The sequence below is a fragment of the Sphingobacterium bovistauri genome (genome assembly GCF_020295405.1).
Classification (GTDB): Bacteria; Bacteroidota; Bacteroidia; order Sphingobacteriales; family Sphingobacteriaceae; genus Sphingobacterium; species Sphingobacterium bovistauri.
This window is the reverse complement of record NZ_JADEYP010000030.1, coordinates 1-51,890: the sequence shown is the minus strand read 5'-3', so window position 1 is coordinate 51,890 and position 51,890 is coordinate 1. Positions and strand designations below refer to the sequence as shown.

The 51,890-nt window shown below is 32.3% G+C and carries 44 protein-coding genes; 37 read left to right on the top strand and 7 right to left on the bottom strand.

Going from position 1 to position 51,890, the window contains the following annotated elements; translation table 11 throughout:
• Positions 1 to 145: 145 nt before the first annotated feature.
• Positions 146 to 1,483: a sigma-54-dependent transcriptional regulator gene (locus IPZ78_RS14270; RefSeq protein ID WP_225554666.1), complete on the bottom strand. Its 1,338-nt coding sequence runs from the start codon at positions 1,481 to 1,483 to the stop codon at positions 146 to 148.
• Between the two features lie 359 nt (positions 1,484 to 1,842).
• Between IPZ78_RS14270 and IPZ78_RS14265 the strand changes: the two genes are divergently transcribed.
• The 5 genes from IPZ78_RS14265 (at position 1,843) to IPZ78_RS14245 (ending at position 8,952) form a co-directional block, all read left to right on the top strand.
• Complete coding sequence (locus tag IPZ78_RS14265) at positions 1,843 to 3,003, top strand: efflux RND transporter periplasmic adaptor subunit (protein ID WP_225554665.1); 1,161 nt, start codon at positions 1,843 to 1,845, stop codon at positions 3,001 to 3,003.
• A 75-nt stretch (positions 3,004 to 3,078) separates the two neighbouring features.
• A complete protein-coding gene (locus tag IPZ78_RS14260) occupies positions 3,079 to 6,231 on the top strand; it encodes an efflux RND transporter permease subunit (RefSeq protein WP_225554664.1) in 3,153 nt (1,050 codons plus the stop codon).
• A gap of 1 nt (position 6,232) precedes the next feature.
• Positions 6,233 to 7,690, top strand: coding sequence for a TolC family protein (locus IPZ78_RS14255; RefSeq protein ID WP_225554663.1), 1,458 nt, complete (start codon positions 6,233 to 6,235; stop codon positions 7,688 to 7,690).
• Positions 7,691 to 8,141: 451 nt separating this feature from the next.
• On the top strand, positions 8,142 to 8,336 hold the full coding sequence (locus IPZ78_RS14250) for a CsbD family protein (RefSeq protein WP_225554662.1): 195 nt from the start codon (positions 8,142 to 8,144) through the stop codon (positions 8,334 to 8,336).
• 70 nt (positions 8,337 to 8,406) lie between these two features.
• The gene (locus IPZ78_RS14245; protein WP_225554661.1) at positions 8,407 to 8,952 is read left to right on the top strand and encodes a lipocalin family protein; all 546 of its coding nucleotides are present in this window, start codon (positions 8,407 to 8,409) and stop codon (positions 8,950 to 8,952) included.
• A 355-nt stretch (positions 8,953 to 9,307) separates the two neighbouring features.
• Here IPZ78_RS14245 and IPZ78_RS14240 read toward each other — a convergent pair whose 3' ends face one another.
• Positions 9,308 to 9,760, bottom strand: a complete 453-nt coding sequence (locus tag IPZ78_RS14240) for a hypothetical protein (RefSeq protein ID WP_225554660.1) — start codon at positions 9,758 to 9,760, stop codon at positions 9,308 to 9,310.
• Positions 9,761 to 10,089: 329 nt separating this feature from the next.
• Complete coding sequence (locus IPZ78_RS14235) at positions 10,090 to 10,281, bottom strand: hypothetical protein (RefSeq protein ID WP_225554659.1); 192 nt, start codon at positions 10,279 to 10,281, stop codon at positions 10,090 to 10,092.
• A gap of 521 nt (positions 10,282 to 10,802) precedes the next feature.
• Between IPZ78_RS14235 and IPZ78_RS14230 the strand changes: the two genes are divergently transcribed.
• Positions 10,803 to 12,281 (top strand): glycoside hydrolase family 130 protein, encoded by a 1,479-nt coding sequence (locus tag IPZ78_RS14230; RefSeq protein ID WP_225554658.1) that lies wholly within the window; start codon positions 10,803 to 10,805, stop codon positions 12,279 to 12,281.
• Here IPZ78_RS14230 and IPZ78_RS14225 read toward each other — a convergent pair.
• Together IPZ78_RS14225 and IPZ78_RS14220 are read right to left on the bottom strand one after the other, a co-directional pair.
• Positions 12,260 to 13,312, bottom strand: coding sequence for a hypothetical protein (locus tag IPZ78_RS14225; RefSeq protein WP_225554657.1), 1,053 nt, complete (start codon positions 13,310 to 13,312; stop codon positions 12,260 to 12,262). The genes IPZ78_RS14230 and IPZ78_RS14225 overlap by 22 nt on opposite strands.
• Positions 13,302 to 14,432, bottom strand: a complete 1,131-nt coding sequence (locus IPZ78_RS14220) for a glycosyltransferase family 4 protein (RefSeq protein WP_225554656.1) — start codon at positions 14,430 to 14,432, stop codon at positions 13,302 to 13,304. The genes IPZ78_RS14225 and IPZ78_RS14220 overlap by 11 nt, the downstream gene beginning before the upstream one ends.
• A gap of 435 nt (positions 14,433 to 14,867) precedes the next feature.
• Between IPZ78_RS14220 and mgrA the strand changes: the two genes are divergently transcribed.
• Positions 14,868 to 15,863, top strand: a complete 996-nt coding sequence (mgrA, locus tag IPZ78_RS14215; RefSeq protein ID WP_225554655.1) for an L-glyceraldehyde 3-phosphate reductase — start codon at positions 14,868 to 14,870, stop codon at positions 15,861 to 15,863.
• A gap of 169 nt (positions 15,864 to 16,032) precedes the next feature.
• Here mgrA and IPZ78_RS14210 read toward each other — a convergent pair whose 3' ends face one another.
• On the bottom strand, positions 16,033 to 16,389 hold the full coding sequence (locus tag IPZ78_RS14210; protein WP_225554654.1) for a winged helix-turn-helix transcriptional regulator: 357 nt from the start codon (positions 16,387 to 16,389) through the stop codon (positions 16,033 to 16,035).
• Between the two features lie 107 nt (positions 16,390 to 16,496).
• On the opposite strand from IPZ78_RS14210, the gene IPZ78_RS14205 reads away from it, so the two are divergent.
• The 7 genes from IPZ78_RS14205 to IPZ78_RS14175 all read left to right on the top strand — a co-directional run bounded on the left by IPZ78_RS14205 (position 16,497) and on the right by IPZ78_RS14175 (position 21,193).
• Positions 16,497 to 17,144 carry an NAD(P)-dependent oxidoreductase gene (locus tag IPZ78_RS14205; RefSeq protein ID WP_225554653.1) on the top strand — a complete coding sequence of 216 codons (648 nt, stop codon included), beginning with the start codon at positions 16,497 to 16,499 and terminating at the stop codon, positions 17,142 to 17,144.
• A 263-nt stretch (positions 17,145 to 17,407) separates the two neighbouring features.
• Positions 17,408 to 18,244, top strand: a complete 837-nt coding sequence (locus tag IPZ78_RS14200; protein WP_225554652.1) for an AraC family transcriptional regulator — start codon at positions 17,408 to 17,410, stop codon at positions 18,242 to 18,244.
• Positions 18,245 to 18,538: 294 nt separating this feature from the next.
• Positions 18,539 to 19,147 carry a hypothetical protein gene (locus IPZ78_RS14195; RefSeq protein WP_225554651.1) on the top strand — a complete coding sequence of 203 codons (609 nt, stop codon included), beginning with the start codon at positions 18,539 to 18,541 and terminating at the stop codon, positions 19,145 to 19,147.
• A 117-nt stretch (positions 19,148 to 19,264) separates the two neighbouring features.
• Positions 19,265 to 19,630 (top strand): VOC family protein, encoded by a 366-nt coding sequence (locus tag IPZ78_RS14190; protein WP_225554650.1) that lies wholly within the window; start codon positions 19,265 to 19,267, stop codon positions 19,628 to 19,630.
• Between the two features lie 182 nt (positions 19,631 to 19,812).
• Positions 19,813 to 20,250: a carboxymuconolactone decarboxylase family protein gene (locus tag IPZ78_RS14185; RefSeq protein ID WP_225554649.1), complete on the top strand. Its 438-nt coding sequence runs from the start codon at positions 19,813 to 19,815 to the stop codon at positions 20,248 to 20,250.
• An 88-nt stretch (positions 20,251 to 20,338) separates the two neighbouring features.
• Entirely contained in the window at positions 20,339 to 20,704 is a 366-nt protein-coding gene (locus IPZ78_RS14180; RefSeq protein ID WP_225554648.1) for a nuclear transport factor 2 family protein, read from the top strand.
• 129 nt (positions 20,705 to 20,833) lie between these two features.
• Complete coding sequence (locus IPZ78_RS14175; RefSeq protein WP_225554647.1) at positions 20,834 to 21,193, top strand: hypothetical protein; 360 nt, start codon at positions 20,834 to 20,836, stop codon at positions 21,191 to 21,193.
• A 9-nt stretch (positions 21,194 to 21,202) separates the two neighbouring features.
• Here IPZ78_RS14175 and IPZ78_RS14170 read toward each other — a convergent pair whose 3' ends face one another.
• Positions 21,203 to 21,997 (bottom strand): DUF3050 domain-containing protein, encoded by a 795-nt coding sequence (locus IPZ78_RS14170; RefSeq protein WP_225554646.1) that lies wholly within the window; start codon positions 21,995 to 21,997, stop codon positions 21,203 to 21,205.
• A gap of 181 nt (positions 21,998 to 22,178) precedes the next feature.
• On the opposite strand from IPZ78_RS14170, the gene IPZ78_RS14165 reads away from it, so the two are divergent.
• The 23 genes from IPZ78_RS14165 to IPZ78_RS14055 form a co-directional block, all read left to right on the top strand.
• Positions 22,179 to 23,018 carry an SDR family NAD(P)-dependent oxidoreductase gene (locus IPZ78_RS14165; RefSeq protein WP_225554645.1) on the top strand — a complete coding sequence of 280 codons (840 nt, stop codon included), beginning with the start codon at positions 22,179 to 22,181 and terminating at the stop codon, positions 23,016 to 23,018.
• Positions 22,985 to 23,740: an Atu4866 domain-containing protein gene (locus tag IPZ78_RS14160; RefSeq protein ID WP_225554644.1), complete on the top strand. Its 756-nt coding sequence runs from the start codon at positions 22,985 to 22,987 to the stop codon at positions 23,738 to 23,740. Before IPZ78_RS14165 ends, IPZ78_RS14160 begins: the two co-directional genes overlap by 34 nt.
• A gap of 9 nt (positions 23,741 to 23,749) precedes the next feature.
• Positions 23,750 to 24,664: a helix-turn-helix domain-containing protein gene (locus IPZ78_RS14155; protein WP_225554643.1), complete on the top strand. Its 915-nt coding sequence runs from the start codon at positions 23,750 to 23,752 to the stop codon at positions 24,662 to 24,664.
• A gap of 290 nt (positions 24,665 to 24,954) precedes the next feature.
• Complete coding sequence (locus tag IPZ78_RS14150; protein ID WP_225554642.1) at positions 24,955 to 26,424, top strand: glyceraldehyde-3-phosphate dehydrogenase; 1,470 nt, start codon at positions 24,955 to 24,957, stop codon at positions 26,422 to 26,424.
• Between the two features lie 39 nt (positions 26,425 to 26,463).
• Positions 26,464 to 27,456, top strand: coding sequence for a class 1 fructose-bisphosphatase (locus IPZ78_RS14145; RefSeq protein ID WP_225554641.1), 993 nt, complete (start codon positions 26,464 to 26,466; stop codon positions 27,454 to 27,456).
• Between the two features lie 275 nt (positions 27,457 to 27,731).
• Positions 27,732 to 28,832 carry a hypothetical protein gene (locus tag IPZ78_RS14140; protein ID WP_225554640.1) on the top strand — a complete coding sequence of 367 codons (1,101 nt, stop codon included), beginning with the start codon at positions 27,732 to 27,734 and terminating at the stop codon, positions 28,830 to 28,832.
• 527 nt (positions 28,833 to 29,359) lie between these two features.
• Complete coding sequence (locus tag IPZ78_RS14135; RefSeq protein ID WP_225554639.1) at positions 29,360 to 30,388, top strand: LacI family DNA-binding transcriptional regulator; 1,029 nt, start codon at positions 29,360 to 29,362, stop codon at positions 30,386 to 30,388.
• Between the two features lie 199 nt (positions 30,389 to 30,587).
• On the top strand, positions 30,588 to 31,511 hold the full coding sequence (gene rbsK, locus IPZ78_RS14130; RefSeq protein ID WP_225554638.1) for a ribokinase: 924 nt from the start codon (positions 30,588 to 30,590) through the stop codon (positions 31,509 to 31,511).
• A 26-nt stretch (positions 31,512 to 31,537) separates the two neighbouring features.
• Complete coding sequence (locus IPZ78_RS14125; protein ID WP_225554637.1) at positions 31,538 to 32,542, top strand: GRP family sugar transporter; 1,005 nt, start codon at positions 31,538 to 31,540, stop codon at positions 32,540 to 32,542.
• Positions 32,543 to 32,633: 91 nt separating this feature from the next.
• Entirely contained in the window at positions 32,634 to 35,858 is a 3,225-nt protein-coding gene (locus IPZ78_RS14120; protein ID WP_225554636.1) for a SusC/RagA family TonB-linked outer membrane protein, read from the top strand.
• Between the two features lie 12 nt (positions 35,859 to 35,870).
• On the top strand, positions 35,871 to 37,847 hold the full coding sequence (locus IPZ78_RS14115; protein WP_225554635.1) for a RagB/SusD family nutrient uptake outer membrane protein: 1,977 nt from the start codon (positions 35,871 to 35,873) through the stop codon (positions 37,845 to 37,847).
• A 31-nt stretch (positions 37,848 to 37,878) separates the two neighbouring features.
• Complete coding sequence (locus IPZ78_RS14110; protein ID WP_225554634.1) at positions 37,879 to 39,081, top strand: BACON domain-containing protein; 1,203 nt, start codon at positions 37,879 to 37,881, stop codon at positions 39,079 to 39,081.
• 65 nt (positions 39,082 to 39,146) lie between these two features.
• The gene (locus tag IPZ78_RS14105) at positions 39,147 to 40,670 is read left to right on the top strand and encodes a DUF4978 domain-containing protein (protein ID WP_225554633.1); all 1,524 of its coding nucleotides are present in this window, start codon (positions 39,147 to 39,149) and stop codon (positions 40,668 to 40,670) included.
• Positions 40,670 to 41,698: a nucleoside hydrolase gene (locus IPZ78_RS14100; protein WP_225554632.1), complete on the top strand. Its 1,029-nt coding sequence runs from the start codon at positions 40,670 to 40,672 to the stop codon at positions 41,696 to 41,698. Before IPZ78_RS14105 ends, IPZ78_RS14100 begins: the two co-directional genes overlap by 1 nt.
• Before the next feature lie 22 nt (positions 41,699 to 41,720).
• Positions 41,721 to 43,334, top strand: coding sequence for a DUF4969 domain-containing protein (locus tag IPZ78_RS14095; protein ID WP_225554631.1), 1,614 nt, complete (start codon positions 41,721 to 41,723; stop codon positions 43,332 to 43,334).
• Between the two features lies 1 nt (position 43,335).
• A complete protein-coding gene (locus IPZ78_RS14090; protein WP_225554630.1) occupies positions 43,336 to 44,505 on the top strand; it encodes a hypothetical protein in 1,170 nt (389 codons plus the stop codon).
• Between the two features lie 175 nt (positions 44,506 to 44,680).
• On the top strand, positions 44,681 to 44,971 hold the full coding sequence (locus IPZ78_RS14085) for an FIG domain-containing protein (protein WP_262903881.1): 291 nt from the start codon (positions 44,681 to 44,683) through the stop codon (positions 44,969 to 44,971).
• A gap of 201 nt (positions 44,972 to 45,172) precedes the next feature.
• A complete protein-coding gene (locus tag IPZ78_RS17380; RefSeq protein ID WP_225554629.1) occupies positions 45,173 to 45,316 on the top strand; it encodes a hypothetical protein in 144 nt (47 codons plus the stop codon).
• A gap of 818 nt (positions 45,317 to 46,134) precedes the next feature.
• Positions 46,135 to 46,836 carry a DUF4198 domain-containing protein gene (locus tag IPZ78_RS14075; RefSeq protein ID WP_225554628.1) on the top strand — a complete coding sequence of 234 codons (702 nt, stop codon included), beginning with the start codon at positions 46,135 to 46,137 and terminating at the stop codon, positions 46,834 to 46,836.
• A gap of 35 nt (positions 46,837 to 46,871) precedes the next feature.
• Positions 46,872 to 49,268, top strand: a complete 2,397-nt coding sequence (locus tag IPZ78_RS14070; protein ID WP_225554627.1) for a TonB-dependent receptor — start codon at positions 46,872 to 46,874, stop codon at positions 49,266 to 49,268.
• 31 nt (positions 49,269 to 49,299) lie between these two features.
• Positions 49,300 to 50,523, top strand: a complete 1,224-nt coding sequence (locus IPZ78_RS14065; protein ID WP_225554626.1) for a DUF4374 domain-containing protein — start codon at positions 49,300 to 49,302, stop codon at positions 50,521 to 50,523.
• A 437-nt stretch (positions 50,524 to 50,960) separates the two neighbouring features.
• Entirely contained in the window at positions 50,961 to 51,236 is a 276-nt protein-coding gene (locus IPZ78_RS14060; protein WP_225554625.1) for a hypothetical protein, read from the top strand.
• 7 nt (positions 51,237 to 51,243) lie between these two features.
• The coding region (locus IPZ78_RS14055) for a PepSY-associated TM helix domain-containing protein (protein ID WP_225554624.1) at positions 51,244 to 51,890 on the top strand (647 nt) is incomplete at its 3' end.

Below are 51,890 nucleotides of genomic sequence, written 5' to 3'. Positions count from 1 at the left end.
ATTGTACTTTCATATCGTTTTTTGGGTGCACCTCAATTTACAAAAAATTGAGGACAAAAAACATAAGCCCCGCCATTATTTTTTAATGACGGGGCTCTTTAATTAACAGACCTTTTTAGACAGCCTCATTAATTTTTTGGATGGGTTATGATAATTTGTACTCTTCGATTTTTCTATATAATGTTGCTACACCTATCTCTAACAATCGGGCAGCTTCTGCTTTATTTCCAGCTGTATGATTTAGAATTTTTTGAATATGCAATTTCTCTACACTAGCCATCGAAAATGCAGACATTTCGGGTACTGTATTAGTCTTATATTGCATTTCTATGGGAAGGGTGTCTATATGTAACTCTTGGTCATCCGACAATATTACACTGCGCTCAATAACATTTTTTAATTCTCTTATATTTCCTTTCCATTCGTTAGCTTCAAGCGCTGAAAGATAGTCTTCAGTAAGGCTAAAGGGCTTTCGGTTTGATTTAACAGCAAAATAATTCACGTAATACTCTGCCAGTGTTTTAATATCACTTTTCCTTTCTTTTAGTGAGGGTAGAAGAATGGTGAATACTGATAGTCGATAAAATAGATCGCTTCTGAAATGCCCACTTTCAATTTCTTTTTCCAATTCTCTATTGGTTGCTGCAATAATACGAACATCAACTTTTATTGCTTTAGAATCTCCAACTCTTAAAAATTCTCCTGTTTCAAGTACACGCAATATTTTAGCTTGTAATTCTAAGGGCATTTCGCCAATTTCATCCAAGAAGATGGTTCCTTTATGTGCTTCCTCAAATAATCCTTTTTGATCTTTTGTAGCTCCCGTAAATGCACCTAACTTATGACCAAAGAGTTCATTTTCTAATAATTCCTTACTAAATGCAGAACAATTTATAGCTATAAAATTTTGTTTACACCTGTCACTAGCTTGATGAATTGCTTGCGCAAAAACTTCTTTTCCAGTTCCAGTTTCACCAGTTAATAAAACTGTTGTATTCCTCGGTGCAACTTTTTTTGCTAAATCTATAGCTTTCTGCAAAGGTTGAGAGTGTCCAATAATATTATCAAAGGAATGTTTTTCTCCCAGTTGTTTCTCTAGTTGTTGTAGCCTTTTATTTAAACTTACTTTTTCACTCGCCTTATATAGTAATGGTATAATTTTATTATTATCATCACCTTTAATAATATAATCAAATGCACCATTTTTAATTGCCTGAACAGCATCTGGTATATTTCCAAAAGCCGTCAACAATAGAACTTCAATATATGGATGATTTGATTTTATTTGTTTCGAGGCATCGACTCCGTTACCGTCGGGTAGTTTTACATCACATATCACAATATCTATATCCTCGAGTTCTAATCGTTTCAAACCAGATTTTATATTAGAAGCTTGAAGTACTTCAAACCCTTCTAAACTAATAATTTTAGAGAGCAAAGACCTTAGCTTTTCTTCGTCATCTATGAGGAGTATTTTAGTCAATTTTTTAGAGATTATTTGATGATAAATAACGTTTAAAATTATAAAAAATGTAAAGCAAAATGAATTTATATTAAACTATTTATAAAGGATTGCTAAAGTTTTATAATGTTACTTTAATGTTTGATTCTAAATGGAAATGTTATTTGATTATTTTGCTGTTTGTATATCGTTAATCCTAGTTGTTAATTTATTCAAATGCTACTATTGTAATTTGATATTGTACATTCTAAATTATTATTATCTATAATTTATTTTGTTAAAGTCTGTTAAAAAACAACAAAACTAGTTGTTTAAATAACAATTTTACATATAATTGTCACAAGTTAGTTACGTGTATAGGTATAGTTAAAACAAATTGTATGATTAGAAGAAACAGTAGAAAAATGTATTTAATAGCCCTCTCACTTGTATTATTTACCAATACCTTATTAGTTAGTTGTAATCATGGTAGAGCTAAAGAACACCAGCATAATGAAAAGCCATTAGCATTGCCTATTCATGTTGTAGAGTCTAGTAATGCAGAAACCATTAAAAATTATATTGGTACAATCGAAGGAAAAATCAATGTAGAAATTAGGCCTCAAATTGAAGGTTTGTTACAAGAAATATATGTAGACGAAGGAACTTTTGTGACCAAAGGACAAAAGCTTTTTAAAATAGACGCTTCTGCATATCAAGAAGCTCTGAATAATGCAATTGCTATACAAAATGTAGCTAAAGCTAAATTGGAGAATGCTAAGCTAGAAATTGAAAGACTTAAGCCTCTTGTCGATAATGAAGTAATTTCCAATGTCAAACTTAAATCAGCAAAATCTGATTACGATGTAGCTAAAGCATCTCTAGATCAGGCTACTGCGGCAGTAGGAAGTGCGAAAATTAATCAAGGTTTTTCCATTATTACGGCTACAGTAAGTGGCTATATTGGCCGTATACCTAAAAGAATTGGTAATTTAGTTTCTAAAAGTGATAAAGAACCATTAACTGTTCTGTCTGATGCTCAAGATGTATATGTATATTTTTCAATGAATGAATCTGATTTTCTTTATTTTTCCAAGTTGAAAATCAAAGAAGATAGTATAAATGGTATTGCTCGAAACAATAATTCACTCAGTTTTCCTGATGCCACTTTAATTTTAGCGGATGGAGAAGAATATTCAGCAAAAGGAGTTGTGGATGCAATTAACGGACAAGTCGATCGTACAACAGGAGCAATTTCATTACGTGCATCTTTTCCAAATAGTGATAATATATTACGAAACGGAAGTACTGGAACTCTTAAGATTTCTGAAATTAAAAAGAATGTTTTTCAAATTCCCCAAGTAGCCACAAGTGAATTACAAGACAAAACTTTTGTTTACATGTTGGATGATGAAAATCGTGTAATAAGAAAAGTTATCACTATTGCTGGAAAAAGTAAAAGCAACTACATTGTATCAAATGGTGTAGAATTAGGAGACCGTATAGTATTAACTGGTCTTGATAAAATCTCTGAAGGAACAAAAATTCTTCCGATACATTAAATATTATTCAATCATACGTATTTACTCTGCTTATAAGCAGAGTAGGTACAGCTATGTCTTAAACAATCCATTTTTATGCTAAAAACCTTTATAAATCGCCCTGTACTAGCGACAGTAATGTCTATGATCTTGGTAATCTTAGGATTGGTTGGGTTAAAAACATTGCCTATATCACGCTTCCCCGAAATAGCACCACCAAGCGTTGTGGTATCCCTAAGTTACCCTGGAGCTAACTCAGAAACTGTAGCAGAAAGTGTTTTGCTTCCCATTGAAGAAGCGATTAACGGTGTAGAGAATATGATGTATATACGATCCTCAGCAACAAATTCAGGGGCTGGTAGCGTACAAGTATTCTTTAAGACTGGTACAAATCCTGATATAGCTTCCGTGAATGTACAAACACGAATATCAAAAGCTATTAGTTCAATTCCTTCAGAAGTTAATGATAATGGTATCACTGTGCAACCTCGTCAAAGTGGAGCAATTATGACAATAAATATTTTTTCTGACAGAAGAGATACTGTATATGATGAAACATTTTTACAAGCATTTGCACAGATAAATTTAATTAGGCCATTATTACGTGTTGATGGCGTCGCTCAAGTATCACGTGTCGGTGCACGTGATTATTCAATGCGAGTATGGTTAAATCCTGAAAAAATGGCTGTCTATAATATTATCCCTCAAGATATTACAAAAGCATTAAATGATCAAAATTTTGAAATTGCTCCAGGAAAGTTCGGTGAAACTTCAGACGAGGTATTTGAAACAGTGATTAAGCATAAAGGGCGATTCAGTAAACCTGAGGAATTTGAAAATATGGTAATAAAAACCAATAAAGATGGTTCAGTATTATATTTAAGAGACATTGCACGTATAGAATTTGGTGCAACAAATTTAGGGAGTGACAATAAAGTTAATGGACACCCTGGGCTTACACTGAATATTACACAAACAAGTGGATCCAATGCACATGAGATTGATATTGCTGTAAGAGAAGTTTTAGAAGAGATTTCAAAATCGTTTCCTGAAGGAATAAAGTATGCAATATCATATAGTGTAAGAGATCAAATAGATCAATCTATTAATCAGGTGAAAAGCACCCTTTTTGAAGCATTTATATTAGTATTCCTAATTGTTTTTATTTTTTTGCAAGATATTCGATCGACTCTAATACCAGCTATTGCTATTCCTGTTTCATTGATTGGTACTTTCTTCTTTTTGAGCCTATTTGGTTTTTCTCTCAATGTGCTTACCATGTTTGCACTAGTTTTAGCCATTGGAATAGTAGTAGATGATGCTATTGTTGTAGTAGAAGCAATTCATCAGAAAATGCATGAAACAGGTATGCGTGCTAAAGAGGCAACGCTGGAGACGATGTCTGAAATTACAGGATCAATATTATCAATTACATTGGTAATGGCAGCAGTTTTCTTGCCCGTAGGTTTCATGGAAGGTCCAGCTGGAATATTTTTTAAGCAATTTGCATATACACTAGCTACTGCAATTTTGATTTCAGCATTTAATGCACTCACTTTATCACCTGCTTTGTGTGCATTGTTATTAAAGCCTATTCATCCAGAGGACATAGAAGAAGAGAAAAAACTAAATAAATTTCAGAAATGTAGAAACAGATTTTTTACTGCCTTTAATGCATCTTTTGATCGATTTACAGACAAGTATATTTTGGGAGTTAAGTATTTGTTAAAGAATAAGAGCTTAGCTTTTGGTGGGTTGTTAATTGTTACTATTTGTGGAATAGGTTTGCTGTATTTTACTCCTAAATCATTTATCCCAACTGAGGATGATAGTTTTGTGACGTATTCTTTAGCTATGCCTCCAGGTGCTTCTTTAGCACGTACTTCTGAAGTATTACGGCGTGCAGATAGTATTTTAAAAAAGCGTGAAGATATTGAAGGGATGACAACAGTATCAGGATTTAATGCTATTGATGGCGGAATTAGTGCTGCTTTTGCAGCAGGCTACATTAATGTTAAGCCACACAAAGAACGAACGTCTATCAAAAATATTAACGATTTTATGGATACTATTACTAAGGACCTATCTGTAATTAATGAGGCAACTTTTAAGGTGTTTCCAAGACCAACAATTCAAGGGTTTGGTGATTTTGCTGGTGTTCAGTTAGTGCTACAAGATCGTCTAGGGGGTGATATTCGAGATTTTGATGTGGTAGCAGATTCTTTTATCAATAAAATTAATGAATTGACAGAGGTAGATAATGCTTATACTTCTTTTAAATCTAATTTTCCGCAATACGAAGCCGAAATAGATGTCGTTAAAGCGAAAAGTATGGGGGTTGATATTAAAGAAATGATGAATACAATACGTATGTATTTTGCGCGTGTTAGTGCAGGTGATTTTAATCGATTTGGAAGAACATATAGGGTGTATATGCAATCAGATTTTGATCACAGAACTGATCCTGAATCACTAAATTCAATATTTGTACGAAATAAAGATGGTAAAATGGTACCTGTAGGAACTTTAATGAAATTAAATAAAGTCGTTGGTCCTGAATCCATTTCAAGATATAATTTATATAATGCAATCACAGTAAACGTGAATCAATCACCTGGACAAAGTACAGGTGATGTAATGAAAGCTATTGAAAAATTAGCAGCGAGTGAATTACCTGGTAATTATGGATTTGAATGGACAGGGATGTCTTATGAAGAAAGTAAATCAGGTTCGCAAACTTTATTAATTTTCGGTTTAAGTATATTGTTTATATACTTTTTACTTGCTGCACAATACGAAAGTTATATTTTACCATGGGCAGTTTTACTTTCGGTACCTGTGGGATTGATTGGTGTTTATTTGACAGTATTAGCTGTAGGTTTAGAGAACAATATCTATGTACAAGTCGGATTAATCATGTTAATTGGATTGTTAGCTAAAAATGCAATTCTTATTGTTGAATTTGCCATTCTCCAAAGAGAAAAAGGGAATTCAATTTATCATTCTGCAGTAGAGGGAGCTAGATTACGCTTGCGTCCGATTTTAATGACATCCTTAGCATTTATTGCAGGTTTACTACCGTTAATGTGGTCTGTTGGTCCCTCGGCTATAGGAAATCATTCAATTAGTTTTAGCGCGGCAGGAGGTATGTTAGTTGGGGTTGTATTAGGTATTTTTATTATTCCCGTTTTATTTGTTTTTTTCAAAACATTGGATGAACGTGTAAAAGTCAAAATAAATAAGTTATAAGATGAGGAAGTTTTTATACAAAAGTGTCTTTTATATTACAGGATGTTTATTGGCCTTCAGCTGTAAGGTCGGCGTAAAATATGAGCGTCCAAATGTAAATACACCTCACGAATTTAGAGGAGCGGTGAATTCTACTTTACAAGATGTTTCATTAGCTCAAATCAAATGGCGTCAGTTTTTTAATGACTCCAATTTGATTCAACTAATTGATTCGGCATTGAGCAATAATTTTGATATAAGAATCGCTCTTAAGAATATTGAAATAGCAAATAGAAGTTTACGAATTAATAAATTGAATTATTTACCAAGTATAGAGGCAAACATTGGTACAGTTAATAAACAGTATCGTTCTGATGATTTTTACGCTTCGCCATCCTCAAAATGGTACGAGAAGAGCGGAGAAAAAGCTCCTTCATCTCTGTTTACTTACCAATCTCAATTTACATCAGGCTTAGAATTTAGTTGGGAAATGGATATTTGGGGTAAAATTGCCAATGAAGGTGACTTACTTAAAGCCGATTGGCTGAATAATCATGAAACTCGAAATGCTGTGCAAACAAAGTTAATTTCAGATGTTGCTTCAGGGTATTTTAATTTATTAAAACTTGATTCACAAATTGAAGTTGCAAAAAGAAACTTACGATTGAATGATAGTACTTTGAGAATGATTAAGTTACAGTTTGAAGCTGGTGAAATTACAGCTTTAGCTTTGCAACAAACAGAATCCCAACGTTTGGTAGCAGCATCTATGGTGCCTGAATTAGAAAAAGAAATTATGATACAAGAAAATGCTTTACGCATCTTAGTAGGTGAAATGCCGAATTACATAGTACGTTCTGATTCTTTACATCATCGTTTGATCAATTTCCAAGAGTCAATTTCATTAGGAAGTCCTTTGGAAATTATTCGAAATCGTCCAGATATTAAATCTGCAGAATTAGTCTTGATCGCAGCCAATGCAAATATGAATATTCATCAAATAATGCGTTATCCGCAACTCAGTCTAAGTGGAGTTTTCGGGGTTAATTCTATGTTGCCTAAAAATTGGTTTAATATTCCTGGTGCGTTATTAGGAGGAATAGCTGGCGAAATTACAACGCCAATTTTTAAAAATAGAAAGCTGAAAAACAGATATGAAGTGGCTAAAATCGAACGTGATAAAGAAGAGCTTAATTTTCAACGTACAGTAATGGAAGCAGTATCCGAAGTTTCTAACTCAATAGTAACTGTTAAAAAACAAAAAGAGCAACTTTTGTTAGCAGAACAACGTGTGAATAATTCTGAATTAGCAGTAAAAAATGCCTCTTTGCTATTTAAAAGTGGATATGCTACTTATCTTGAAGTCATCACAGCACAGAGTAATGCCCTTAAAAGTGAATTGGACTTAGTAGAATTAAAACAGAAACAACTGAATAGTTATGTAGATCTATATCGTGCTATTGGTGGTGGATGGAATTAAATTTTATAATCTTTATTCTAAAGTTTATAACCATTTTTGATTCATTTTTAATCAGTGTGTTATATAGAATTTTTAATAATTTACAGTTTCACTAATACCAACTACTTTTCAAATAAAAAGTGATTCAACATTAATTAAAATATGCAAAACACGCATGGGATATTTAAAAGTGAGAGATGAAACTAAGAGGGCACTGAAAAAGTCCTCTTCAAAAATTTGAGTATCAAAAAAAGGGAAAAAGCACATATTTAACCCACTGAGAATTTCTTATTTGAAGAGTTATTGATAAATGCTTTCAAATAGACAAAGGATAAGGGCTTATGAGTATAAAAATTCATAAGCCCTTTTTTAGTGGATAGTTTTTCAGTGCCCTCGAAACTAACTTTATTCTTTTATTTTAAAACCTTAACTATTTATATCTGTTCTATTAATGAAACAAAACTTTAATACTATGGATTCGTTAGATTTAAAAGGTAGATGGAATGTCCTTAAGGGCAAGGTTAAACAGCAATATGCAGATTGGACAGATGACGATTTATTATATGTTGAAGGTAAAGAAGAAGAATTGTATGGTAGATTACAGCAAAAAACTGGAAAATCTCGTGAAGAAGTTCAGAGTTGGTTAAATGATCTTAATAAAGATTAATCTTAAGTTGATTAAATAAATAGAAAAGCCTTTCATTAATTTGTAAGGCTTTTCTTAGAATAATTATTATATGAAAAATTCAAAAATTTTAAAAATTGTATTAGGAACTTCAATCTTAGTTCTTCCATTTTTTATAAACTCATGTAAATCAGTAAAAGTACCGACAGGGCTGTCTGTAGTTGAAAATTTCGATGTTAAGTCTTATTCTGGCAAATGGTATGAAATAGCCAGATTCGATTTTAAGCATGAAAAAGATATGGATCAAGTAACTGCAGAATACTCTATTAATGATGATGGCAGTATAAAGGTGTTAAATAAGGGGTATAATACCAAGAAAAACGAATGGAAAGAATCAGAAGGTAAAGCTAAATTCGTTAGTTCACCAGATCAAGGTGCATTAAAAGTATCTTTTTTTGGACCTTTTTATTCAGGCTATAACATTGTTGCAATGGAACCTAATTATAAAAATGCATTAATATTTGGAGAAAATAAAGACTACATCTGGTTATTGTCAAGAGAAAAGAAAATGCCAGAATCAGTCAAAGAAAAATTTCTTAAAATTGCTCGTGATTATGGTTATGATCTAAACCGATTAGTTTGGACAAAACAAGAATAAAAAAATTAATGCCTAACTTAATAGTTAGGCATTTTTTGTTAATTTGTACTAAACCAAATATCAACTTATGAATGAAGAAAAAACAACCCATCAGCTTGGGTTGAATTGTCCTGAATGTAACAATAAGATTAAATTTAATATTCAAGATCTATTATTTAATTCATTGATTATATGTCCCTATTGTAATGCTAAATTAAAAATGAATATAGATGTAATTCAAAAATGATTAAATAGCTTCATGATTCTTTCAGCTAATCGATTAATGACCAAATTAAACCTAAATAAATAAACACTAAGAATGTTTAATTGTATCACTAATTAAACCTCTCGACTTTGGAACTTTATAAGCTATTGATCAGTTTTTTATAATCCATATCCAATCTTTATTATTAAAAGTATCACCCACATGACCGACAGGATTTACAAGATCCTCAAAATTTCTTTCAGTATCCCACTTTACATTTTCATTATCTACTTTAACCCCATAATAAATACCATCTTGTTCAGTAAAATGTAAATCACCTTTAAGAAGATTATATCCCTTATCAGCCATATACACTTGAACTTGGTCTTTATTCATTTTCACTATCTTTCCAACTTTGCGATCGAAATCCGCAAGTTCTAATCCCATTTCTATAGGATAATTTTCAGCTAGATAACTTACATACAAATCTCGATTACAAGTACGAAGTGCCTCATTTTTATAGAGCATTCTCTCAGGGGAAATATTAAAGTTAAATTCTTCTGGATTTTCTTTGAATCCAAAATGCTTATTGTATTCTTCTAATCTGCTTTCTAATGTTTTCATATAATATAAGACCTAATAAAAGAAGGATTACCATAGGGGAGTAGGGAGTATAATTGTAACATCAAAAATCTGACTACGATTCAAGAGAATTGTTTTATTTGAATGACATTGCAAACTCCAACCATCCTGTTAAACATAACAATGTTGTAGAGAGTATTGTTTTTATGGATTGAAGTTATTAATATTTGGGTAAAGAAGGTTGCAGAAATTAAAAAATACAATTATTACCAAGTACGATTCTATAGCACAGCTAGTGTAACTAGTAAAGTGCGCAAGAAGTGAGGATAAGTATCAAATAGAAATACATTATATGACTTCCTAAATGACTGTTATTTTGAAATTAATATATTAAGCTCTTCGTCAGTCATATTTAGCAATTCACTAAAAATATAAATACTACTTTTCTCATGTATATGAGTTTGTAAATATTCATTAATATTACCTACAACTTTTTTAGGTTCACCATTGTATAAAATATGGTAACCTTTTTTTACAGTTTCTACTATTAATTCTCTAATCATTAGGTTAATAACGTATATTATTTACATTTAGTTATTAATAGTTGTAACTAAATTTTACAGTGTAGTTTTTTAGCTTCAAAATAACCTGAATCTTTTTTACATTTTTTAAGGAGCTTAAATTGTAATAGTAGTTTCTCAGCCAAATGTGAACATGTCAATACTTTAGTTAAGAGTTTTTTTATAGAAAATTAATTACTGATGTAGTATGTGTAAGTCATTTTATCATAACATTTCACAAATTGTAACAACTTATAGTACGAAAAATAAATTGAGTGATTATGATTTGGGTTTATTGAAAATGATCGTATAGTGTTTTATATAATTTTGAACACAATTTTGATATTGTAAGTAAAATCTTTCCTTATTATCTAGCTATCATATTACAGGACTTTTCGCTCATAAAATCATATGCTTTAGTATGTCCTTGAAGAGCTATTCTTAAAATCTTAGATATAATGCAATAAAATTTAATGTAACAAATTGGATTTGTAGTTGTTGTCATATAAATAAAACATAATTATATGACATTGACTGTAAATCGTAAACAAATATATTTCATGCCAGATTCTACACGGGTATTGGCAAGGTATTTTAACCTTAGTGATGATCGTAAAGAGAAAATAATAAAACGAGTAATAGCTACAAGTAAAATTGAGAAAGAACAAAACTTGAATCAACTTTTAAGAAATTTTTCAAATAGGCATCGAAGTGTTGTAGAGATTTGGGAAAAAAATTTCAAGAGAAGTCTAGAGTCAGGAATTTCTGATGAATTAAAAGGTTATACTTATTCGTATAAAGAGAAGTTAATAATAGGTGCGTGTTTTACAATGGAATATTCTGTGGAAGCGGCTGCATTTTTTAACCCTTCTATTGTTTTATCTCCAGATCAGACGCAATTGGATGATGGTCAAAAGCGAGTTATATTAAGTTTTAGAGCTACTGGTGAAGGGCATGTATCATCAATTGTTTTTAGATCTGGTATAATAGATAATGATTTGGATATTAAGTTAGATGAGGTTGGGAAATTATTGGAGAAGCCTAAACATTTTAAAAATCATATTTATAATAAAAGTGAATTTTTTGAAAAGTTATCTAATATAGAGATTAACGATCCTATCTATTCGGACTTAGTAAAAAAGAAATTTCCGGAAACTTTTACTTATGAGGAGTTGCGTAGGTTTGTAAAAGAGTTAAGGGATGAGTATTCTTCTACTCATGAAATTGACCAATTATTGAATCAAGTTTTGTGGTTAGCTTCTTCACATTATTCTATTAGTTATTCATTGGATACATCTATTTCTGAGCGCGTTATTTTTCCAATATCGGAAACAGAGAAAAATGGAATTGAAGATGCAAGATTTTTAAAGTTTGAGTTAGAAAGTGGATCTTACATATATTATGCTACATATACTGCATATGATGGTATTAGTATAATGCCTAAGTTATTGTCAACAAAAGATTTTATATCATTCAAAGTACAACCAATTAACGGAAAAATAGCAAACAAAGGAGCTGCATTATTTCCCAAAAAGATAAATGGTAAATATGTTATGCTATGTCGTATTGATGGCGAAAATAATTATATTTCATTTTCTGATGATCTTATAAATTGGCATGATGATGTAATCTTACTCCGTGAACCTCATTACTCTTGGGAATATATTCAATTGGGAAATTGTGGAGCCCCTATAGAAACAGAGAAAGGTTGGTTGGTTTTGACACATGGTGTAGGTCCGATGCGGCAATATACGTTAAGTGCAAGCTTATTGGATTTGAATAATCCGAGTAAAATCATAGGTAGGCTAAATCACCCCCTTTTGTATCCAAATGAGGAGGAACGAGAAGGCTATGTTCCTAATGTTGTATATTCTTGTGGACAGCTTGTACATAATGGACATCTAATAATACCCTATGCGATGTCAGATTATGCCTCTACTTATGCTACCATAAATCTAAATCAATTGTTGAATGAATTGCTTCAAAATGCAGACTGCATGTAAATATATGATTGCCAAAAACTTATTGTGCTTTCTGCGCCTTGATTAAGATTAACAATGTCACCATCAAGACCGTCACAGCAACCTTTGGTGTCAACATCAAACAATACCGATTCTGCACTATTTAGCCCAAAAAACCAATCGTAACATTTATGAGCTGAACCTTTGTAAGTATTTTGTGGATAGCTGGCGTTAAGTTTTTTGTATAATAAAATCAATGCTGGAATTTCTATTGGCTGTTGACCTATGTTTCTTGATTTACAATTTGGAGTAAACCAACCATCATTACCAATTACCTGTAAATAGTTTTCTTTAAATAGTATACCATCTAAAAAGATTGTTGAGTCGATGATTATTTGTTTCCAATCATTATTTTCATTGATTTCATTTGCCAAAATAAGCGCATAAGGAATAATTGCATTATCATAGGTTATTATTTTCTCAAACCAATTCCAATTTTGATGTTTGTTGTTTTTGTATTCATTGGCTATAAAATCTGCTAATTTCTTAATGGTTTGTTTTAATGGTTTATCATAATTTTGTGATGTATAGCATGCGTATAAACCACATAATGCATAAGATACGGCTCGAATAGATGTTATGCTATCAATGATGTCATATGATTTATCCATTATTTCTTTGGCTATAGAAAATACATGCTTATTCGTTGTCGATTGCATTGTAATACCTAATGCATAAATGGTGCGACCAAAGGCATCGTGACAACTTCTCTCATCTAAATATGTATTTTGGAATGATAAGAAGTTTTTGAAAGATCCATCGTCATTTTGCATATAGTATATGTAAGAGATATAGGTGTCTATTAGTCGGTGATCTTCATTTTTCAATATATTTTTATTCGCTGCTAAAATTAAGAGTTGTAAGGCTCTTACATTATCGTCTAAACAATAACCATGGTGAAAGTTTGGTGAAGAAAACTTGGCATGTTGAAAAATACCAACACTATTCGTAAGCCTATGGATATGATCTGTTTGAAAAGTTTGAGGCGTAATATTGGGAATTTTAACTATCATTTTGTTTGTTTAATAAGTTAAGGATATTGAAATGTTGTTGAGCAACTATAGACCAGATCATTGTATTTCCTAGATTTTTAGCTTGATTGCGATAGTATTTTAATTTCTGTGGATTTTGTATCAGCTGATTAATATTATTTGCTAATGCATTTGAATCATTAAAATCAAATAGGATTCCAACATCGTTAGCCAATAAATCTTTAGCATATATGTATGGAGTTGAAATCACTGCTGCACCAGCTCCAACGGCAAAGGAAAGAGTTCCACTGCTGATTTGGTTCTCATTTGGATAAGGGGTAACGTACATATCAGTAGCTGAAAGGTATGTTTTAAGCTTTTCCTCTGATGCAAATTCGTCTATAAATATTATTTTATCTTGAATCCCGAGTTTAATGGACTTATTTATTAATAACTCTCTGTATGCTTCTCCTTCATGCTTTAGTACATTGGGATGTGTTGTACCTAATATAATGTATATGAAATTGTCATATTGAATCTTAGTAACTGCTTCTATGGCTGTTTCGAATCCCTTTCCTCTTCCTAGAAATCCAAAACTTAGAAGAATAAAAGTCGATTTTTTGAAATTCAGTATTAGTCTTGCGCTACGCTGAGAAATATCAAAAGAGGGTACACCATGAGGTATAAGGCGTATTTTTTTAGAATCAATTTGTATCATGTCCAATAATATGTTTACAGCCCTTTGGGTCATTAGCGTAACTATTGTACTCTTATTGGCTATTTCTTGGATAATTCTTTTCTGATTTGTAGAAGGAGGGTAGAGTAGTGTATGGAAATTAGTGATTATTGGAATTGAAATTTTATTGAATAAATTAAGAATAAATTCCCCATCAGTCCCTCCATATATACCGAACTCATGTTGAATGATTATTACATCGTAGATTACATTTATAAAATAGGCTGCCGTTTCATAATGCGTGATATTATTTTTGTCAATAATAAATTTAACTTCATCAGGGTATTCAAAAAGCTCTTGACTATCAATGGCGATAATATCTATATTGCTTATGTTAAACTCATTTAGTGATTTGAAGAGATCATTAGAATATGTAGCTATACCGCATTTGTTAGGTAAATATGTGCTTAAAATTGCGACTTTCATGAATTTTGTTCAATGCGAATCATGACTATTTATGAAACGCGAATAATACAACAACAACTCAAAGAGTTAATTGTTATAAATTAATTTTGCTTTAAGAAGTAATTCAAATTTATTTTGATCAATTTCACGCCAATTTTAAATCAATAATACTTTAATAGGTGCTCATCTATCATGCAATTGTAGAAATATCGATTATTGTTTGGCAATTTCAATGTATGTCTTAAAATTATTTTTAATAATTTTAAATTATATAAAATAGTGATAATTTATCTTTAAATATTGCAACTAACATATAAGGATGCTGTAGAATATTTACTAGCATTAGTTATGATCCTATTCTTTTATTTTGAGTATGTTGATCTGTCACTTCTAATAATGAATGAAGTATTTTTTTGCAATACAAAGACTTATATATAGCACACAACAAAATATACGATGAAGAACTATCAACCCTCTTTAGTGCGATATAAGCATATTCAATACCGTAAATGTGGTAATAGTGGACTTAAATTACCAGCCCTTTCCCTTGGATTATGGCATAATTTCGGTCATGTTAATAATTTTGAGAATAGTCGAAATTTAATACATACAGCTTTTGATCACGGGATCACACATTTCGACCTAGCTAATAATTATGGTCCGCCTCCAGGTTCTGCAGAAGAAAATTTTGGGAAAATATTGAATCAGGATTTTAAAAATCATAGAGATGAATTAATTATATCTTCCAAAGCAGGATACACCATGTGGGATGGCCCATATGGTGATTGGGGATCAAAAAAATATTTGATTTCCAGCCTTGATCAGAGTTTGAAAAGATTAGGTCTCGATTATGTAGATATTTTTTACCATCATCGTCCTGATCCAGATACACCTTTATTAGAAACTATGGCAGCTCTTGATTTAATTGTCAGACAAGGAAAAGCATTATACATTGGTATTTCTAATTATAATGCGCAACAGACACTAGAAGCTAGTAAGATACTTAAGTCCTTAGGAACGCCTTGCCTTATACATCAACCTAAATATTCCATGTTTGTTCGTGATCCAGAAAATGGATTGTTGGATGTATTAGAGAATGAAGGAATTGGTTGTATACCATTCTCACCATTAGCACAAGGCATTCTTACAGATAAATATTTAAATGGAATACCTGCAGATTCTAGAGTTGCTACTAGCGGTATATTTTTGAATGAAAATCACATCACTTCAGAAACGATTGAAAAAGTAAATAAGCTAAATGAATTGGCTAAAGAGCGTGGGCAAAAATTAGCACATATGGCTCTTGCGTGGTTGTACCGTGATAGCCGTGTTACCTCTGTATTAATAGGCTCAAGCAAACCTGAGCAAATAACAGATTCTTTGGAAGCATTAAAAAATATTACTTTCACTATTGAGGAATTAACACGTATCGATGCAATTTTAAAATTGTAAATAAGTGCTTATAATCTATAGTCATTATTTTCTTTTTAGAAAGTAATGGTGTAAATAATTGGGCTTATTAAAATCAATCATTATTTTATTTCCCTGTTAGCAATTCTATTTTATGTGTTATCAGGGAAGAAAAATTAAGCTCGTCGATTTTGGTTTGGGTAGGGTTAAGTTATTTTTTGGTAATAGTATTTCTATATGTAATACCCCATTTTCCCATTTCTAATATTATGTTGTGTAAGCTTTTTCCAAGATCTGTTAATTCATATTCTACAGTTATAGGTTTTGTATCACATATTTCTCGATTAACCAATTGATTAATTTCTAAGTCTTTCAACTCTTTCGAGAGAACTTTTGGTGAGATTTTGTCTATCTGTCGACATAGCTCCATGAATTTTAGTTTGCCTAAAAAAAACAAGTTAGAAATGATTAAATATTTCCATTTACCACCCATTATTTCTTGAACATCTGCAATTCCAGTCAATGAAGCTCTACATTCTTCTGGAATAGATAAACGCTGTTTTTTCATTTTTTACTAAGTTACTTACTTTTTGGTAACTAATTACCAATAGGTAATACATTACTTAAAGTAAGGGTATGTTAGATACATTTGTACATACTTAAAATAAATATTATATGAAAGTCGCAGTCATTGGGTCTACTGGATTTGTAGGATCTAAAATCGTTAATGAATTAGTTAATAGGAATTATGAAGTTTTCGGGATATCAAGAGACGAAAAAGTATCGGAATATGGGAACCTTACATATTTGAAACTTAATGTATTTGATACAAAAGAATTAGCCAAACAAATTGAGGGATATGATGTATTAGTAAGTGCTTATAGCTCAGGTTGGGATAACCCTAATATGCATGAAGATTTCATTAATGGTTCATTATCAATACAGCGAGCTGTAGTTGAATCAAATGTAAAACGTTATATTGTTATTGGCGGGGCTGGCAGTTTATATGTATCAGAAACTGTTCAAGCAGTCGATACGGATGAGTTTCCAGAAGCATTTAAACCAGTTGCTAGAGCCGCTAGAGAATATTTTAATACGTTAAAAACTGAAACTTCATTTGATTGGCTTTATTTATGCCCTTCATTGGAAATGCATCCTGGTATTACCACTGGTAGAACAGAGAAATATAGATATGGAACTATTCATCCAATCTTTGATGAGAATGGCAGAAGCGTAATATCAGTAGAGGATTTAGCCGTAGCAGTAGTCGATGAAATTGAAGATAAAAAATTTAATCAAACCATGTTTACTGTAGGTTATTAGTAGCCCTGAAATCAATATTAATTTTATTAATCCATAACGTTTTTAATGTTGAATTATGTTGTGGATTAATTCGTTAAATGCAATTTAAAGAGAATCTTATTAAAATAAATTTTTAAATATTATATTTAATCAGGCAATAGTGATTGACTCCAATAAATAATAAAATAGCTTATTAGAATTTTGTTTATATATGATCAAACTATAAGCAAGAAAAAAGACGAAAGTACTACCCCCGATAAGCCTATTGGATAGATCTATGAACCATGGGGATTAAATCTGAAAGATTATTTAAAATGGAGGATAAAAATATAGCTTTTTTTGAAAAGGAGCAATTTAATAAAGTACAAGAATATCGATTTATTCCAAGCCCAATACTTCAGGAATATGTTAAAGAATTTTTGATTGTAGATGTTTCAGATTTAGTGTGCTTAGAAACGCTGCCAAGTACATCGGTATCCTTAAACTATATTTTGAACGGTTCAATTGCAATGAAGAAAAAAAATGATGTTCCAATTTGTTTACCAAAGGCTTTTGCTTTTGGTATTGCTCGGACGTCACTTCGTTTTGAGTTTTCTAAAGGCACCACTTTATTTGTCATTATCTTTAATCCAGGTATGGCCTCCTCTATAATTAATACCCCTATAAATGACTTTTACGAAAAGTTTCTTTCATATGATAATTTTTTAAATCCAAACCAACTCTCATATATAGAACAAATATTCGCTAATCATAATGACTACAATGTATTGATTGAAAAAATAGAGAAATTCCTTCTTGTAGAAATTCTATGTATGCAGGAGGATGACATCATAAAAAAAGCATTATATGAAATTATTAACAAGCAAGGTTCTGTTTCAATTAAAAAAATAATAGATAAACTTCCGGTTAGCAGAGACTCTTTTGAGAAGAAATTCAGAAAACAAGTTGGTACTTCCCCAAAGAAATTTTCAAATATTGTTAGATTCAGAAACCTATTCGAAAATAAACTTGAAAAAGCAACGTTAACTGAAATAGGACTAAATGCTGGTTACTATGATCAATCTCACTTTATAAAAGATTTTAAAGTAATTACTGGCAAAAAACCATCTAACTTCTTATAGACATATTATCTACTAAACCTTATTAATATTAAACTGTCGACAAGTAAAATAATCCCCTTAAATCTTCAATTAAGACCTTAATACACACTTTATTTCAAAAATAGAGCTGTATTTATCATGTAATTAAATCTCTATTTATCTTTTTTTTCGAAAAATGATTTTTTACAATTTCACGGTTTTAAAATTTTCTTTCTTTGTTTTCCTTCTTTATGTAACGACATATTAGAAGAAATGCAATTATTCTTAATTGCATTGTGATACCTAAGAAATTAAATAACCAAAATAAAGTTTATCATGAAAAATACAACTCAGCTAATAATAGGATTTTACGCAGGAATAATAACAATTGCTTTTTTAATGCTTTTTTATTCGTTTAAGACCTTAGATAATAAATTTGATGAGATTACGGTGAAACGCATTAATATAGTCGATGATAAAGGGGTAAACAGAATGATAATTTCTAATCAAGAGCGCATGGAACCGCCCATATTATTTGGAAAAAAATACAAACGTGCACTTAATCCCGCTGGTATAATATTTTATAATGAAAAAGGAGACGAATGTGGAGGTATTGCAATCTCTAAAAATCCCGAGACCAACACCTATGCTTTAGCATTTGATTATGACAATGCGGATGCTATTGGTCTTTTAACACAGCAAAATAATAAAACTAATGCATATAAATCAGGCATTGTAATAAATGATAAAGATTTGTCAGGTAAAATTGGTGGTAATATAAATAGAATAAATTTGATGACTGAGAATGGTAATTCTAGCTTAGTTATTAACGGTCCAGATGAAAAACCAAGAATTATTCTATCTGTTGATAGTGTAGGAAATCCATTAATAAAAATGATTAATAATGATGGTAAATCAATTAAGGAGATCAGCTCTTTTAATTAATAATCTAACTGGTCCATTCGGGCAATGCCAACTTTAAAAGTAGAAAAGCTTAAATTTTAAAACAGATAGATATTATCGTTTTTGTAAAAATTTGAAGAATTTTAAACAACTCATATTATGAATCCAAATTTTGAAGCAGGAATTAACATTGCTATAAAAATACCTAAAAGTAAATATGAAAAAACCATTGTCTTTTACAGAGATATTCTGAAACTAGCAGTTGAAGAGAAGCCTATTAGCAATCTTACTATTTCCAGAACTCATCAAGTAAATTTTGGAAGTAATGTTATTTGGTTGGACTGTGTAGATAATTATACACATTCTGAAACTTGGTTACAGCTTATTGTTCCTAATATAGAGATTGCGACAAATTATTTAGAATCAAATGGTGTTAATACTTGTGACGAAATTGAAGAACTACCGAAAAATATGCATTGGATTCAGGATCCATCAGGAACAGTATTCAACTTGCAGGAAAGATAGTATAATATTTTTTTAGAATATGAATACGATTTAGGGATTATAAAATAGTTTTAGCAAAATCATTCAGTCGACTATGAGGCTTGATATTCAAGAAATAATGACTACCGATCATGAATCAAAAGTTTTTGTCGATAATGCTAACGATGCTAAAGTTCAATGGTAATAAATAAAAATCAATCCTAATGGGAAGTAGAATAGATATATCACAGCTTGAACCAGAGGCATTCGAAGCAATGCTTTGTTTAGAAAACTACTTAAAAAATTCGAAGCTTTCTAAATCACATTTCTATCTGATCAAAATTCGTGCTTCACAGATCAATGGTTGTGCCTTTTGTATCAACATGCATACAATGGAGGCATTAAAAATAGGTGAAACTGCACAGCGGATTTTCTTACTCAACGCCTGGAAAGAAACTGAACTATTTACTGAAGAAGAAAAGGTGATATTAGCCATAACGGAAGAGGTAACTTTAATATCTCAAAAAGGGTTAAGTGATGAAACGTACAAAAAAGCTGAAGTTTTTTTCGATGAAAACCAGATTGCACAAATCTTAATGGCTGTCGTAACTATTAACGCCTGGAATAGGATTGTAATAAGTACAAAAAAGGCAGTTACTTAATCAATGATATATTATTCTCTCATATGTGAGTTCGATTGATGGTAAATTTAATGATAAAGAGGTTTAGCAAAAAATATCTTAGTAAGAAATGATAACAAAGAAAGAAATTATTATCCTTGAGGATAAGCTTTACGAAGCTATGAAGAATAGAAATTTAGAAGATCTTGAAGACTTACTGCATCCTGATTTACTTTTTATAATACCAAGTGGCCAAACAATAACCAAGAAAATGGACTTGCAAACTTATCGCGATGGGAGTTTAAAAATAATTGAGCTTACACCTAAATTTGAAGAACTAAATATAATAGATGATCTGGCAGTTATTACATTACAGATGGATTTAAAAGGGAATTACAATAATGAGCCATTCGAAGCAAAATATAAATATATCCGTTTTTGGAAAAAGTTTTCTGACGGTATAAAAATAGTTGGTGGAAGTGGAGTAGTTATTTAATTAACAAATTGTAGAATGGTAATCATGGATATTTTTTATGTACGTAAGAAGGTTACTAAGCTATATACTATGCTTGAAAGCAATTATATAATTAAGTTCAATTAGTTAATATCATTTTAAATAAATATAATGGAAGAGGCAATGATAGCCATAGAGGAATTTGTGCGAGCCGGCGATAATCGTGATATAAGAGCATTGGGAAATATCTTACATGCCAATTTTCAAAATATCCAAGATGGATTTTTTGATAAGGATGGAGTTTTTGTATTTTCAAAAACAGACTATATAGAATTAATTCGCACGAAAAAATTTGGAGGAAGTCCAAGAATTATTGACTACCATTCTATAAAACAAACCGGTAATATCATTACCGTACAAGTAAAATTAGAAAGTCAATTCTTAATTTTTCATTCATTGATAGTCTGTGTGTATATAGATGGACAATGTCAAATAATAAATAACATACCTACAATTGAAGTAAAGCAATAGGTTTTGATTCTAAATTTTACAATTCCTATCACTTTCACTAGTTATACTATCATAGATTGCATCCCATAAGTCAATTCTTTTTTGAAGTGCTAGTTTAGAAACAGTTTGAATATCTAACCATTTTTGATTATCATCTTGGGCTAACTCTTCTATCATTTTGAAAGCTAATGGTCCATGCTCATCTCCGTCAAGTTCGATATGTCTTTGGAAATAGTAAATGAATTTATCTAAATCTGATTCAGGGAAGTTAATTTTTATTTCATTTAGTATTGAGGTAAACATATCTGGAATCAAATCTTCTCTACCAAATGTAAATGCTGCTGCAATTTTGTGCGGCTCTTTTGTTTCAATAATATTAAATGTGAATTTTAAAAATTCTTTTATTCTATTATCAGCTTTTAAATTTTCAATACTTTGAACTATATTTTTTGATGTTCTAATTTCAGTTAAAAAATCTATTATATATTTTGTATTTGAACCCATCGATTCCATTGCATCCAAGTACATTTCAAAATGGCTCAATCTTCTCCCATCAATATATAGATCTGATTCCTCAGCTAAAACAATTTCATTAATTAAATACCTTGTATTAGGAAATTCAGATGCAAACCAGGGAATGGAAACACACGTAAGTTCAATTTGTAATGCTTTCAATAAAGACATAAAATCCCAAACGGCATAGACATGTCCTTGTGTGAATAGTCTTAGATGATCTATATTGTTGATCTTACGATATAATGGATGATTATTTAAATAATCTTTTTCTTCTTTAATAAAAGCTTCTAAAATTTCAAATTGTTTCATTGTACAAAGTTAATTCTAGCTTATTAGTATTTTGTCTATAATCAGTAAAATTAAAATTTAATGATTATTGTATTACAATGTTATTCACGATTCGACTACATTCTCGGTGGATTGAACTAAATTATACCTTATGATTCAGACTACTTTTGTTTTATCATTTTATTTATAAAAACTCAGAAAAATGGAAACAAAAAAAGTATGGTTTGTTACAGGTGCTTCTAAAGGATTAGGGCTAACATTAATTAAGAAATTATTAAAAAATAACTTTAATGTAGTCGCTACTTCGCGGAATATTGATATTCTTATTAATGAAATAGGGGATGCTAATGAGCAATTTTTACCGCTAGCAGTTAATCTCGTTGATGATGATGACGTTAAAAAAGCTATGGAGAAAAGTATAGCATATTTTGGAAGAATTGATGTAGTTGTAAATAATGCCGGATACGGTCAAACAGGTACTCTAGAAGAACTGACAGATAAAGAATCACGAGCTAATTTTGATGTTAATGTTTTTGGAACTTTGAACGTTGTCAGAAATGTAATGCCCCACTTAAGATATCAAAATTCAGGACATATCTTTAATATTTCATCTGTTGGCGGGTTATTCGCTGGTTTCCCTGGATGGGGAATTTATTGTGCTACAAAATTTGCAGTAGCAGGTTTTACTGAAGCATTGGCCGAAGAAGTAAAAGATTTTAATATTAATGCAACAGTTGTCTATCCTGGATATTTCCGTACAGATTTTCTTAGTAAAGACTCCGTAATGACTCCTAAGTCACCTATTCAAATTTATGAAGCTGCTAGAGAATCTGAAAAAGCACATCTTGAAAATATAAGTGGGAATCAACCAAATGATCCTGATAAGGCAGCTGATGTATTGATTGCTATAAGTAAGTTTGAAAATCCTCCTGTACATTTATTGCTAGGTAGTGATGCATATGATATTTTGAATAATAAAATTGAAGCAATAACAAAAGACGCAGAAAAATGGAAAAGTTACACGCTTTCAACAGCCTATTAGTTTTTATTTACTTTAGTCTTTTTATGAGCTGTTCATCCAAGGCTCAACAACCGATTCTTCCTTCCACAAGTGAATCCTTAAGTTTAATTTCAGTTCAGTTTGATAAGTGGAAAAATAATGAGGCAAGTTTTTTTGACATATTAGCTGATGATGTGATTTGGACAGTAAGTGGAAATTCGCCAATGTCTGGCGTTTACAAAGGAAAGGCACAGTTTATAAAAAATGCTGCTGAACCTATTTTAAGTAAATTGAAAACTCCGCTAAGGCCAGAATTAATTAGCCTTACTGAAGATGAAAATTTTATTTGGCTACATTTTAAAGCGAGTGCTAAAAATATAAATGATGGAGTCTATGAAAATAGTTACATCTGGAAGATGCAATTAAAAGATAATAAAGTGATAAATTGTGTTGCGTTTTTAGACACTCATACTTTAAATGAATTAATGATTAGTAAAGAATTAAAAATGGAAAATACTATCGAAGAATCAAAAGAATATATCGGTATGTGGGTTACAGCTGACGGAAACATCAGACATGAATTGTTACCTAATAATAGATATGATGAAGCAAGGGGAAGTCGAAAAAATGCATATCAGGGCAGCTATAAAGTAACAGGAAATCATATTGATTACAAAGATGATACAGGTTTCACCGCTGATGGATATTTTAAAAATGGTATTTTATATCATGGAGGCATGATTTTATATAAACAAAAAAACTAACTTAATACAATGTTAAATACATTCCGCCTAGAATCAATAGCTCAATTTCATGCTTTTTGTAATCTTCCGCAACCTGAACACCCATTGATTAGTTTGATTGATTACAGTAAGGTATCATATCCATTTGAAGAATCAAAAATTAAATGGATTCAGAATTTCTATACTATTGGATTAAAGCGGAATGTAAATGCTAAATTTAATTATGGTCAACAACAATATGATTTTGATTCGGGTGTCTTATCGTTTATTGCACCATTGCAGTTTTTGAATTTAGAAATAAATCAAGATCTTGTTACTGAACCAACAGGTTGGTTATTACTCATTCATCCAGATTTTTTGTGGAATACGGCATTGTCTAAAAAGATAAAAACTTATGATTTTTTTCAATATGCTGTGAATGAAGCTTTATTTTTATCAGATAAGGAAGAGAAAACTATTGTTGATATACTCTTGAAATTACAAGAAGAATACCAATCAAATATTGATAAATATAGTCAAGAAATTATTATTTCTCAATTAGAAATGATACTAGTTTATGCTGGAAGGTTTTATGAACGTCAATTTATTACAAGAAAAAAATCAAATTTTGAATTGTTAACTCGTTTTGAAAATATTTTGAATGACTATTTTGATAAAGGTACGATAGTAGAAAAAGGTATACCATCTGTATCAACCATTGCAGATAAATTAAATATTTCTGCAAATTATCTAGGTACACTATTAAGAATGCATACTCAACTGACTACGCAACAACATATTCAGAATAAAATCATCGATTATGCAAAACAGCAATTGACGACAACCAATCTATCGGTTAGCGAAATAGCTTATGAGCTTGGTTTTGAGCATCCGCAATCTTTTAGTAAGCTGTTTAAACAGAAAACAAACCAAACTCCTTTAAAATTTAGGCAGTTATTTAATTGATTATTACTTGGAGCTTTTGAACTAAGTAACTTAAAAGAATCAGAAAGTTTTGCGCATCGTGATTATGTTTGATGATTTCTGTGATTTGAGAGTCTTATTTATTATGTAATTAATAGGAGTAAGTACTGAATATTGTTAAAAGCGCAATTATTGAGCGATTTTATTTGTGTTAATTGTAATTTGGATAATTTTAATAGTTAAAAATTATTAAATCTTAAATATGTAGTTTTCTGGTAGACATTAACATTCTACATTTGTGGTATAAAATTTACCAATTATAGATGAACAATATGTTGACAGATTGCTTGAATCAATTCGAAAAGCAACGCGAGGAATGCCTAACTATAACACTTTTAGCAAACAGCTTATGGAAAGATCGAAAGGTGCTTTGTTTGTATCATGGCTACAGCTTAGTAGATGAAAAAGTAGATCATCTCCTGAATTTTCACCGTCAATCAGTAGCAGAGCTAACCGCGTACAAGCTACATAGCATATTGGCGATACTTAAAGATTTAGTGTGTTTGCCTGAACTTCCTGCTGTGATTGATGTTGGACTATTGAAGGATAGTTTTGATGAAAGTCAGAGCATTAATAAGGAGTCATTGATCGCTAAATTATGGGCTATACATCTCCAGCATTCTTCTGTTGTAAAAGATGTTGTTCTATATGGTTTTGGACGTATCGGTAGGATTCTAGCGCGTGAGTTTTGTTCTGATCCTGCACTAAAAGTTCAACTTTCCTTGCGCGCTGTAGTAACGCGTGATCCTGTTAATTTAAGTACACTACAGAAGCGAGCATCTTTGTTAGCTAAAGATTCTATTCACGGTCCATTTAAAGGTAGAATTGATATTGATGAGCAATCCCATAGCTTAATAATTAATGGCATTCCAGTAAGATTTATATCCGCACAAGATCCTTCTGAAGTTAATTACCCTGATTATGGCATTGACAACGCTTTACTAATTGATAATACAGGGAAATATAGAGATAAGAAATCATTAACAAACCATCTACCTAGTGGGGGCATTGCAAAGGTAATTGTAACTGCTCCCGCAAAAGATATTCCCAATGTTGTCTTTGGTGTAAACCATACGGATGGTATTAAGCTTGATCAACAGCTGTTTTCAACAGCATCATGTACCACAAATGCAATAGCACCTGTATTGCAGGTTTTGGATAAACAATATGGTATAGCTAAAGCGCATATCGAAACGATTCATGCTTATACCAACGATCAAAATTTAGTAGATAATATGCACGCAAAGGCTAGAAGGGGACGTGCCGCAGCTTTAAATATGGTGATTACGGAAACAGGTGCTGGAGCAGCAGTCGCTAAGATAATCCCTAAGCTTAAAGATAAAATTACGGCTAACGCTATTCGTGTGCCTATAGCTAATGGCTCGCTAGCTATACTTGTAGTAGAACTTTATAAGAAAACTTCCATGACAGCTATTCATCAGTTGATTATGTCTTTTGCTTTAAAGCCAGCGAAGCATAAACAGATAGACTTAAGTTTTGATGAAGACTTAGTCTCTTCGGATGTTGTAGGCAATCCAGCAGCTGGAATTATTGATGCTACTGCAACATCTTTATCTGCAGACGGTCATACCTTAACACTCTATGTTTGGTACGATAACGAGTACGGCTATTCCATGCAAGTACTTGGGTTTGCAGGCTATTTAGCAAAGGATCATATGGAAGTTAATGCCGCTAATGAAGTTGGTTTTGAAGTGGTTGATTTACTGGAGGTCTATAATTAGTTATTTGTTAGCATGATATGTAATTCCTTTGTGCAGCACATGCATGATGAAGTGGAAGCTGGGGTTATAACAGTAGGTTTGTCAGCTGTATTAATGGATATTTCATTGGCAGCAGTAGCTGTTAGTAGAATAGTAAATAGAAATGTCTTTGATAGCCTAGTTATGGTACCAGAGACGGTAAATACACATGGGGAAAAGCAGCATAGGCTTGATATGAAAGCGCATGATATTTTTGTTTCTTTTCTAAAAAAGGGTAAACGCTGTAATTACTTGATATCTGAAGAATGTGAAGATACCATTGATCTGCACAATGATTTATACGATGATTCGGTGTACACCGTTTGCATGGATCCTTTGGATGGATCCTCGAATATCGATGTCAACGTGTCGGTAGGTTCTATATTCTCTATATACAGTCAAGAGTGGCAATCGAAAGCTGGTTTGACTCCAATAAAGTCTGGACAGGAGCAGCGTGTGGCTGGATACGTTATTTATGGTACATCAACCACGATGGTGATTACTTTTGGCACTGGAGTGTATGGCTTTACCTTAGACTACGTTACTGGAGAATTCTTGCTTACTCATCCAAATATTAGGCTTAGTAAGTCAGGTAGTTCCTATGCTATAAACGAAGGTAATTCGGAAGATTTTCCACATCAAATACGAGAGTTTTTAGCATTCTGTAAGCAGTCTGATTTTGAGAATAACTTGCCCTATAAATCTAGGTATGTAGGTTCTATGGTAGCGGATATACACCGTACCCTTTTGCAGGGAGGAATATTCTTATATCCTTCCACATCGACACACCCTAAGGGTAAACTAAGGCTATTGTATGAATGTAATCCAATGGCTTATATTATTGAGCAGGCAGGGGGATTAGCAATCGATGGGATGCGACCTATTCTTAGTATTCCTGTATTAAAAAATCATCAAAAGGTTCCTTTCATTGCAGGTAGTTATAATATGGTTAAGAAGGTGCTTAACCTGTATTCGAATGAAAGTATTAATAACCATGTTTACTATAGTTGTTAGATAGATTTCAAAATAATTGTACTGTGTAATTGTTTTGTTTAGTCGGGTCCAGCCTTGTGCTGGGCCTTTGTTTATACTGCTTTTAAAGAGTTAATGCGGTACACTAGCTATTAAGTGTGTGAAGTTTGCTGTGATTTTGATTAAATGCTATCTTTTTTTGCTTATAAATGTAGGTGTTTTGATCTTTCTCAATCATAGCAATAATTTTGATGCTATTGATTGTAATCTGTTATATTTATTCATATCGGATTATTCTAACTTTTATTCAATTCCTTATGCGTAAAATGAACCTTACTCGAGAACAGCTATATAATATGGTGTGGGAAAAGCCACTTAGTTTTATTATTGAATCTTATGGTGGAACATATCAAGAGGTACAGGATTTACTTAAAAAATATAATATTCCATCTCCTGAAAATGGATATTGGTCACGCATAAGAGCAGGGCATATTATTGCAAAAACTGATCTGCCTTATCATGCTGGCTCGAATTCTGAAATAGTTAGTTATGAGCCTAAGGAAAAAAAGAAAAGGATTAAGTCTAATGATATTGCTCGTGTAATACAAGTTATTAGAAAAGTTGGAAAGTTAGATGAATTGGTCATTGAAGCTAAGAAGGCTTTTCAAAATCAAAGCAAAGGGAAGGATGATAATAAGCTTATCAGTATTGCTTATGACACATTGGATATTAACGTTAGTCCGAAGTTGATTGATCGAGCTCTTGAGTTCTACAATTTGTTAATTATAGGAGTAAGGCGTATTGGGGGCACAATTTCAGTAAAGCAAAATCATTCAGCTATTATTTACAGTGGTGAAACATTGGAAATGTCATTGCGAGAAAAACAGAATCGTATCGAAAAAGAAAATCCAAAATATTCCTGGGAATCTTATGATTATGTTCCATCAGGTTTGCTTTATTTTAAATTGGGTGAGCATTCTTGGGATTCTAAAGAATGGAAGGATACATCTTATACAATACTAGAAGATAAAATTGAGGATATACTTCAGCATATACAAAAGGAAGTAATCAAGATTCAGGAACTTAGGTTAGAGAATCAGCAACGTCAATTGGAGCATGAAAAAGAACGGCAGCGAAAGCTCGAAATTGAACAGCGACAAACCTCTGAAATAAATAATTTTATAGCGATTAAAAACAATGCTGAATTATGGCAAAAAGCTAAAATTATGCGAGAATATCTATTGGCGATGGAGGAATCTGCTATTAAGAATGGTACATATGATGTGAAAATGCAAGAGTATGTAGAGTGGGCTAGAAAAAAAGTGGATTGGTATGATCCTCTTGTTGAGCTTGAGGATGAGCTGTTTGATAAATTAGATAAAATAACATTGGCAATGCCTAAAAAGTATGGTTGGTAATATTGTTTTTTAACATTGTTTTTTGTTACAGCGTGTCCCTTTCGGGGCGGGCTTTTTGTTGTAATCTCTTTTGAAAAGAGGATTTATACGACAATCCCTTACGGGTTTGATTTAAAATAGATTGAAAAATATTATAAGTTGATATTTGATGAAAATTAATTCTATATATTGAATTTTTGTAAAAACTTTGGGTATTTATGTGATTTTATAGGATACATAGCTTTATCATTTTCAATAATTAAATATACGAACATGTTTAAATTGGAGAAATTTAGTATTTGATGAAGCTTAAATATTAATGTTTTCCATCTCGTAATATATTACTGAAATCTTAAGTAATATATTACGAGATGGAAATTACTATCAATGTTGAAAGTAGCTCAAAAGCTTTTTATGATGTACTATTTTAATATATTTAACTTTTTAAAATATTGGTTTTTTTAATGATCAAATTTTGAATGTAAATAATTTTGATTTTTTAAAAATCTTTAATCTATTTTTAACTTATAAGTTCAAAAATCAATATAATGTCAAACCAAGTTACTATACGTACCATATCTGAGAAGACTAAGTTTTCATTAACTACTGTGTCTAGAGTTTTGAATGGAACTTCTGATAAATATCGGATTTCAAAAACCACTCAAGATTTAGTAATGGCTGAAGCATCACGATTGGGTTATATTCCTAATATGGCTGCCAAAACTCTTCGTTCGAACAAAAGTAATACTATCGGTTTGATTGTTCCTTCATTAAATAATCCGTTTTTCTCTACTTTAGCAAGTACTATGGCTAAGATATTATTTAGTCATAGTTATGTAGTAATGATGAGTGATTGTGATAATAACGAAAAGGAAGAAAAGAAAATAATCCAATCATTATTGTCTCAAAATCTATTAGGAATAATTGTAATTCCTACAAGTAGTAAACGTAATTATGATATACTAAATAGTGTTAATAAGCCTACAGTTTTTATAGATCGCTATTTTTCAGAAATGAACTTCTTTGCAGTTGCTTCCAATCATTACAAGTCTTCAATGAAATTAATGGATTATTTGGTTAGTATGGGACATAAAAAAATAGCTTGTATTCAAGGTGATGAGATGGTAATATCAAATCAATTGAGGACAGAAGCATACAATGATGCAATATCTAAATATAATTTTTCGTATCAATATCTTGGTGGAAATAGCTTTACTGCAGAGAAAGGTTATTTAGAAATGAAGTTATTACTAAATAAAAAGGAACGACCAACCGCCGTATTAGCCCTGAGTGATACTATATTAATTGGGGTGCTTAAAGCAGTTAAAGAGGCAGGATTAGTAGTGCCTAACGATTTGTCTATCGTGTCAATTGATAATTCAACTTACTTAGATTATTTAGAAACACCTATTACCTCTATCGACCAACCTGTGCTCCAAATAGCTGAACTTGCTATAGACCTATTAATTTCTCAAATTAAAAAATCAGCTAGATTATCTCATTTGGATGAAGATAAATTAATATTGTTAGATTCAAATTTAATAATTCGTTCTTCTGTTTTAGATTTGAATAATTAGCTTATATATTTAAAATTACATTCGTTGTCGCTTTTTGTGTAAAAATTTTTTATAATTAGTAAATGTATAAATTGTTGAAATACTATAGTTTATGTATTTATTTTTTTAATAAAATTTGTTTGGTAAATTATTTTGTTTTATAATTGCGATAACGTTGTCGCACAGCGTTCCAATTATAAACGAAAAACTTTAACCATTTATGTCTCATAATAAAAACATTGTCGTAATAGGTAGCATCAATACGGATATGGTCGTCATGACCAAATATTTTCCAGCACCAGGAGAAACTATATTGGCGGATAGCTTTTTTACTAATCTAGGAGGTAAGGGAGCTAATCAAGCAGTAGCTGCTGCTCGCTTAGGAGCTACTGTAACTTTAGTCAGTAACCTTGGGGATGATCTTTTTGGCAATCAAGCTATTAATCAACTGTCTAAAGAGAATATTGATGTCTCTTTAATCACAAAGGACGAATATGCTAATTCAGGCATAGCACTTATTACAGTAGATGAAAATGCTGAAAATACGATTGTTGTTGCATCTGGTGCTAATGCCCTTTTATCATTTAATAATATTAAAGAATTAGATGAAAAAATAAATAACAATTCAATAGTAGTAATGCAACTGGAAATACCTTTGGGAACGATAGAGCAAGTTGCTTTGTTTTCCAAAAGTAAACACGCAACTATTATTCTTAATCCTGCTCCAGCACAGCTGCTTGATGCAAAAATATTGAATAATATAGATATTCTTACACCTAATCAAGCTGAAGCTAAATTATTGTCAGGTGTTATAGTATCCGATGAGAAATCAGCTCATGAAGCAGCTCTTTGTATAAGTAAATTGGGTCCAAAAATTGTCATTATAACAATGGGGGCAAAGGGAGCATATGTTTATGATTCTAATACAGGATACTTAGTTCCAGGTTATAAAGTCAATGCTGTGGATACAACTGCAGCTGGTGATATATTCAATGGTTCATTGGCTGTAGCATTATCTCAATTTCAACCATTGAAAGAGGCAGTCATATTTGCTACAAAAGCGTCTGCATTGTCTGTTACGAAAGCTGGTGCGCAATCTTCAGCACCAATGATGGAAGATATCACTTTGTTTTTTGATAACTAATTAATTATATACTAAAATTCTAATTTATGTTTATTGTAAAAGATTATAGCTTAGCTGTACTGCTATGCTTTATTACAATGCTCTGCTGGGGGTCGTGGGGCAATACACAAAAAATGGCTTCCAAAAACTGGCGTTTCGAGTTATTTTATTGGGATTATGTAATTGGCATGGTATTGCTTTCTTTGATTTCAGCTCTAACATTGGGCAGTTTTGGAGATGGAGGAAGATCATTTTTAGCAGACATCCAACAAGCCGATAATTCTAATATGATTTCTGCTATTATTGGAGGTATTGTTTTCAATGCAGGTAATATTCTTCTTTCTGCGTCAATTTCCATAGCGGGGATGGCAGTTGCTTTTCCAGTTGGTGTGGGGATAGCCTTGGTTTTGGGGGTAATTATAAATTATTTGGCCTCTCAAAATGGTGATCCAATTTTTTTATTCGGAGGAGTATCTTTAGTGGTAATAGCTATCATCCTGAATGCTCTGGCCTACAAGACCAATAAAGCAGGAACTTCAAATAATAAATCTTCAAAAGGACTCTGGTTAGCAATAATTGCGGGAATATTAATGGCATTTTTTTATCGCTTTATAGCCGCATCTATGGATTTAGAAAATTTTAACAGTCCTGAATTAGGTAAAATGACACCTTACACTGCATTTTTTGTGTTTTCAATAGGTGTTCTACTTAGCAATCTTTTATTCAATACATTGCTAATCAAAAAGCCTTTTATAGGAGAACCTACAAATTATAAAGCCTATTTTTCTGGATCAATACGTAATCATATGACAGGGATTATGGGGGGAATAATCTGGGGGATAGGTAATGCGTTAAATCTAATGGCTGCAGGTAAAGCAGGAGCTGCAATATCTTATGGTTTAGGTCAAGGTGCAACTTTAGTGGCTGCACTTTGGGGAGTTTTTATTTGGAAAGAATTCAAATCTTCTCAACCAGCAGTCAATGGTAAATTAGCTTTGATGTTTCTATTCTTTGTTCTTGGAATAGGACTTATTATAATTGCTGGTTCTTAGAACCATTTTATAATAAAGCATTTACATACATCTATAATAACCAATAAATTATTGAAAAATAATTTAATCTATCACCATAAATCATTTTAAGATGATAAAATATTATAAAACTTTAGCATTTCTGTGTTTGGCAAATGTTAGTAGTTCTACTATGGCCAAATCGGTTTTGAATTATGAAAATATACTTTTAGAAGTCTTTCAAGAAAAAATTGTTACAGGTAAAGTCGTTGATATCAATAATCTTCCATTATCTAATGTAACAATAACTGAAATAGGAACTAATAATTCAACACTTACTGATAATAATGGCGAATTCAAATTAAAACTGCAATCGAATTCTTCTCGCATGATGGAAGTTAAATTCTTTAATTACGAGGTGAAAAATGTAATTATAGAAAAGTTTGATGGGAACATCATACAATTAGTAAATAGTGAAACACAACTAGATGAAGTGGTTGTAGTAGGATTCGGAACGCAGAAAAAAGTGAATTTGACAGGAGCAGTCAGTACAATAACAGCAAAGGAATTAGAGGCTAGACCCGTGACTAGTACCGTGCATGCATTGCAAGGTAAACTTCCAGGATTAACAATAACACAAAATAGTGGCCAATTGTATGGAAAAAATCCATATATGGAGGTTAGAGGCTTGTCTACAATTGGTCAGGGATCAAGTGGTGGAGTACTCGTCTTGATAGATGGGATGGAAGGAGATTTATATTCTATAAATCCTCAAGATATTGAAACTATATCTGTGTTAAAGGATGCTGCAGCATCATCAATATATGGATCTAGAGCGCCATTTGGCGTAATCTTAGTCACTACAAAAAGTGGAAAAAACAAAAAAGCAACATTAAATTATAATAACAACTTTCACTTCAATATGCCAATAAATCTTCCGCATATGGCAGATTCTTATTCATGGGCTTTATATTTCAATGAGGCATCGGCCAATGATGGAAAAGGTGCCGATATTGGTCCTGAAAGATTGAAACGAATAAAAGATTATATAGACGGAAAAATATTTTATAATACAGTTCCTGTGGGTAATCAGTGGGGGACTGCTTATACAGAAGGAAATGATAATATTAATTACTACGATGTATTTTATAAAAATGTAACTACGGCTCAAGAGCATAATCTTAGTCTAAATGGAGGAAATGAAACCACTAATTACTTTGTTTCTGGTAATTTTTTAAAACAAAATGGTACGTTGAATTGGGATTTGGATGGGAGGAAAAGATATAATGTCTTCGGAAAAATAGAAACTAAAGCTTTTAATTTTGTAGACCTGAAATATAATAGCCGTATTATCAGAGAAGATTATCATCAGCCACGTGTGATGCAAGATGATATATTTCAAAATTTTGGTCAGTACCTATGGCCAGTATCTCCACTTAATGATCCAAATGGTAATTTATTTAATGATATTACTTTGCGCTTCAGAGATGGAGGACAAACAACATTTAGTAATACAAGTAGTATACATCAAGTAAATGCGACTATACAGCCATTGAATGGGTGGCGCATTGTCGGTGATTTAAATTACAGATATAGATCCCATTTCATTCATAAAGAGGTTAAAAAGGTTCATCAAATTGGAATAGATGGTATTACTCCTGGTTCTTCTTGGGATGATCATTCTGCAGTTTCCGAATATGGAGAACGTAATGATTTTTTAAACACAAACTTGTATAGTGATTATGAAAGAAGGCTTTATGATAAGCATTATTTTAAAATAATGGGTGGTTTTCAAGCTGAACAATATCACGTACGAACGCTATATGCTGAAAAAGAAGGTTTGATTGTTCCTGACATTGCTACTATAAATACGACATCGGGATTGTTTAATGGAACACAAGTGCCTCCTTATGTGAGTGGCGATTTCAATCGCTGGCAAACAGTTGGTTTCTTTGGTCGTCTAAACTACAACTTTGATGAAAAATATTTGTTCGAGGCGAATCTACGATATGACGGATCATCACGATTTCAACAAGCACAACGTTGGGGATTATTCCCATCATTTTCGGCTGGATATAATTTAGCTAAAGAATCTTTTTTCGATGATGCACGTAAGTATGTCAATACTTTAAAGATAAGAGCTTCTTATGGTTCTTTAGGTAATCAAAATACACATTCATATTATCCAACTTATTCCGCAATGGGCTTTGCTAATTCTGCCGGAACATGGTTAGTAAATGGCCAAAAGCCTAATATTGCTTGGAGTCCAGCATTGATTAGTTCTTCGTTAACTTGGGAAGAAATCCAATCTTGGAATGCAGGTTTGGACTTTGGGTTGTTTAATGATCGCTTGACGGGAGATTTCAATTACTACATACGTAAAACACTGAATATGATAGGTCCTGCAGACGAGCTTCCAACTATATTGGGTACTAATGTCCCTAATACTAATAATACGGATCTAAAATCTCAAGGCTGGGAGTTACAAATTGGTTGGCAGGATCGAGCTATAAATAATGAATTTGAATATGGTGTTAAGCTTGTATTATCAGATCAGGTTTCTACAATTACTCGCTATTCAAATCCTTCACAAACTCTTTCACGTTATTATCCAGGTATGAAATGGGGAGAAATATGGGGATATGAGTCTATTGACATTGCTAGATCACAAGAAGAAATGGAAAACCATATCATATCGCTTACAAACGGTGGTCAAAATGCATTAGGGTCAAACTGGCAATCAGGTGATGTCATGTATAAGGATGTGAATGGGGATGGAAAAATTGATGCCGGGGCATACACCATTTCAGACCATGGAGATCTAAAAGTATTAGGCAATATGATGCCTCGTTATAGCTTTGGTTTGGATCTGAATGCAGCATATAAAGGTGTGGATGTAAGAGTGTTTTTGCAAGGTGTAGGTAAACGAGAGTATTTTCAAGGAAGTAAATATTTCTTTGGATCAAGAGGTTGGAGCAAATGGGGAACAATGGTTTTGACACAGCATTTAGACTATTTTAGAGATGAATATACAACTAATCCTATGGGATCTAATGTGGATGCATATTATCCAAGACCTTATTTGGATAACACAAAAAATTATCAAGCGCAAAGTCTTTTTCTCCAAAATGCGGCCTATATGCGTGTTAAAAATTTACAGGTAGGCTATTCATTACCATCAAATGTATTACAGACCATAGGTGCTAATCGCTTACGCATATTTTTTACCGGAGAAAACTTATTCACTTTTACTAAAATGACAGATTTGTTTGATCCAGAGACCATTAGTAGTAATGATCAAGGTAATGTATATCCATTGAGCAAGACATATGCTTTTGGTTTAAGTTTAACATTTTAATGTACAGCAGTCATGAAAAGAATATTTAAATATATAATGCTATGTAATCTAATACTTGCTACGATGGCAAGTTGTACAGATTATTTAGATCAACGTCCTCTATCACAATTATCGCCTGAACAGTATTTATCGACCGAAGATAATATCGGTGCATATGCGATAGATCTATACAATACCTTACCCGTACATGGTGCGGGGAGCTGGGGGATATGGTCTATGGATAATAACACCGATAATATGGTTTCACCCAATGCAAGTGATCTATTTGCTCCTGGATGGTGGAGAGTAGGACAAACTGGCGGATCATATGAATTTTCTGCTATTTACAGATGTAATTATTTCCTTGATTTTGTAATGCCATTGTATGAGAAATCAGCTATCACTGGTGTTCAGCGTAACATAAGTCATTATATTGGTGAAGTATACTTCTTCAGAGCTTTTCAATATTTTCAAAAACTGAAAACACTAGGTGATTTTCCAATAGTAGACAAAGTATTACCCGATAATTTGGAGGCTTTAACAGAAGCAAGTCAGCGTGCACCACGTAATGAGGTAGCTCGTTTCATACTCCGTGACTTGGATAAAGCTTTATCGATGATGCAAGATATACCTCCTGCAGGGGGAAAGAATAGGCTAAATAAAGATGCTGTTCGTTTATTCAAATCTAGAGTAGCTTTATATGAAGGGACATGGCTTAAATATTTCAAAGGAACAGCTTTTGTGCCAAATGGTCCTGGATGGCCTGGAAAGGATAAAGCTTATAACAGCAATTACGCATATCCTTCTGGCGATATAGACAAAGAAATCGAATATTTCCTTGAAATAGCAATGGCAGATAGTAAATATATTGCAGACAAATATGCATTGGTAAATAACACTGGTGTTTTCCAAGCGAGTGCTAATGATCCTGCAAATCCATATTTCAATATGTTTGGTGCTACTAATATGAATGAATACGATGAAGTATTATTATGGAAACAATATAGTCAATCGATGGGAGTTGTTAATTCTGTCGTGGAATTTGCGGCGGCTGCCAATCAAGGAATCGGTACAACCAAAAGCATGCTGGATGCATTCGTGATGAAAAACGGATTGCCAATATATGCAGTTGGTTCAGGATATATAGGTGATGTAGATTTGACTAAAATAACCCAGGATAGAGATCCTCGAGCAGAGATATTTTTTAAGAAAAAGGGTGATCGCAATTTACACTCATCGCCTGGACCAGAGTCGTATGAAATAGAGCCATATCCTAATATTATTAACTCTACGACATCTATGAAGTATACTACAGGACTTACTATACGTAAAGGATTAAATTTTAACGGCGCTTTTTCTTCTCGTGATCGAAGTGAAGTAGGCAGTATTGTTTTTCGTGCGGCAGAGGCCTATCTTAATTATATTGAAGCAAGTTATGAGAAGTTAGGGGATTTGAATGCTGATGCTACAAAATATTGGAATGCAATTCGTAATCGTTCGAAAGTAGGGGGTTTTCAACTAACTATTGCCAACACGAATATGTCTAAAGAGGGTGAAACCGATTGGGCCGCATACTCTGCAGGATCACTTGTAGACCCTACGCTATTCAATATTAGACGTGAACGTCGAGTAGAACTAATGGCTGAAGGATTCCGAGGTTCAGATCTTAGACGCTGGCGCTCAATGGATCAAATGATCAATACTCCATATCATGTATTAGGGATTAATCTCTGGGATCAAATGGCTAATAATAATGAGTTCAAAGCGCGCAATCCTGGTGGTTTAACTGAGAATGAAAATGTTTCACCAAGGACATTTAGTAAATATTTAGCACCATTTAGAATCATTAATAACAATCGGTTGTACAATGGATATAGATGGCATATGGCTCATTACTTGGATCCAATAGCGATTCAACATTTTCTAATTACTGGAGGAGGTGATATTAATATTTCTCCACTATATCAGAATCCTAGTTGGTCTCTAACTGCAGGTGAGGCAACTAAATAAATAGTTGATTACATTAATACTTTAAATAACTATGAAAAGGCAAATAAGTATATTAATAAGCACGATTCTATTGTTTATCGTGTCTACATCTTGCCAGAAAGATGGGGACCAATCGATATTATCGTTAGATGTAGAAACGCTCCAAATTCCAAATGAAGGAGGTGTGTTTGAGATAAAAGTCAACAGTAATCAGCCTTCTAAAGCTGTAATTACATATGATAATGAATTATACAAAAATTGGATTCTAATGTTACCATCAGTATTAAAAGCAGATGGAATTCTTGAGCTTAGAATAGATCCATACCATTTTATAGATGCGGATCGTAAAGCAACAGTGACAATTACTGCTGGAGATCAAACAAAAACAGTGAACATTTCTCAGGTCGCTCGAGATGGTCTAATCATTGATCAGAATATAATTACGACGACTGAGAGTTCGAAAACATTTATCGTAAATGTCCAAAGCCGAGAGCCTTGGACAGCGACAGTAGGTGCTGATGCTTCCAGTTGGTGCCAAATTGATGATGGAGCATCGAATGGAACGGCGGATTTTTCAATTAGACTGACAGCAATGAATACAGGTACTGTTCGAAAAGCCACAATAACAGTAAAAAGTAGTACAAAGACTGAAATTATCGAATTACAACAAGGGTACGGCGTGGAAATTGGCAATCTTGTATGGGCACACTATAATGTTGGAGATCCGAACACGTTTGCATCATCTATTGACAATAGAGGGTTATTATATCAGTTTGATTCAAAAATTGGTTATCCAAATAGTAGTCCTAATGAAGACCCTAAAACCCCGATAGGCTATGTGACTGGAGCTTTTGCTTCAGGTCCAGAATGGTACCCTAATAATGATCCTAGTCCCTTAGGGTGGCGTATCCCTTCAGAGGCTGAAATTTTGGCTTTGGTAAATAAAGGGTACACTTGGTTAACGCCTGAACAAAGTGGATTTTCTATCCCAGGTGTGATATTGGGTATCCCTAAGTCAGAAGCCTTAAAAGTAACTCCAACAAACACTCGGGGAGGAATTTTCCTTCCACAATCAGGCTATAGAGAACGTGATAATGGACATCAATATAATTGGTGGGATGCCACAATGACCAGTAGTTCTCGTCCAGGACACAATTGGGATAGACCCGTATTTTGGTTTAATTATGAAAGTTTAGGTGGATCGTATACAAATGGTAATGCTACAGCGTATCCAGTTAGATGTATAGCAAAATAAAACTAACTGATAGTGCCTAGAACCGTAATTTTTGTTTTAGGCACTACACACAAATAATAACTTCTATGATGAATAATGTTTGGGTATTGATTTGTTTATTACTTATTTCATGTAGTAAGAAAGATCAAAATAATGAAGAGGAGGAGCCTGTAGTTCAGCGCACTCCTATTGAAGTGTCTTCAATGAAAACAACAATTGGTGGACGTCGTTACCTTACGGTAGATAATAAGTTGTTTCTTATGCTCGGAGCACAATTGCGTACAGATTATTTTATCCAATTGGACAAACGGAAATTGGATCAGTTAGATGATTACTTTGCGTTAGCCAAGTCAATGAATATTACTGTTCTACAAGTTCCCATAGCTTGGAGGGATGTGGAGTATGAAAAGGATAAATACACACGTGACATGATAAATCATATCATTGGTTATTGTGAAAAATACGATCTTAAGCTTGAGATATTGTGGTATGGAAGTTATATGTGTGGCTATTCTGTTCGCGGGTATATTCCAAATTATGTAGTGGATGATGTTATTAATTATCCGCAGTTAAAACCTTCGGTAAGTTTTATCGGATGGCTTGGCAAACACTTTTATTTAAAACCTAATACGCCGTTATTGGTTGAGCGGGAAAGCAAAGCTCTTTCTTATATGATGGATGCCATATATGATTATAATCAGCTTAATGGGAATAAGCTTACAGTCGTAGGGATTCAGATACAAAATGAAGCGGATATGCTAGCTACCAGACATAATAATGAACATGGCTATACTCCTGAATCTATCTGGCCTGATTTGATTGATATGATGGCTACTTTGGGTCGTGTCGTTAAATCATCTGCATATAAGTGTTATACACGCACTAATCTTACCACTACATATGATGATTTTATTGAACGAAGCAAACAGATTGTACTGAAGGGAGGCGTTGATTTCGTTGGTTTGGACCCTTATACAGATCAAGTAAATGTGATCTCTAATATGCTTACTGACCTACATGCAATACCAAACAATTTTGCACATATAGGCGAAAATGGCGGTGAATATCCAAATAATGATATACTAACTCTTAAAGCTTTAATACAAGGTGCTGGCTATTCTATTTTTGAAGTAGTCACTACTCCTCATGAGTACCTTAAAGATTGGACATTAAGAGGAGTTTACAATCCTGATTTTTCAAAGAAATCACATACTAATCGAATAATGGACGCCTATAAAATATATAAAAATGCTTGGTGTGATTTTGCGATAGCTGAGACGAAGAACATGGTCGGATTTAATATTAAAAACAATGAATTGTCTTCCTCATTAATGGAATCTCATTCTACCGAAAGTGTACGTTTCAATTGGAACACCAATAATAGTGGTATTGGATATGCTTTAGAAAACAATGACTATGTTATTGTTTCATCTACTAAATCGGATGAGATAACTATGCAAAGCTTAGGTAATAAACAAATAGATAGCAAAGCTGAAGTTGGCTATTACGACATCGAAGGAAGTTGGATAAAGGAATCGGAAGTCAATATTCAAAATAATAAATTATCGCTTTTAGCAACTAAAACATATAGAATTAAACTCGTATTATAATGAAATACAATATATTATTAGGAATTACGCTGTTAATTTCAGCTTGTAATTCAAAAGAAGAGGTTTTACAAGAACACAAGAAACTTGTTATTTTTGAAACTGATATGGGGAATGATATTGATGATGCATTAGCATTGGATATGTTGTACAAATATCAGGATCAAGAACAAATTGAACTAATAGGTGTAGGTGTTAATAAGCAAAATGACTATTCGCCTAAATACATTGATATCTTAAATACTTGGTATGGTTATCCCTCTATTCCAATAGGCTTTGTTTCCAATGGTGTAGAAGATACCATTCCAGTGAATTTCGCGAAAGCTGTAGTAGATTATAGTAATAATGAAGGAAGAAAATTTGATCGCTCATTGGCTGATACACATCAATTCGAGGATGCTGTCACTTTCTATAGAAGGATGCTTTCAGCCCAAAAGGATACTTCTGTAACTATAGTAAGTGTTGGTTTTTTGACTAATCTGGCGAATTTGTTGGATAGCGAGCCAGACAATTTTTCATCATTATCAGGAAAAGAATTAATTCGTAAGAAAGTAAAAAAGCTATCCTTGATGGGAGGGAACTTTGATGGGAGCAATCCTAAAGAATATAATATTGTAAAGGATGTAAAATCATCTGCTAAAGTATTCTTAGAGTGGCCCACAGTAATAGTGGTTAGTCCTTTTGAAGTTGGGGCAAATATTTTGTTTCCTTCTGAAGAAATTGAAAAAAACCTTAATTATTCCATCGATCAACCTGTAGTAGTTGGCTACAAAGCGTACCTACCGATGCCTTATAATCGTCCAACTTGGGATCTTACATCCATATTAGAAGTGGTCGACTCACAGAATAACACGTACTTTGATTATTCTAAGAGCGGAGTTATTACAGTTGATGATGAAGGTGTTACTAAGTTTTCCGAAAACGTAAATGGTAATCACAGATATTTGTTAGTAAATGAAATACAGCGTGAAAATATTTTGAAGGCTTTCATAAATATCATTTCGTCTACCAAAAGCAAAAAACATATTTAAATCTAATCGCTAATTATACTCTATGAAAAAAATAATAGTAATATACTTCACCTTGTTTCATTTGTTAGCTGTGGGATGCTCTAAGAGTGATAAGGATGCGGAACAAGATCCACCCCAATTGACTCCTATTAAAGTAAGTGAGCTCAAAACAGCAGGCGATCGTACTTATTTAGAAGTCGACGGAAAACCGTTTCCTATCTTGGGAGCCCAAATAAGATTGGATGCATTAATTAATTGTGACAAGTTAACTATTCAACAGATAGAACCTTATTTTCAAAGAGCTAAGGAGTTGGAGTTGAATTGTATACAGGTTCCATTTTGGTGGAACCTGATAGAACAAAACAAAGATAGTTTCAATTTTGATATCGTTTCTTCTATATTAGGCCTCGCCAACAAATACAATATTAAGTTAGAAGTACTTTGGTTTGGGTCAAATATGATAGGGGATTCTTTCAGCTATTTGGTACCAAGATATATATTAACCAACCCAGATTACAGGCTTAAAAGAGATGATGAAGGAACCTTCTGGAATTACTATGGCTATCGCTACAGCTTGAAATTGGATCATAGCGGTTTATTAGAGAGAGAGAGTAATGCGCTTGTTAGGTTATTTGATTATATCAGAGAATGGGATGATTCTAACGGCAATAAGAGGCCTGTAATTACCGCACAAATTCATAATGAACCAGATGGATTCGTACGATGGAGATTACATCAACAGAATATTTCGAATAGAAACGGTACAAAATTGTCTAATGAACAAGCTTGGAATATGACACTCAAAGCTTTGGATGTATTGGGTATGGCTGTAAAAAATAGTACTTATAAAGTAGTTACTAGAACTAATCTGGTTTCTAATGATGAGTTAAAACCTTATTTTGAAGGTACATCCATATCGCCTAGAGACGTACATCAGCTTGCTGGGATTGATTTCGTTAGTTTTGATCCCTACATGAGTACCATTAATCAGATCAAAAAAGAAGTATTAGCTTATAAATCTTTGCCCAAAAATTATCCTTTGATTGCAGAAAATAAAGGAAGCTATTCTAATACTCCATCCTTAATGCTTACTGCAGTTGCTATTGGCGGTGGATATGATATCTATGATTTGATTACAAGTAAATTCTTTATCGACAATACTAGTGCTGACTTCGTTGATCAGATAGATCATGGTATATATACTTGGGATTTAAAAGAAAAACCGCATACTAATCCGACTAGGAATTTACTCAAAGGCTTAAAAGTGGCATCCTATTTTGTTGCCAAGACATCTTTAGAAAATTTTGCTTGTTTCAATATTAAGACAGATAACCCAGTTAATCTATTGACTCAAACGGTATCTACGACAGGTGCGATGATTACTTATACGACGAATAACGGAGGAATAGGCTTTGGAGTGGATTGTGGGGATTTTTTGCTAATATATAGTACCAAAACAGCTCAAGTTCATATTGATAATGGCACTGTTACGGCAATTGAAAAGGGTAATTTTCAAGAAGGTACTAGCACTTTCAATAGCACTGAAGCTGTTAATGCAAGCCAAAATTTTAGCTTGGAAGCCAATGTACTGTATAAGGTTAATTTCACTTCATCAAAAAATATTATTAGTACAACATTAATAAATATTGGATCGTAATATGCGTTGGTGGATAATTTTTGGTATGTGCTTTCTGATCTGTCAATATGTTATTGCTAATAATAAGACAATACCAGTTGTAGTAGTAACAGATCTGTATCATCCTTATCAAGATCCTGGGGATAATATAGATTTGATAAATGGATATTTTCTTCCAAATGTTGAATTGAAAGCAATTTTATTAGATTGTCATGCATCTTTTAGAAAAGATGTGAGCAAAGGAGCCGGGTCTGGTACTTTTGTAGATAAAGCTGGTCCTAGAGAGCCAGGAATTATTTCGGTGCAACAATTGAATTATATATTCAAGAAAAGTGTTCCATTTGGAATAGGGCCATTTAGCAAGTTGACAACCTTAGATGATAAAATGGAAAATATTTCTGGTTTTGAACAATCTGCCGTAGATTTATTGTATGAGGTACTATTGAATTCTAGCGAAAAAGTAAATGTTTTATCATTTGGTTCTCAGCGAATATTAGCTGTTGCATACAATCGTTTTCCAAAACTAATGAAGAAAAAGATTAAAATGATTCATGTGTCGGCTGGTACTAGCAATAATAATCTTGATTTTTTGGAATGGAATGTGGGATTGGATGTCAAAGCATTTGTGAGATTGATAAGGTCGGATTTACCTATTGCTTTGTATCCATGTGCCGCAGGCAAATTATTGCTGGAAGATAAGGACAAATTCAACGCCTTTGCAAAGGATGATGGTAATACCTATTTCGAGATGAAAAACCTATCTTACTTTTCTAGATTTGATTCGCGTATCCAACAGTATATTAAATATGTATTTGAGCGTCGTAATACTATAGATTATTTGTCTATATTGGAAATACCCCACGTCAATGATAATGCGATGTTTGATAGAAATCTTCATATGTGGGAATTTCCGCTGTGGATGCAATTGCTAGACTTAAATTTGGTGCGTCAACGAGATGGTCAATATGCGTTGAAATTCAGCATGGATTTATTAAAATCAGATTATGTAATCGAGCAGAAACTAGTACCAGCTAAATTGAATGTTCTTGATTCAGGTCATTTTGAGTCAATTATTACTAATTCTAGTTCAAATAAGTACATATATATACGTAGTGAAACTAATGAATTCGAAATAGGAATGAATGAGGCGTTACCCTTGTTTTTAGAAAAATATCTTCGTGAAATAAATTAATCAACAGAATATTTTTAATTAAAGTTATCATTCAACATAGCTATTTAGAAAATAAAAGGGTTCAGTAAATCTGAACCCTTTCTAAATCAAATACGTTAATTTTTAACCTTTTGTAAGCAGTCTGATCCGGAGAATAACTTGCCCTATAAATCTAGGTACGTAGGCTCCATGGTAGCTGATATACACCGAACCCTTTAGCAGGGAGGAATATTCTTATATCATTCCTTCCACATCTACATATCCTAAGGGTAAACTAAGGCTATTGTATGAATGTAATCCTATGGCTTATATTTTTGAGAAAGCAGGGAGATTGACGATTGATGGTAAGCGTAGAATAGTTGATGTGCCTGTACATAATGTGCACCAAAAAGTTCCTTTCGTAGCGGGAAGTTATAATATGGTGAAGAAGGTGTTAGACCATTATAAGAATGATAGTATTAATAAACATGTTTATTATAGTTGTTAGATAGATTTCGAAATAAATGTACTGTGTAATTATTTTGTTTAGTCGGGTCCAGCCTTGTGTTGGGTCTTTGTATTATACTACTTTTAAGTAAATCATGCCAAAATAATTAAGATGGTATACTCTTTAAAGGATACAATCAATCTTTCATTCAAACTATCTAATAATGGAAGTCTTGATGGGACAGAGGTTATTTAAGTTTATTTGTCTCAAAATAATCCAAAATTAATACGTCCTGAAAAGGAATTAAAATCATTTATTAAGTTGTATTTAAAATCTGGAGACAAAAGAAATGTTCAAATTCCAATTTGTGATATTGCATATTATGATGATAAATTAAGAGAATAGGTATTGCTTTATTTAATAGCGTTAGTATATTTAGTATATTGTGTGAAAGATGTTTTTTTATTTTGAATTTAAAATTTCCTCTAAGGAGTGATTTAGATTTTATTATAGTAAAGTAATAAAATCTGTTTTTCTATAAAAAAAATAGAAATAATAGGATCAAAGTTTCACCTTAATTTACTTCCGAAATTTCAAAATATAACCGATTAAATGCTAAGCAGTAATGGAACGTTTTGGAGTATTTATTATAATTCGAACATTCTTCATTAAACGAGTTGAACTTTCTTATAATAAATTCAATATTTGATGAAATATAAAAAGTTAAAAGATTGTAAAACTTAATAATCCGAAAATTAGCTTAATATTCCGAAATTTCTATTTGTTTTATTTAAAATAATTTGAGTTTATTTCATCAAACATAAATATAAAACTATATTTGTTATTGTTTATAATAAGTCTAAATAAAAATAAAGGATTTTAAATACTTATTTGTCATTAGGACAAAATGAAAACAAAGAGCGTCATGCTTAAGACGGTAATCTTGGCATGACGCGTTCTTAAATCAGCGGTAACTGATTTAAGTAATCCATACATAGTATGGGACCTTCAACAAGCAATTATGGAAGGACATGCAATATAGTAAAAATCGAACAATAGTTTATTTGTTTGAATATTTTGTCAGTGCTGTCCTTTCATATTCTTTAATGGCATTTTAAATTTTAGTCATTAAAAGATATTAAAGCAGGAAATTAAAATTTATAAGCCTATAAATACTAGGGTATTCATTATGAATTTAAATAATTGACAAATACATATCAAACATGAAAATTGTAAAACTAATCTTCACACTTATGACCATTTTAGCATGTAAAATGGTTACTGCACATGCACTTTGGATTGAAACAAATCCATCTGGAACAAAAAATAATACACACGAGATTAAGATTTATTATGGCGAATATAGTCAAGGATTAATCGAACCCTTTGACAAATGGTATTCTGACATAAATGATTTTAAAATTTATATTATTTCTCCAACTCAAAAGAAAACAGAAATTTCAAAAGTAGCGCTCGCTGACAGTTATACTGCAACATTTACTCCCACCGAAAATGGAACTCATATTATATATATCGATCACTATGCAAAAGAACCTTATAAAACTACAGCATTTGAATTTCTTGCAATGGCAAAAGTTCATGTTGGTAATAACTCATTAACACAGGTTGATTTGGCTTTAGCTATTGATCTTAATCACAACAATTATAAAGTTGGAGAATTGGTCACGGCAAAAGTTACACGTAATGCTAAAGTTTTTGCTAATGCAGAAGTAGAAATTGTTTTGCCTGATGGGTGGGCCAAAAAAATAAAAACTGATGATCAAGGTATAATAAGTTTCAAAATTCCAGTGAAAGGTAAATACTTATTGGAGGTGACTGATACTGAAAATAAAAATACCAATTGGTTTGGGACAACTATAGATAAGATTTGGAGGGCTAATACTGTAGTTCTTTTTGTCAACTAATTAATCAATATAAACCACTCTTTGAAGGTATAATAATGACTAATTATCTATTAGAAGTATTACGTAATGCGTTAACCGCATTAGATGGAAAAGCTAACTTCCCTTTTTATCAAAAATATAAAAGACTGTTTTATTGCTCTTGTTTATTACTCGTTAGTAATTCTGCAATAGCACAGGATTATACATTATCAGGTTACATAAAGAATAGTAGTAATCATCCTATTTCTGGTGTTACGGTAAAAGTTGACCGCAAAACTGTATTAACTGATGAATTCGGTTTTTTCAAGGTTGAAAAAATTCTGAATAAAAATATAGATGTAATTGCACAGTCTGTAGGTTATCATGTTTTTAAGCAAAGAATTACGCTTAAAAGTGGGTTAAATAGTGTGGATATCCTGATGTTGGATGCTGAAGAGAAAATAGAGGAAGTTATAGTAACTGGTTTAACGAAATCTCAATTAACGAACCGTATGGCATTTAATGTAACGTCTATTGATGCAACAAAATATTACAACAGTACACTAAATATAGGCGATGCATTGGATCAGGTACCTGGAGTTCGAGTTCGTGAACAAGGGGGGCTGGGGTCGAATATGAACCTCGCTATTAATGGTTTCTCAGGAAATCATATACGATTGTTCATCGATGGTATACCGATGGACAATATGGGTTCTACCTTTCAATTGAATACAATTCCAATAAATTTGGCCGACAATATTGAAGTCTTTAAAGGGGTAGTTCCTATTTGGTTAGGTTCAGACGCATTAGGGGGAGCTGTTAACATTATAACCAATAAATCAAATAGAAATTTTATTGATGCATCCTACTCTTATGGTTCTTTCAATACACACAGAACTACTTTTAATGGTGCATTAACTGCTGAAAATGGACTAACATTCGAATTTAATGCCTTTCAAAATTATTCTGATAATAATTATAAGGTTTTTATAGAGAAACACAATAATAGAAGAGATAACTACACTAAAGATACTGAGGTGGAGCGATTTCATGACAAGTTTCATAATGAATCAGTAATCGCAAATATAGGTGTAGTGAATAAATTATACGCAGATAGACTTTTGATAGGTATTACATTAGGTAAAAACTATAAAGAAATACAAACCGGAGCAAGGATGGAATCTGTCTTTGGAGCTTGGCACCGTCGTGGTAATATTGTAATGCCGACCTTGAAATATAGCAAAGATGACCTTATAAAAGGGTTAGATGTGATGCTTAATGCTAATATTAATTTAGGTACTGAACAAACAATCGATACAGTTGCCAAAAGATTTGACTGGTTTGGAGATACGCAGGCTAACTTACCCCCAACTTCTGGTGAACGCTCTAGAACGATGTATAAATATAAAAATAGAGATGGTATTCTAACATCAAACCTAAATTATAATGTAGATGAAAAGCATGTATTTATAATCAACAACGTATTTAATACGTTTAATAGAAGTGGATCTGATATTCTAAATCCACAAAATAATGCCTACGAATATGCAAAAATATCTCAAAAAAATGTATTAGGGTTCGGTTACCAATATAAGGAAGAGGGAGTATGGAGTGCCAATTTTTTTGGGAAGCTATTATCACAAAGCAATAAAAATGGAAATGAAAGTTCAGTTAACTCTATCCGACTTGGATATGGTACTGCTTTATCATACTTCTTTAATTCTCATCTACAGCTAAAAGGTAGCTTTGAACTAACCAATAGAATGGCTACTCCTTATGAGTTATTTGGGGATGTAGAGAATCAAGATGCTAACACGAAGCTTAAACCCGAAAGCAGCAATAATATAAATCTAGGATTGATGTATCAATTTGATGTAAATGGAATCAACAAATTTGGGATGACAGCTGGTATAATTTATAGAAATGCAAAAGATTTTATATACCAACGTTTAAATCAGAACCAAAGCAAATACATAGCAGATAATAGAGAAGGGGTAAGAACTGTTGGCGCTGATTTGGAATTAAGTTATGCCTATAAATCTTGGTTGACAGCAACATCTAGCTGGACCTATCAATATTTGCAAAATATGCAAAAATATGAAGATGGGTATACGGATATAAGCCCAGTTTATAAAGACCAAATGCCTAATATCCCTTATTTTTTTGGAAACCTAAACGTCAATGTTCACTTTCCTGAGTTTACAGGACTTCACAAGAGACTTACAGCGGGCTATAATCTACAATATGTACATGACTTTTACTTATACTGGCCAAGTAGAGGAGCTACAAAAAATACTATTCCAAAACAGTTAAGTCATGATGTAAATGTCGTATACAGCTTGTACGATGGTCGCTATAATATTGGTATCGAAGCAAGAAATCTTACTGACGAAAGGTTGTTTGATAACTTTAGTATGCAAAAACCAGGTAGGGCTTTTTACCTGAATTTGCGCTATTTCATTAATAGAAAATAAAATTACATCATATAATTTAACTAGTATTCCCATGAAAATTAAAAATTTACTATTTACAGTACTATCCTTAAGCACATTACTGGCTTGTTCTAAAGACGATGATACTGCGGTAACAGAAAAAGGAAATTTTATAGTTGCAGTAACTCCAGTAGCAGCGACAGGTGTTGCAGATTATCTACTAACAACAAGTAGTTTAGATACAGGAAAAGTAACAACAGCTGGACAAGGAGTTGAACAAGATGGTACCTATAGGTACTACGTAACGCATAACAATAAGTTCTTTAGTATGCTTTATGGACAAGGTAATCCTGGAGCTATAACTGTTTACAATATAATCGAAGGAAGTTTAAATAAATTAGCAAATTCCGTTACAGAAACAGTTCAAGCTTTTGCACCAGTTAATGATGATATCTTGATGATGAAGATTTCTAGAAATAATACAAATCCTGTTACAAGTTGGTATCAATTCAACACGAATTCTTTGACTATTGGAAGCCAAGGTGCTATTAATACAGCAGAGTTATCGAATAATGGTGAATTGGCATTTTTTAGCTGGATAAAACAGGTGGGGAATAAGGTGTATGCGCCATATTTTAGCATTAAAGCATGCTGTTCAGCTGCATTTGGAACCGATTATCCTGATCAGGCATGGATAGCAGTATATTCATATCCTAATATGACTTTAGAGAAGGTAATTAAAGATGATCGTACCAGTTTTGTTGGTCGTTATTTTACGGATGGTCTAGAACTGCTAGAAAATGGAGATATTTATGCCTTTTCATCTTCTATTGCTACTGAACTGGGTACTAATGCTACAATGAACAGTACGAAGCCTTCTGCCGTAACCAGAATAAAATCAGGGACTACTGAGTTTGATAAATCATTCTACATAAACTTTGAAGAGCTTTCAGGTGGTTTAAATATTACCAACTGGTTGTATGTCGGTAATAATAAATTTATCACTTTTTCAAACACCAAAGAGGCTAAAGGCGCTTATAACGTAGGAAATATAATAGGCGTCTTAGATGTCTCTGCAAAATCATGGAAAGCGGTAAACGGATTACCAATTACTACCGAAATCAAAGGATTTACTAGTAATAATTATTCGGATAAGGGTGGGAGATACGGATACATTGGTATAAACTTAAATTCAGGTTTAGGTTATGTATATAAAATTGATGCTATTTCTGCTGCTGCAACTAAAGGTTTAAAAATCGAAGGTGGAACTTTAACGGCAATTGAACATTTAGATTAACTAGTTAAAATTTAATTTGTCCATCTATAGTAGAAAATATTCTATATAGATGGACGATATTAAATCTAATACCTAACATTTATTTATGTATACCATTACTCTAGCATTAATTCTTGTTACTATCTTTTTATGGTTTAATACGAGTAAAAAGGTAAAGTTTTCAAGTAGACCTATATGGCTTGAAAAATTAGTAGTAAATACAAAAAGAACTCAAATTTTAGCTTCAAGTTTAGCCTTATTAACTCTTTTAATTACCATGAATTTGCAAGGGGTTGGAGCGGGGATATTTGCTTGGCTCGTATATAGTATGGGACTCTTGAGCTTGGTGGTTTTGCTTTATCCTTATCAGTATATCAAGTATCACCACATTATCCTAATTTTTGTGCTATTTCTATTTGTCGAATTATTTAGTTCTTATATTTTAACTCACTAACCATATGCCTGCAAATAAAAAATACTTGAGTAGTCCAGGACAGCGTTTTTTAAAAATTACGGCTGGAACCATAGGAGGGTATTTAGTGATGATCAATTTTCACCTGCTGCTGTCGTGTATGATTGAAAAAAAATATGTTATAATAACCTCTTTTATAACAGGGTATATACTATGGGCAATTTTATTACTAGTAGCTTTTTTAGCTAAGAATGGATGGAAGATTTGGGGTGTCTATTTGCTATTAGCAGTTTTGTTTTATCTACCTTTTTTAATTAAGTAACCTATACATGAATATTAGAAATTATAATATCTATTTTAATACACATACCATTTCAGGAATTATCATTTGTGCGTTATTGTATGTTATATTTTTTGCTGGTTCTTTTTCATTTTTTAAAAAGGAAATTTCAGCATGGCAAAATAATACAACTTTTTATAACCAGAAAGTAAAACCAGATCAATACAGTAAATTATTAGATTCCTTATCTAATGGTTACAACTTGAAGGGGAGAGATGTTACTTTTTATCTTCAACAAAATGGTGCAAAAGGGTATGTGCAAATTAGTTCTTCGAAGGATTCGATTTTAAATAAACAGAATTTAAAAGAACTAAACGAAAAAACGGAGAATGCGAAGTTGGGAAAGACGAGGAAAGGAAGAGCTGTACAAGGCGATGGAAAATACATTTATCATGACTTTATGTATAATAAATCAGGAGACTATGCCAGTAACTATGATATGGGGGAATTTCTTTACCGCTTACATTTTCTTGCTCAATTAAATGAAGTTCCAATACGAATTGGAATTGCACCATTCGGATATTTGATTGCAGGTATAACAGCTTTTCTGTTTTTATTTGCTTTAATCACAGGTCTACTTTTACATTGGGATAAAATAGCTTCAAACTTCTTTACCTTTCGTCCCTTTAATAAATG

Excerpts from the sequence above, each read along its gene's own strand:
- IPZ78_RS14265 (WP_225554665.1), top strand. The coding sequence starts at position 1,843 with ATGATTAGAAGAAACAGTAGAAAAATGTATTTAATAGCCCTCTCACTT.
- IPZ78_RS14260 (WP_225554664.1), top strand. The coding sequence starts at position 3,079 with ATGCTAAAAACCTTTATAAATCGCCCTGTACTAGCGACAGTAATGTCT.
- IPZ78_RS14255 (WP_225554663.1), top strand. The coding sequence starts at position 6,233 with ATGAGGAAGTTTTTATACAAAAGTGTCTTTTATATTACAGGATGTTTA.
- IPZ78_RS14250 (WP_225554662.1), top strand. The coding sequence starts at position 8,142 with ATGGATTCGTTAGATTTAAAAGGTAGATGGAATGTCCTTAAGGGCAAG.
- IPZ78_RS14245 (WP_225554661.1), top strand. The coding sequence starts at position 8,407 with ATGAAAAATTCAAAAATTTTAAAAATTGTATTAGGAACTTCAATCTTA.
- IPZ78_RS14240 (WP_225554660.1), bottom strand. The coding sequence starts at position 9,760 with ATGAAAACATTAGAAAGCAGATTAGAAGAATACAATAAGCATTTTGGA.
- IPZ78_RS14235 (WP_225554659.1), bottom strand. The coding sequence starts at position 10,281 with ATGATTAGAGAATTAATAGTAGAAACTGTAAAAAAAGGTTACCATATT.
- IPZ78_RS14230 (WP_225554658.1), top strand. The coding sequence starts at position 10,803 with ATGACATTGACTGTAAATCGTAAACAAATATATTTCATGCCAGATTCT.
- IPZ78_RS14225 (WP_225554657.1), bottom strand. The coding sequence starts at position 13,312 with ATGATAGTTAAAATTCCCAATATTACGCCTCAAACTTTTCAAACAGAT.
- IPZ78_RS14220 (WP_225554656.1), bottom strand. The coding sequence starts at position 14,432 with ATGAAAGTCGCAATTTTAAGCACATATTTACCTAACAAATGCGGTATA.
- mgrA (WP_225554655.1), top strand. The coding sequence starts at position 14,868 with ATGAAGAACTATCAACCCTCTTTAGTGCGATATAAGCATATTCAATAC.
- IPZ78_RS14210 (WP_225554654.1), bottom strand. The coding sequence starts at position 16,389 with ATGAAAAAACAGCGTTTATCTATTCCAGAAGAATGTAGAGCTTCATTG.
- IPZ78_RS14205 (WP_225554653.1), top strand. The coding sequence starts at position 16,497 with ATGAAAGTCGCAGTCATTGGGTCTACTGGATTTGTAGGATCTAAAATC.
- IPZ78_RS14200 (WP_225554652.1), top strand. The coding sequence starts at position 17,408 with ATGGGGATTAAATCTGAAAGATTATTTAAAATGGAGGATAAAAATATA.
- IPZ78_RS14195 (WP_225554651.1), top strand. The coding sequence starts at position 18,539 with ATGAAAAATACAACTCAGCTAATAATAGGATTTTACGCAGGAATAATA.
- IPZ78_RS14190 (WP_225554650.1), top strand. The coding sequence starts at position 19,265 with ATGAATCCAAATTTTGAAGCAGGAATTAACATTGCTATAAAAATACCT.
- IPZ78_RS14185 (WP_225554649.1), top strand. The coding sequence starts at position 19,813 with ATGGGAAGTAGAATAGATATATCACAGCTTGAACCAGAGGCATTCGAA.
- IPZ78_RS14180 (WP_225554648.1), top strand. The coding sequence starts at position 20,339 with ATGATAACAAAGAAAGAAATTATTATCCTTGAGGATAAGCTTTACGAA.
- IPZ78_RS14175 (WP_225554647.1), top strand. The coding sequence starts at position 20,834 with ATGGAAGAGGCAATGATAGCCATAGAGGAATTTGTGCGAGCCGGCGAT.
- IPZ78_RS14170 (WP_225554646.1), bottom strand. The coding sequence starts at position 21,997 with ATGAAACAATTTGAAATTTTAGAAGCTTTTATTAAAGAAGAAAAAGAT.
- IPZ78_RS14165 (WP_225554645.1), top strand. The coding sequence starts at position 22,179 with ATGGAAACAAAAAAAGTATGGTTTGTTACAGGTGCTTCTAAAGGATTA.
- IPZ78_RS14160 (WP_225554644.1), top strand. The coding sequence starts at position 22,985 with ATGGAAAAGTTACACGCTTTCAACAGCCTATTAGTTTTTATTTACTTT.
- IPZ78_RS14155 (WP_225554643.1), top strand. The coding sequence starts at position 23,750 with ATGTTAAATACATTCCGCCTAGAATCAATAGCTCAATTTCATGCTTTT.
- IPZ78_RS14150 (WP_225554642.1), top strand. The coding sequence starts at position 24,955 with ATGTTGACAGATTGCTTGAATCAATTCGAAAAGCAACGCGAGGAATGC.
- IPZ78_RS14145 (WP_225554641.1), top strand. The coding sequence starts at position 26,464 with ATGCATGATGAAGTGGAAGCTGGGGTTATAACAGTAGGTTTGTCAGCT.
- IPZ78_RS14140 (WP_225554640.1), top strand. The coding sequence starts at position 27,732 with ATGCGTAAAATGAACCTTACTCGAGAACAGCTATATAATATGGTGTGG.
- IPZ78_RS14135 (WP_225554639.1), top strand. The coding sequence starts at position 29,360 with ATGTCAAACCAAGTTACTATACGTACCATATCTGAGAAGACTAAGTTT.
- rbsK (WP_225554638.1), top strand. The coding sequence starts at position 30,588 with ATGTCTCATAATAAAAACATTGTCGTAATAGGTAGCATCAATACGGAT.
- IPZ78_RS14125 (WP_225554637.1), top strand. The coding sequence starts at position 31,538 with ATGTTTATTGTAAAAGATTATAGCTTAGCTGTACTGCTATGCTTTATT.
- IPZ78_RS14120 (WP_225554636.1), top strand. The coding sequence starts at position 32,634 with ATGATAAAATATTATAAAACTTTAGCATTTCTGTGTTTGGCAAATGTT.
- IPZ78_RS14115 (WP_225554635.1), top strand. The coding sequence starts at position 35,871 with ATGAAAAGAATATTTAAATATATAATGCTATGTAATCTAATACTTGCT.
- IPZ78_RS14110 (WP_225554634.1), top strand. The coding sequence starts at position 37,879 with ATGAAAAGGCAAATAAGTATATTAATAAGCACGATTCTATTGTTTATC.
- IPZ78_RS14105 (WP_225554633.1), top strand. The coding sequence starts at position 39,147 with ATGATGAATAATGTTTGGGTATTGATTTGTTTATTACTTATTTCATGT.
- IPZ78_RS14100 (WP_225554632.1), top strand. The coding sequence starts at position 40,670 with ATGAAATACAATATATTATTAGGAATTACGCTGTTAATTTCAGCTTGT.
- IPZ78_RS14095 (WP_225554631.1), top strand. The coding sequence starts at position 41,721 with ATGAAAAAAATAATAGTAATATACTTCACCTTGTTTCATTTGTTAGCT.
- IPZ78_RS14090 (WP_225554630.1), top strand. The coding sequence starts at position 43,336 with ATGCGTTGGTGGATAATTTTTGGTATGTGCTTTCTGATCTGTCAATAT.
- IPZ78_RS14075 (WP_225554628.1), top strand. The coding sequence starts at position 46,135 with ATGAAAATTGTAAAACTAATCTTCACACTTATGACCATTTTAGCATGT.
- IPZ78_RS14070 (WP_225554627.1), top strand. The coding sequence starts at position 46,872 with ATGACTAATTATCTATTAGAAGTATTACGTAATGCGTTAACCGCATTA.
- IPZ78_RS14065 (WP_225554626.1), top strand. The coding sequence starts at position 49,300 with ATGAAAATTAAAAATTTACTATTTACAGTACTATCCTTAAGCACATTA.
- IPZ78_RS14060 (WP_225554625.1), top strand. The coding sequence starts at position 50,961 with ATGCCTGCAAATAAAAAATACTTGAGTAGTCCAGGACAGCGTTTTTTA.